The following is a 57,671-nucleotide window of genomic DNA, read 5'->3' on the forward strand; positions in this document are numbered from 1 at the left end:
CGTTGTTGCGAGGAGGTGCATTCTACATCTTCCTCATTCAGTGTCAAGCGTTTATTTTCAAGGCTTTTCACTTTTTTTCTTCGTTCTCTCAGTCAGTTCGCTTAGCGCCCTGTGCCGTGACAACGAGGACGCATTATAGGGAGTTTTCTGAGGCTGGCAATAGTTTTTTTAAAAAAAAATGTTCGTTTGTTGGTAAATTAAACGAAGTGCCTATTTTTTGTGGCTTTTTAGCCATTTTGGCAAGTCTGCAAGGCTATCGAGAACAAAATCTGCACACAGTTGTGCCTCTTCAGTTATCTCTTTTCCTGTACGAACAAGAATTTTATGGCCCACTCCCGCAGTTTTTGCTGCCAACATATCTTCTTTTTTATCACCAACCATATAAGAAGAAGCCATATCGATGTTTAATTGAGCTTTCGCATCCATAAACATGCCTGGGGCTGGTTTGCGACAATCACATTCTTTCTTATATTCATCTACAGTGGCATCAGGATGATGAGGACAATAATAGATACCATCTAAATCAACACCTCTATCCGCCAAAGACCAATCCATCCACTCTGTTAGATGTAAAAATTGATCTTCACTATAATAGCCACGACCAATACCTGATTGATTAGTCACAAGTACCAAGGCATATCCCATAGCTTTTAATTCAGCCATTGCCTCAATAACGCCATCGATAAACTTAAAGTTATCAATTTCAGACACATAACCATGGTCTATATTAATAGTTCCATCGCGATCTAAAAAAATCGCAGAAATCCCCTTGCTCACAGCATTACTCCATTTAGATATTTTTATTAGTATCGCATGTTTTTTCTTATATAGAGAATGATATCCACGGCTTTCTTTCTTTATTACTCTTCAACTCTTTTTTATTGACTTAGACGTCTAGACGCCTTAACATCTATTTTAACTCGGGCAGAATAGTCTTTATGTCCCATATCTACTTATATAAAGAAAAACATGATTAAACTGACGAATATAAACAAAGTGTTTAAGCAGGGAGAGCGTTCAATACAAGCGCTATCAAACATTAACCTGCATGTGCCACAAGGGCAGATTTTTGGTGTTATCGGATCGTCAGGAGCGGGTAAAAGTACACTTATACGTTGTGTGAACATGTTAGAAAAACCAACTTCAGGTGAAGTGCTTGTTGATGGTCGTGATCTAACTAAGTTATCTGATAAAGAATTAACAAAAGCACGTCGCGGTATTGGTATGATTTTCCAACATTTCAACTTACTGTCTTCTCGTACAGTGTTTGATAATGTGGCACTGCCATTAGAGCTTGATAATACACCTCGTGCTGAAATTAATAAGCGTGTTAATGAATTACTTGAATTAGTTGGTTTATCAGATAAGAAAGAATATTACCCAGCAAACTTATCTGGTGGGCAAAAGCAACGTGTTGCAATTGCACGCGCATTAGCAAATTCACCAAACGTTTTATTGTGTGATGAAGCAACTAGCGCACTTGACCCAGCAACAACACGTTCTATTTTAGAATTACTAAAAGACATTAACCGTCGTTTAGGCCTCACCATTTTATTAATCACTCATGAAATGGATGTTGTAAAACGCATTTGTGATCAGGTTGCAGTAATAAGTGGTGGTGAATTAGTTGAAAGTGATGCAGTGAGTGAAGTTTTCTCGCATCCAAAAACACCGGTTTCTCAGGCTTTTATCCAATCAACACTACAATTGGATATTCCTGAAGATTACAAAGAGCGCATGAAACCAGAGTGGGAGGAAGGTTTATTCCCATTATTGAAACTTGAATTTAACGGCCAATCCGTTGATGCACCATTAATGTCCATCGTTGCGCGTCGTTTTGATGCAGATATTAATATTTTAAGTTCACAAATGGACTATGCCGGCGGTGTGAAGTTTGGCGTGATGTTAGCTGAACTACACGGTAAGAATGGTAATACTGAAAAGTCGATTGCGTTTTTAGAAGAGCATCATGTGAAAGTAGAGGTTCTCGGTTATGTCTGAAGGAATGATTTATTTATTAATTAGTGGGATCTGGGAAACCTTAGTCATGACCTTCGTTTCAGGCTTCTTTGGTTTTGTCATCGGGCTACCACTTGGTGTTTTGCTTTATGTCACTCGTCCTGAACAAATTATGGCAAATCCACCTGCCTATCGTGTTATCTCAGCACTTGTGAATATTTTTAGGGCTATCCCTTTTATTATATTACTGGTATGGATGATCCCTTTTACTCGCTTGGTTGTAGGAACATCTATTGGCTTGCAAGCCGCCATCGTGCCATTAACTGTTGCCGCAGCACCTTTTATTGCTCGTATGGTCGAAAATACGCTATTGGAAATCCCACAAGGATTAATTGAAGCATCTCGTTCTATGGGTGCAACACCAATGCAAATTATTAAGAAAATTTTATTACCAGAATCTTTACCAGGCTTGATTAACGCTGCAACCATTACACTAATTACATTAGTGGGTTACTCAGCAATGGGTGGTGCTGTTGGTGCCGGTGGTTTAGGTCAAATTGGCTATCAATATGGTTATGTTGGCTATAATGCAACGGTAATGAATATTGTAATTGTTCTGCTCGTTATTCTTGTTTTTATCATTCAGTTTTTCGGCGATCGCTTAGTGAAGCTGACAACACATAAATAATTAGATTGAAGGTTTCAATTATTAAATCGAAACCTTTTAATTAACGGATCAAATAAGGGTAAATGTATGTCATTGAAATTTAAATCGCTCGCAGTTGTAAGTGCTTTAATTGGCGCATTAGCATTAGCTGGTTGTGGTGAAAAAGAAAAAGATCCAAACCATATTCGTGTTGGTGTTATTTCTGGCTCTGAGCAACAAGTTGCAGAAGTAGCAAAACAAGTTGCTAAAGATAAATATGGTCTTGATGTTGAACTCGTTACTTTCAATGACTTCGTAATGCCTAATGAATCATTAAGTCGTGGTGATATCGATCTTAATGCATTCCAACACAAACCTTATTTGGATCAGCAAATTAAAGATCGTAATTTCAAAATTACTGCGGTTGGAAATACGTTTATTTACCCTATAGCGGGTTACTCTAAAAAAATTACTGATTTAGCTGATTTACCTGATGGTGCTCAAGTGGCTATCCCTAACGATCCAACTAACTTAGGGCGTTCACTGCTGTTATTAGAAAAAGTAGGATTAATTAAATTAAAAGATGGTGTAGGCTTATTACCGACTTCTTTAGATATTATTGAAAATCCTAAAAATCTAAAATTAGTAGAATTAGAAGCACCTCAATTGCCACGTTCATTAGATGATCAAAAAATCTATTTGGCGGTAATCAATACCACTTATGCAAGCCAAGTAAACTTAACGCCAGCAAAAGACGGTATTTTTGTTGAAGATAAAGACTCTCCATATGTAAATATCATTGTTGCACGCGAAGATAATAAAGACAGTGAGAATGTGAAGAAATTTATTCAAGCTTACCAAACGGATGAAGTGGATAGCGCTGCAAATAAAATCTTTAACGGCGGTGCAGTTAAAGGTTGGTAATACGCTAATATTTAGCTTAATCATAAAAAAGGCGAACAAATGTTCGCCTTTCTCTTTTTTACTTGGCTAAATTGCATTAAATTAGTGCCGTTTAATTTTCGTATAGACAATAATAAAGAGGATATTACCCATGCACATGCGCTTGCTCCTTATTGGCATCATGGCGCTGTTTATGACAGGCTGTTCAATGCAAAAATCATCTGATGTTGATCAGTCTAAATTTACGGATATGCGTTTAAATAAACCAGGGCAACCACAAAAACCAAGATCACAAACTTTACCTTCAGTACGTATTGTTGAAAAAACAGAAGACCTTTTAGGTGCTCCTTTTAAAGATCTCGGGATTGTTGCAGGTGAATCTTGTCGTCAAACATTACAAGATCCACCAGCCAGTTTACCTATTGCTAAAAAAAGAATGGCAACAAAAGCAGCCTACAAAAATGCAAATGCTGTTTTGTTGCATGAATGCCAAATTGTCACAGGCTTAGGTTGCTATCAATCCGCTATTTGTGAAGGCACAGCGCTACTCATTACAAAATGAATACCTACCAAATGAATTCTATAGGGCACATTTCAAGTCCTTATAAAGAAAAATTTGCCGTTCCACGCCAACCTGGATTAATCCAGGATGGCGGCGGTCAACTTATTCTACATACACCTTATAATCACCCTGATGCAGTTCGAGGCTTAGAACAATTTAGCCACCTTTGGTTGATCTTTGTTTTTCATCAAACAGCACAACAAGGTTGGCATCCTCTCGTTCGCCCCCCTAGATTAGGTGGAAACGCTAAAATGGGGGTATTTGCAACTCGCTCAACCTTTCGCCCCAACCCAATTGGTATGTCATTGGTTGAATTGAAAAAGGTAAATACAACGGATCAGTCTGTTATTTTAGAATTAGGTAGCCTTGATTTAGTGGATGGCACTCCTATTCTTGATATCAAACCTTATTTACCGTTTGCAGAATCTCGCCCAAATGCAATTGCTGGGTTTGCACAAGAAGCTCCCAATAACGAAATGCCGGTTTTCTTTTCACAGATTGCATCCGAACAACTGCAACACTATGCAAGTGAATACCCTCATCTTTCACGCTTTATTACCCAAGTCTTACAGCAAGATCCTCGTCCTGCTTATAAAAAGGGAGAACAAAGTGATAGAATTTATGCAGTACATTTACTCGAATTTAATGTTCGCTGGCAAGTCACTGGACAACAGACACTTGTTCTTAGTGTAGAACCGCGGTAACTTGCTATTATCTTCATTGATATTGCTATCATGAATAATCTAAGCTGAGCATCATTCTCATGTCTTTAGACAAATCAGATTGAAAAAAATGCTTTGCCCCTTTTGGCAGACCTAAGTCACTGGTAGACTAGAGCGTGTTGACCTTTGATGGTCGATTTTTATTCGAATTAAAAGCATTTTAGGCAAGGCGAGAGGTTCGTCGCCTAGTGAACTAGGCTAGCGCCTCTCAACGCAGAATAAAATGAGTGAAACGTCTTTTAATCGAACCTGTAGGGCTGTTTTTATTTTTAAGTGGTCATTGTTAATGTCAATCAATGCCCAAAGCCAAAATAGTTGAATATGTTGCTTGTTTTATAAATTTCTTTTGCTGTAAAAATAAGCAGCAAAGATCAACACGCTCTAAAGTCTTTCTCTAATTATATTGATATAGACTGGCGTGACAGTCAGCCTAAGTATTTTTGTTCTAATGGAACCTAATAATGCGTACTAGCCACTATTTGCTCTCTACTTTAAAAGAGACACCTGCTGATGCAGAAATTGTCAGCCATCAACTTATGCTTCGCGCAGGCATGATCCGTAAACTCGCATCTGGTCTTTATGATTGGATGCCGACAGGGGTTCGTGTTCTAAGAAAAATTGAAAAAATTGTTCGTGAAGAGATGGACAACGCAGGATCACTTGAGATTTCAATGCCAGTTGTTCAACCCGCTGACTTATGGCTAGAAAGTGGTCGTTGGGAACAGTATGGTCCTGAATTACTGCGTTTTTCAGACAGAGGCGAACGCCCATTTGTTTTAGGCCCAACCCATGAAGAAGTTGTTACTGATATTGTTCGTAATGAAATTACCTCTTACAAACAACTTCCACTGAACTTATATCAAATTCAAACTAAATTCCGTGACGAAGTACGCCCTCGTTTTGGTGTTATGCGTTCTCGTGAATTTATCATGAAAGATGCTTATTCTTTCCATATCTCTCAAGAGTCTTTACAAGAGACTTACGACAGAATGTACGAAGCTTACAGCAAAATTTTCTCACGTATTGGTTTAGATTTCCGTCCAGTACTTGCAGATACAGGCTCTATCGGTGGTAATGCCTCTCATGAGTTCCAAGTTTTAGCTGACAGCGGTGAAGATGACATCGTCTTCTCAACTGGCTCTGACTATGCAGCCAATATCGAATTAGCAGAAGCAATAATGCCTGCAACTCCACGAGCTGTTGCAACTGAAGAATTACGTTTAGTGGATACACCAAACGCTAAAACAATTGCTGAATTAGTTGAACAATTCAATCTACCAATTGAAAAAACAGTTAAGACACTGATTGTTCATGGTACGAAAGAAAGTGGCCACCCATTAGTGGCATTATTAGTCCGTGGTGATCACGAACTGAATGAAGTTAAAGCAGAAAAATGCACTATCGTTGCAGCGCCTTTAACTTTCGCAACCGAAGCTGAAATTCGCCAAGCTGTAAATGCAGGCCCAGGTTCATTAGGCCCAGTTAATCTGCCACTGCCCGTTATTATGGATCGTTCTGTCTCAGTAATGAGTGATTTCGGTGCAGGTGCAAACGTTGATGGTAAACACTACTTTGGTATCAACTGGGAGCGTGACCTACCTGTTGCTGAAATTGCTGACATCCGTAATGTTGTTGAAGGCGATCCAAGCCCAGATGGTAAAGGAACGTTGCTAATCAAACGTGGTATTGAAGTTGGCCATATCTTCCAACTTGGTACCAAATATTCAGAAGCATTAAAAGCAACTGTACAAAACGAAGAAGGTCATAACCAAATCGTGACTATGGGCTGTTATGGTATCGGTGTAACTCGTATTGTTGCTGCCGCTATTGAACAAAATCATGATGCTCGCGGTATTATTTGGCCAGATGCGATTGCACCATTCCAAGTTGCTATTTTACCAATGAATATGCATCGTTCTTATCGTGTTAAAGAAGTCGCTGACAAACTTTATGACGAATTACGTGCTCAAGGTATTGATGTTCTGTTTGATGATCGTAAAGAACGTCCAGGTGTAATGTTTGCTGATATGGAACTTATCGGTATTCCACACACAATCGTGATTGGTGATCGTAATTTAGACAACAACCAAATCGAATATAAAGCGCGTCGTAGTGATGATAAATCACTGGTCAATGTTGACGATGTTGTTGCCTTTATCAAAGAGCAACTCGCTTAATTATCAAGCCTCTTTGTAATAAGAAATTTGATTGATAAACAAAAACCCGCTGATGCGGGTTTTTGTTTAGAAAGAATATAAAAAAACTAAAACTTAGCTTCTGCCACCACGATGATTTCCACAAGAACCATGACGATTAAAACGAGGTTTTTCATCTGCGACAACTAAAGCTCGGTCATATTGACCGTCTTCCATTGAAGGACGAATACTGTAATAACCATTTACTTCGAGGTAAACAGGTGTTCCACCCTCAACACCCGTTGAGAAATAGCCTTTTTCCAATTCAATACCACTGGCTGCGTAAACACGCCCTGATTGGCAATCTTTAAACGTACCTGCATCGGCAAAATAGGTAAACTCACCAGCAAGCTGTTTAGGCTGAACCTTAGCTAAAGTATAATTTAGTTCTGAATTAATAACGTTGCCATCAATATCAAGCATGACTAATTTATCTTCGCGAGGTAAATAATAGCTCTTTTCACCATAACTATTAGTCAACGTCAGCTTATCTTTACCTAATACCCATGTTCCTGATTCAAAGAAACTACGTTTGTCATCAGGTGAACCTTGATAGCTTTGCTCCATAACATAAGAGCCATCTTGATTAACAAGAATTGTCGTGTCGATACCAGAGCAATCGGCACAAGGCAGAATACTGTTGTAAGTTTGGTCTACAATTTTTCCATCAAGTGATAAGCCAATATTATTTTGACAACCTGACAGTACAAATAACCCAGCAGCAACGGCTGCAAATAAAAATTTTTTCCCCATCATCAACTCCCTACATTCTGGGTACTTTTTAATAAATCATTCTCAATATGATTCTAACATTTTTTAAAATAAAAGGGGGCAATAAAACAAGCTTTAAGATAAATGCACCCATAATTGTTAATTATTTCTCAAATCACTTCTAATAAAGAACTATTTCAGAAAATTATTATAATAACTATTGTGCTCACATCGAATAACAGCATAATGATTTTATTCTGAATTATTCACTGGCGGCAACACCGCCACGAAAGAGTGGTGAGGGAATATGTCAACAAATACAGAATATCAACCAATTAACTGTGATGATTATGAGTATCTGGAGTTAGCATGCCAGCGTGGTTTAGCGCTCCATATTGAACTGCATGATGGTGAGCTTATTGAAGGTGTTGCGGATGACCTTTTCTTAAGCAAGAAAGTTGAATACTTAAAAGTCAAAACGTCTGAAGGCTCTAAAGATTTACGACTAGATGTTATTGCCAGTTTTTCTAATCCCGAACTTGGGACAATCATTATAAAATCGGAATAACCGAATAAAGAGCAACCGCCAACTGGCGGTTGTTCATTCATGAGCCTCTTGCCACTCAATAGTAATAGCCTGTTCTGATGTTGCTTTTCCCTCAAAAGTAACAAATGTATCAATAGCTGCAATTAACGTATCATTATAATAAATCAAAGGGATCCGGGTTCTACGCCAAGGTGCAACTTCAAGCTCTTGCCAGATTTTTTTACTATGTCGAGCGTGCTCTCGCCCTACAATACGCAAAGATGCTTGTGTTAAACCAAAACGCACAGTGACTTTTTCATCACTTGCAGGCTTTCTAACGGTATTTTTTCCTGTTTCGGCTACGAGTGATAGAACCCCTAATCCATTAGGTAAACATAAAGGTTCATTGAGCAACCACTCAATAATGTGATCAACAGGCTCTTGGACGATTGGAACTAGATAAAGGCGCTGTTTATAGCGTCTGACTTCATCTTGATAAAATTGTAATCGAGGCTCTGCATCTTCTTTTGCTAAAGCAACTTCTTGCCACAATCGTAAGATTTGTTGTCTTGATGGCATGATTTTATTGTGTTTAGCAAACCAGCGCCTGAGTAAAGCATTGCGCTTTATAACACTACAACGGGCAAGTTGATTAATATCTAAGCTGAGATCACTCTTCATCAAACCATTAAGCTCAGGATCTAACAATTCATCTAGTAATGCTTCTTGTTCACCACACAATGTAGCACTTCGAGTTACCGCTTGCGAAAAGTGAGACCAACGTTGAGCTAGCAAAGGCATAACACGCAATCGTAAAAAATTGCGATCATAATGATCATCTTGATTACTATCGTCTTCTATCCAATCTAGCCCTTGTTCAGTAGCATAACATTCAATTTGCTCACGCGTAATATTGAGTAATGGTCGAAGTAAGTAACTATTTTCAAACACCATTTTGGCTGGCATTGAGGAAAGTCCAGCAGGACCACTGCCTCGTTTTAAAGCCAGTAAAAAAGTTTCAGCTTGATCATCTTGGTGCTGAGCAGTCACTAACACTTGTTGTGGCTGTAAATATCGGCGAAAGGCTTGATAACGCGCCTCTCTTGCACCATTTTCAAGACCGCCCTCTTTAGGATCCACATTCACTTTTTCACTGATAAAATCGACACGCCATTGCTGACAGCATTGTTTACAATGAGCAAGCCAATCATCTGCTTTGATATTTAATCCATGATGAATATAGATAGCGGTTAATTCTAAAGGTAATTGGAATTCATCACGTAAACGTACAAGTCCTTGCAATAAAACTGTGGAATCTACACCACCACTAAAACCCACCAAAATTTTAGTGTAAGGATCAATTTGTTGTTTGATTTCTTTAAGGAGTAAGCCGTATTCCTGTTTCATTGTATCGTCATTTATCAGTGAATTCAGATGATTATGTTAAGCTTTTCTACCCAACTTTGCACGAATACAAAGCATTCCTGATAAATGAATATAAAATTTAAGATGTTTGAGTACTAATGAAGCAAGAGAGGGCAGAATAAACGCTATTCTGCCTTAAATAAGCCCTATTTACGCAGTAAAGCCACCATCAACCAAATAAGAGGCTCCAGTGACAAACGAAGCTGCGTCACTCGCCAAAAAAGCCACAACATTAGCAACTTCTTCTGGCGTACCAAGACGACCAATAGGATGCAGTGTCGCCAACTTTTGCTTATCGAGTTCACGCCCATCTAATAAAGGCGTATCAATATACCCTGGACAAACCGCATTAACACGAATACCTTTACTTGCATAATCAATAGCAAGTGTTTGTGTCAGTAATTTAACACCACCTTTTGATGCACAATAGGCAGGAAACTCGTGTTGGCCCACAAAAGAGCAAATCGAACTACAATTAACAATGGCGCCTGACAGTTGATTTTTTAGCCAATATTGAATTGCTGCACGATTAATCAGAAAGAGCCCATTAAGATTAACATCTAATACCCCTTTCCATTTTTCATACTCTAATTTATCAGCGATGTTATCGGTTAAAACACCCGCATTAGCAAAGATGAAATCCAGTCGCCCATACTTATTTACTACATAATCAATAAGTTGTTCGTTCTCTTTTTCACTTTTTACGTCCATTTGTATAAATTCACCCAAAAGGCCTTTTTCTTTTAGGTATTTTTCTGCTTTTTGCCCTCGGGTTAAATGACTACCAGTGATAACAACAAATGCGCCTAAGGATAGAAACTTTTCCGCAGAAGCTAAACCAATCCCGCTATTACCGCCTGTAATGATCCCAACTTTACCATTAAACGATATCATCGCTTTTCCTCACAAAAGAAGTAAATGCCCCTATAAGATAATAGATACGGTTGATTATTCTTTTAGTAAAAAAGTGAATTAATATTGTTTTTGAGATCAACTTAACATATTGATATATAATATATTATTGTTAATATCACTGGGTTTAATTGTCTCAGTAAGGATAGTTTTTAGAGATAAAAAAAACCTCACGTTATCAACATGAGGTTCTCTGTTATTTTAGAAAAACATTACACTATCAGCAGTAACCGTATTCCATTAAACGTTGGTAACGACGGTTTGTTAGCTCTTCTGATTCAAATGCATCTAACTCTTCTAAATCAGCTTTGATTTGTGCTTTTAAAGACGTCGCAATTTCATCATAGTGGCGATGCGCGCCACCTAAAGGCTCAGGAATAACCGTATCAATCAGCTTAAGCTCTTTTAAACGGTTTGCCGTGATCCCCATTGCTTCAGCAGCTAATGGTGCTTTATCTGCGCTTTTCCAAAGGATAGATGCACAACCTTCTGGTGAAATAACAGAATAGGTACTGTATTGCAGCATATTCACTTTATCACCGACACCAATAGCGAGTGCGCCACCAGACCCACCTTCGCCAATAACGGTACAAATGATTGGCACACCAAAACGTGACATTTCACGTAAGTTACGTGCAATCGCTTCTGATTGACCACGCTCTTCAGCACCAACACCAGGATAAGCCCCCGGCGTATCAATAAAGGTGATAATAGGGAGATTAAAACGTTGCGCCATCTCCATTAAACGAAGCGCTTTACGATAGCCTTCTGGCGCAGGCATACCAAAGTTACGGCGGATTTTCTCTTTCGTTTCACGCCCTTTTTGATGTCCAATAACCATCACTGGACGACCATCTAAACGAGCGATACCACCCACAATGGCTTTATCATCAGCATAAGCACGGTCGCCTGCTAATTCTTGGAAATCAGTAAAGATACGATGAATGTAATCCAGTGTGTAAGGTCTTAATGGATGACGTGCAAGTTGTGCGACTTGCCATGCACCAAGATCAGAAAAAATCTTACGCGTTAGCTCTAGGCTTTTTTCTCTTAAGCGTGAAACTTCTTCATCGATATTAATATCAATTTTTTCATCATGTTGGCTAACTGCGGTTAGCGAATCAATTTTCGCTTCTAACTCGGCAATTGGCTGTTCAAAATCCAGAAAATTAAGACTCATAACATTCCTATTTTAGTCAAATTCTAATTCTACCTGCTCATTACCCAGCAGAGTTCGCAGATCCGTTAAAAGCATATCTGTTGGCGTGACACGCCAAGTCGCACCAAATCGTAAACGTGCGCAGGCATCATGCTTTTCAAAATAAAGGTGAACCGGTATCGTGCCTGAACGATGAGGTTCTAAAACGCCGCGAAGACGATTTAATAATTGCTCATTAATTTGCCTGTCTGATAATGAGATAGCAAGTCCTCGTGCATATTTTTCACGGGCTTCGTTGATATCCATAAGTTCGCGGACTGTCATTTTAAGCCCACCATTGAAATCATCAAAGCTGACCTGCCCAGTAGCAATTAAAATCTTGTCTTGTTCTAATAAATGTTGGTATTTATCCAATGCATCAGAAAATAACATAATTTCTAAGCGACCTGAACGATCATCTAAGGTACAAACACCGATCCGATTTCCACGTTTCGTTGTAAATACTTTAGAAGCAAGTACTAAGCCTGCTACCTTCACCATTTGACCACGGGGTGTCGGTACTAAATCTTTTAGACGCGTTCCTGCCGCATATCGTTCAATTTCTTTTAAATAACGAGTGATCGGATGGCCAGTTAAATATAAACCTAAGGTCTCTCGCTCACCTTCTAAAACGACTTGGTCTGGCCATTTAGGTATATTGGCATAAGAACGCTCAACTTGTTCAGGCGCTTCTGCTAACACACCAAACATGTCCGATTGCCCTATTGCTTCAGCTTTGGCATGTTGGTCTGCGGCTTTTAATGCATCTTCTAATGAAGACATCAAAGCAGCACGATGAGGCCCTAGCTTATCGAATGCGCCTGACATTATCAGTTTTTCCATCACTCGGCGATTCAATTTTTTCGTTTCTGTTCTAGCACAGAGATCAAAAATATCTTTAAAGTGACCGCCTTGCTGACGCGCTTCTACAATTGCTTCAATCGGCCCTTCACCCACACCTTTAATGGCACCAATACCATAAACGATTTCACCCTCATCATTTACGTGGAAATGATAAAGACCGCTATTAATATCAGGAGGAAGAACCTTTAAGCCCATTCTCCAACATTCATCAACCAATCCCACCACTTTTTCAGTGTTATCCATATCGGCTGTCATTACAGCAGCCATAAATTCAGCTGGATAGTGGGCTTTTAGCCATAGTGTTTGGTAAGAAACTAATGCATACGCTGCTGAGTGAGATTTGTTAAACCCATAACCGGCGAATTTCTCCACCAAGTCAAAGATCCTCATAGCAAGCTCACCATCGACACCGTTTTTGATAGCACCCTCTTCAAAAACAGAACGCTGCTTTGCCATTTCTTCAGGTTTTTTCTTACCCATTGCGCGTCGTAACATATCCGCGCCACCTAGTGTATATCCCGCAAGAACCTGTGCAATTTGCATAACTTGTTCTTGGTATAGGATAACACCATAGGTTGGTTCTAGAACGGGCTGTAAGCTTTCATGTTGCCACTTAACATCAGGATATGAAATCTCTTCAACACCGTGTTTACGGTCAATAAAGTTATCTACCATGCCTGACTGCAATGGCCCCGGACGAAATAGGGCAACAAGTGCTATCATATCTTCAAAACAGTCGGGACGTAGGCGTTTGATGAGATCTTTCATACCACGAGATTCCAATTGGAATACCGCGGTCGTTTCTGAACGCTGCAACATGTCAAAACTGCGCTGATCCGTTAATGGGATCGCTGAAATATCAACAGGTTCAAGTGACTTTTTAGCACGTCGGGCATTGATCATCTCTAATGCCCAGTTAATGATGGTTAGTGTTCTTAAACCTAAGAAGTCGAATTTAACAAGACCCGCATATTCAACGTCGTTTTTATCAAATTGTGTAACAGGGTTATTTCCCTCAGCATCACAATAAAGTGGTGCAAAGTCCGTGATTTTCGTTGGTGAAATAACGACACCACCCGCATGTTTACCTGCGTTCCGTGTCACCCCTTCTAATTTACGAGCCATATCAATAAGAGATTTCACCTCTTCATCGGCTTCATAAATTTCAGGTAATTGAGGCTCGGCAGCAAATGCTTTTTCCAGCGTCATACCCGGATCAGGGGGAACGAGTTTTGATATCCTATCGACAAAACCGTAAGGGTGTCCCAAAACACGGCCAACATCGCGAATAACGGCTTTCGCCGCCATCGTACCAAATGTAATGATCTGAGATACGGCATCACGACCATACATTTCAGCAACGTGGTCAATAACTCTATCGCGTTTTTCCATACAGAAATCGACGTCAAAGTCAGGCATCGAAACACGTTCAGGGTTAAGAAATCGTTCGAAAAGCAAGTCAAACTCTAGAGGATCAAGATCTGTGATTTTCAGCGAGTAAGCCACTAGTGATCCCGCACCTGAACCTCGTCCAGGACCAACAGGAACACCATTATCTTTAGACCACTGAATAAACTCCATCACGATAAGGAAGTAACCAGGAAATCCCATCTGGTTAATAACTTTCAGCTCGATATCAAGACGCTCATCATATTCAGGGCGTCTTTTTTGTCGCTCTTCAGGATCAGGAAATAAAAAGGCTAAACGTTCTTCTAAACCTTCTTGTGATTTTTTAACAAGAAAATCTTCTGTACTCATATCCCCTGTTGGGAATTGTGGAAGGAAGTATTCCCCTAAACGGATAGTAACATTACAACGTTTAGCGATTTCAACACTATTTTCTAATGCTTCAGGTATATCAGCGAATAATTCACACATTTCTTCTTCTGTGCGCATATATTGCTGAGGACTATAATTCTTAGGACGTTTGGGATCAGATAACGTAAAACCATCATGAATTGCGACACGAATTTCATGTGCGTCAAAATCATCACTGTCGAGAAAACAGACATCATTGGTTGCAACGACAGGCAGACCTTTTTCAGAAGCCAGAGCTACTGCTTCATGAAGATAAGTTTCCTCATCAGTACGACCTGTACGAATCAGTTCTAGATAATAACTATCGGGAAAATGAGTTTGATAATATTCAAGGCACTGATCAACTAAAGCGCGATTTCCACGAAGTAGGAACTTACCCACATCCCCCATTCTACCGCCAGAAAGCAACAAGAGCCCTTCTTTATAGGTTGTTAACCACTCTTGTTTAACAATGGGTCCCGCAGCACCATAGCCATGTTTATACGCTTCAGAGATTAGTAACGTGAGGTTTTGATACCCTACATTATTGCGGGCAAGAATAGTAAGGTGAGCATATTCATCACCTAATAACTCTGTTTCAAGGTAAACATCAGCACCAATGATAGGTTTAATGCCAGCACCATGTGCAGCACCATAAAATTTCACCAACCCACATAAGTTAGTGAAATCAGTAATCGCAAAAGCAGGCATTCCCAGCGAAGCCACTTTCTTCACAAGAGGCCCTGTTTTTGCCAATCCATCGATCATTGAATAATCGCTGTGTACCCTAAGATGGATAAAACGAGGATCTGCCATAGTGTTTAATTACTCTGTGGATTACTTTAAATTTAAAGCACGTTTTACAGGCGCAAAACTTTTTCGATGATAGGGTGTTGCCCCTAATAAGGCTAGTTTTTCCATATGGAAAACAGTTGGATACCCTTTATGTTTAGCAAAACCATAATCAGGGTAAAGCTTATCTAACTCTTCCATTTCTCTATCACGAGTCACTTTAGCAAGTATAGAAGCAGCACTAATTTCTTGAACTAAACTATCACCTTTTATAACCGCTTGAGAAGCCATTGGTAATTTAGGGCAACGGTTGCCATCAATTAAGACCATATCAGGTGTTATTGATAACCCCGCAACAGCACGTTCCATTGCTTTCATGGTTGCCCAAAGAATATTTAATTCATCAATTTCTTCAGGCTCTGCACGGCCTATCGCCCAGCATAATGCTTTTTCTTTTATTTCGTCATAAAGGGCATTACGCTTTTTTTCTGTTAGCTTTTTGGAGTCTGTTAATCCTTCAATTGGATTTGCTGGATCAAGAATAACAGCAGCGGTAACCACTGCGCCCACTAATGGACCTCGACCAACTTCATCAACTCCAGCAATAAGATTTGCTTTGGGATATACAAATTCCATTATTTATCTACCAATTCTAATACTGCATTTGCTGCTTGCTCATCCGCATTACAACGAATGGCGCTATGTAGCTGTAAAAATATCTCTTTTAATTGACGCACTTTTTCTTCATCAGTTAAAAGAGGTAAAAGTTGTTGTGCTAACGCTGAGGGTTCGCACTCTTCTTGCAATAATTCTTTGATAATTTCTCGGCCAGCTAACAAATTAGGTAGCGAGACATAAGGCGTTTTAACTAACCGTTTTGCTAACCAGAAAGTAAATGGTTTCATGCGATAGCCAACAACCATCGGACATTTCGTTAGCATACATTCTAATGCAGCCGTACCTGATGCTAACAAAGTCGCATCACTCGCGATCATTGCTTCTCTTGCTTGCCCATCAAGAAGTTGTACCTCTAGTTCTGGTGCCACATTTTGATGTATCTGTTCAAATTGGGCGCGTCGCTTAGCATTAACTAATGGCACAACAATATGAAGAGAAGGGATCTGCTGTTTTAGTAACTGTGCCGCTTTTATAAAATCAGCACTTAGCATCTCAACTTCAGCATGACGACTACCGGGAAGAAGTGCTAAACAAGGGGTTTCTTCAGATATCCCTAAATGTTCACGAGCAGCTTTTTTGTCTGGATTTAAGGCTATAGCATCAGCCATTGTATGACCAATAAAACGGCAAGGAACCTGATACTTATCATAAAACGCTTTTTCAAAAGGCAGAAAAGCTAAAACGAGATCTGTCGCTTTACCAATTTTGAAAACACGTTTTTGACGCCAAGCCCACACAGATGGACTGACATAGTGAATCGTTTTGATCCCTTTTTGCTTTAAACGACCTTCAAGAGTGATATTAAAATCAGGTGCGTCGATCCCCACGAAAACATCGGGCTTTAATTCTGAGAATCGTTGTGTGAGATCTTTTCTGATCTTTAATAAGCGAGGTAATCGTTCAAGAACTTCAACGATCCCCATAACGGCAAGTTCTTCCATCTCATACCAAGCTTCACAACCTTCAGCTTGCATAAGAGGCCCAGCAACGCCAACAAAGCGTACATTGGGATGCATTTGTTTTAGAGCGCGGATTAATCCCGCGCCCAAGATATCACCGGACGTTTCACCAGCAACTAAGCCGATAACTAACGGACGCTGAGTAGTAGATAATTGGCCTGACAAGGTCATATCCTAATTAGCGAATGATACCGCGGTTAGATTTTGCTGAGTTTTCCAGAAAATCACTGAACAGTTTGACATGCGGATTATTATTATCAGCAACTAATTGTCCAATTTCTTCACGCGCTTCTTCCAGTGTTTTACCATTACGGTAAAGTACTTTGTAAGCATTACGAATTGCATGAAGATCTTCTTTAGCAAAACCTCTGCGCTTTAACCCTTCAATATTCAGCCCATAAGGGGTAGCGTGGTTTCCTTGTGCAATAACAAAAGGAGGAACATCTTGTGCAACGCCTGAACATCCACCGACCATCACGTGAGAGCCAATTTGACAAAATTGATGAACAGCACTCATACCACCGATAATCACAAAATCACCTAAAGTGACGTGACCACCCAATGTGCCGTTATTTGCAATAATACAACGATCACCAATGATACAATCATGTGCGACGTGGGTATTAATCATCAGTAGATTATCATTACCAATTTTTGTGATGTTGCCACCTTGGATTGTTCCACGATGAATAGTTACACTTTCACGAATAAGGTTTCGATCACCAATAATGACTTGCGTTGGTTCACCACGATATTTCAGATCCTGATTAACTTCACCGATAGAAGTGAATTGATAAATCTGATTATCTCGGCCAATACGTGTGTGCCCATTGATAACAACATGAGATTTGACGTCAGTACCTTCACCAATCTCAACATTAGCACCAATGACACAAAAAGGGCCAATGCGAACATTAGCACCGATTACCGCACCCTCTTCAATAATTGAGGAAGGGTGAATTACTGCGGATTTATCTATCATAGGCTAGACCTCACGGCGGCGAGCACACATCATTTCAGCTTCGCAAGCAATTTCCCCATCAACTTTAGCGACGCCTTTAAAGCGAGCAACACCACGACGTTCTTTAATGAATTCTACCTCTAGGATCATTTGATCCCCAGGTAAGACAGGACGTTTAAAGCGAGCACCGTCAATAGCAGCAAAATAGTAGAGTTCACCAGGTTCCAGCTTTCCTACGCTTTTGAATGCTAAAATACCCGTTGCCTGTGCCATGGCTTCGAGGATCAGTACGCCCGGGAAAATAGGTTTTCCTGGAAAGTGACCTTGAAAGAAAGGCTCATTAAAAGATACATTTTTTACTGCTCTTAGAAATTTCTTTTCTTCAAAATCAAGGACACGATCAACCAATAAGAATGGGTAACGGTGTGGAAGTAAATCTAAAATTTCTTCGATTTGCAGAGTATGATTCTCACTCATTGCAATACTCTTCCTGTCTAATAAAACTGAGTCTAATTAATAATGACACGACCTGCTGTGACTCAAAAAGTGAGTTAACCCGCAGGTCGCAAAATGGGTAACATTCGTCAATGACGTATATTGTTACTTGTCGCTACTTTCTACTTGACGTTCAAGCGACTTGAGCCTTTTTTGCATTTCATCAATTCGCAACACAAGTGCTGCGGTTTTACGCCATGCTTTATTCGATTGCAGCGGAATTCCTGAAGAATAAACCCCTGGCTCAGTGATAGGACGCATAACCATTCCCATACCTGTTACCGTGACTTTATCACAGATTTCCATGTGACCATTGATAACACTTGCTCCACCAATCATACAATAGCGGCCTATTTTCAGGCTACCCGCCATGATGACACCACCCGCAACAGCGGTATTATCACCAATAATGACGTTATGTGCGATTTGGCACTGATTATCAATGATAACACCATTACCGATAACTGTGTTATCTAATGCGCCTCTGTCGATTGTAGTACATGCACCGATTTCAACGCGATCACCAATCACCACTGAACCTAATTGTGGAATTTTGATCCAATTACCACGTTCATTAGCATAACCAAAACCATCTGAACCAATCACAGTACCTGATTGAACCAAACAATTTTTACCAATGATAACCTCATGATAAATAGATACATTTGCCCATAAACGACTATTATCGCCAATATGTGCTTTTTTACCCACAAAACAACCGGCACCAATCACAACATTATCACCAAGAATAACATCAGATTCGATAACGGCATTTGCACCCACTGATACATTTTTTCCTAACTTAGCGTCAGGAGAAATAACAGCACTTGGATGAATATCCTGTGCTGGCTGCGGTGTTGTATCCATAATTTGTGCCATTTGAGCATAGGCAAGATACGGGTTTTTCACCACAAGTGCGGCAACAGGACAAAATGGAAGATCAGCTTCTGTTAATACAACGGCAGCAGCCTGACATTCACTTAATTTTTCACGATAACGACTATCGGAAAGAAATGTAATTTGTTCGCTATTTGCTAGGCTCATTGAAGCAAGACCGGCGATAGTGATATCACCATCGCCGTGTAACTGTGCATTCAACTGCTGAGCAAGATCAGCTAATCGAATTGAAAACATCTATTATTTAACCTGTTTTTGAACCTGAGCAGTAATATCTTTACCATCTGCGAAATAAGGTACAGTGTTAGCATCAAGGATCACATCATAACCTTCTTTCTTCGCTACCGCATCAACAGCGTCTAATACACGTTTCATGATTTTGTTACGTTCTTCAGCTTGACGACGGCTAAAATCTTGCTCAAAAGCTTGTGCTTTTTGTGCATATGCTTCACGTTTAGCAACCAGATCTTTCTCTGTATTTGCACGTTGTGTTGCATTCATCGTTGGTGCGTCTTTTTGATATTTCTCAACAGCGGTCTGTAATGCTTTACCTAAGTTCTGCAATTCAGTGTCACGTGATTTGAATTCATTTTCCAATTGTTTCTCTACCGCATCACGGTTAGGAATTTGTTGGAGAACTTGACCGATGTTCACAACACCTACTTTATCTGCGGCTTGAACACCTGCTGACATGGTCAATGCCATTCCTAGGGCAGCGGCACATAACAATTTTTTCACGATTAAACTCCTTAAAACCAAAAATAATTTTTTGTCAGAAATCGGATGCCTTTTTCAGCATAGTGAATCAGGCATCAACTTTACTTACATCGCTACCACGTTCTACCAATATTAAACTGGAATTGCTCTGATTTATCACCTTCGTAATCTTTTATTGGCTTAGCATAAGAGAATACTAACGGACCTAAAGGAGATAACCATTGTAACGCAACACCGGTTGAAACACGTATATCACTTGCACGGCTATAATCAGGCATACCTGCAGTCCAAGCTGAGTTAGTGCTACTCCAGTTGGTATCCCATACTGTACCCGCATCAACAAACAGAGATGTTCTGACGGAAGATGAGTATTTATCATCCACAAATGGCGTTGGTGTGATCAATTCAAAACTTGCCACAGCCATTGCGTTACCACCGACCGCATCGCTAGATAAATAAGGCTTACCTTTCATTCCTTCTCTGTTTAAATAAACTGCTTTAGGGCCGATATTATTTGAACGGAAACCACGCACGGTTCCTGAACCACCCGCATAGAAGTTTTCGTAGAATGGTAATTCTTTACCACCTAAACCATCACCGTAACCTAAGCGACCTTTAAACAGAGTCACCCAAGACTCTTTTTCATCAATTGGGTAATATGCCATACCATCCCAAGTCACTTTATAGTACTTGTTGTCAGAGCCTGGTACAGTCACTCGTCCACTTAAATTGCTTCTTACACCTGATGTTGGGAAGAAACCTTTATTTAAGTTATTAAATGTCCAACCCAGACTAACGGTATAGTCATCCGCGTTAAACGATTCACGTTTATCAAAGCCTGGATTTTCACCCATACTTTCAAGGTAACGCCACATGGCAACTTGAGGTTCCATTCGTGACAGACCATTATGAGTATAGCCTAAGCCAAGACGTGCTGAATTATATTCATTAATTGGGAAACCTAATGTGCCATCAAGACCATAAGATTTATTGGTATAACCTGATAAATCAGCATCATTAGCGCGGAAGTCATTATAGAAAATACGACCGCCTAAACTTACACCATTAACGGTAAAATAAGGGTCAGTTACTGATAACTCGGCATAAGTTGAGTAGTCATTTTTACTCGCATTAATGGCAACAGCATTACCTGTACCTAACCAGTTATCTTGGGTAACACCGACTTGGAAACTCACACCACTTTCAGTACCGAAACCGACACCAAAGTTAAGAGAGCCCGTGTTACGTTCTTTGACGCGATAAACGATATCAACCTGATCAGGAGAACCTGGAATACGCTGAGTTTCTGTTTCAACCGTTTCAAAATAACCTAAACGATTTAAACGCTCTTTACCTTGTTCAACTAAATCACTACCTAACCATGCACCTTCCATTTGACGCATTTCACGGCGTAAAACAGAGTCTTTAGTGATGTCATTACCCGCAAAACGGACTTGACGAACATAGAAACGGTTTCCTGCATCTACGTTTACATGCAGTTTCACGGTTTTATTTTCATCATTAATTTCAGGATTGGTCATAACGCGAGGATAAGCATATCCATAACGACCTAACAGATTTTTAATATCATTTTCTGTTTTAGTGACTTGCGCACCATTATAAAGAGAGCCCGGTGCAATCTCGATAAGCTCTTCAATTTGTTTAGTGTAGCCTGCCGTATTACCATTGACTTCAGTATTCTCTACTGTGTATTTATCACCTTCTTTCAGGTTAATGGTAATATAAATTCCTTTTTTGTCTGGTGTTAAACTGACATTCGTCGATTCAATATCAAAACGTGCATAACCACGATCAAGATAGAAGCTTCTTAATGTTTCTAAGTCACCGGCCAGTTTTTGCTTCTGATATTTTTCATCAGCCGCTAAGTTCCACCAAGGAACATCGTCACGTAATTGGAAACGGTTAACAAGCTCAGCAGTAGAAAACGCTTTATTACCAACAATGTTGATTTGCTGAATAGTTGCTGAAACACCCTCTGCGAACACGAGTTTTAAGTCAACACGGTTACGAGGAAGAGGTGTAACAACCACTTTCACAGTTGCATTATATTTACCAACACTATAATAGAAATCTTCAAGCCCTTTCTCGATATTCGCCAGCATTGTACGGTCAAGTGTTTCACCGATACGAATGTTAGAAGCATCAAGGTTCTGTTTTAGCATCTCTTCCTTGATTGCTTTGTTACCAGAGAAAGTAATGCTGGCAATAGTTGGACGCTCTTTTACTTGAACAATCAGCGTATTTCCGTCACGCAGGACACGAACATCATCAAAGTTTCCTGTCGCAAATAATGAACGGATAGTTCGGCTGATATCATCATTACCGACCGAGTCTCCAACCCGGACAGGCATGTTCAGTAATGCTGCACCAACGGCGACGCGTTGAAGACCTTCAAATTGAATGTCCTGAACTACGAATCCGTCTGAACCGTATGCAGTGGCGCTGCCCAGCAGCAGCGACGCTATAAGCAACTTTTTCATCGCCATCGTTGTTTTGTGTTTTCCTAACCGGTCCCTGCTTACCAATTATAAGCGAGAGAAATCATTGAAAAGTGCAAGTCCCATTAAAAGCATCAGTGCCATAATACCAATGCGATAACAGAAATCTTGTACACGCTCAGATACCGGCCCTCCCTTTATCTTCTCGATAACCAGGAAAAGCAGGTGCCCGCCATCTAAGACAGGCAGGGGAAACAAGTTAATGATCCCCAAATTGACACTGATAAGCGCCATAAACATCAAATAATAAATAAAACCAGAATCAGCAGACATTCCTGCGCCTTTCGCGATAGAAACAGGCCCACTAAGGTTAGTTAATTTGACGTCACCTACGACTAACTTGCCAATCATTTTGACAGTTAAACCCATCAACTGCCATGTTTTATCAGATGCTTCATAGAGCGCCGAAAACGGGTTGTATTGCTGCATTATCAAATATTGCTCATCTGGAGGTAATATTTGTAATTGCGCACCAACTTGCCCTACTTCAGTGCCATCTTTCAGTGCAACAGCTGTCGGTGTAATATTCAACACCAACGACGAGCCGTTACGTTCAACAAGAAGCTCCATGACTTTATTTGGACTTTGTCGAACAAAATAAGTAAATGGATGCCATGTATCAATTGGCTGACCGTCAACTTTAACGATACGATCCCCTGCCTGTAAACCCGCTTTTTCAGCAGCAGAGCCTTCCGTGACTTCAATAATTTTTGAGTCTAACCGTGCGCCAACAGGCATTATCCCTAGGGACAAGATAGGATCTTGTTTTTCAGGATCAAAATTCCATTGTTGTAAATTCAGTATATTCTCACTCTCAGAAAGAGAATTTGGATCTGAAACAACGAATGAAACCTCTTTGGCACCAATTTTACTGACTAATGCTAAACGAACTGCATTCTGATCAGGCGTTTCGATACCTGCAACGGATTTTAGTTCCATTCCGGGCGTTAATTTTGCTTGTTCTGCGATAGAATTCGGACGAATGTCTGCAATTATAGGTTTTAATGCAGGAACACCGATCATAAAAACTATCCAATAGGCGACTATCGCTAACAAAAAGTTGGCAATAGGTCCTGCGGCGACAACCGCAGCACGTTGACCAACTGTTTTATTATTAAATGCAAGATGACGACGCTCAGGTGCAACCTCAGCGACTCTTTCATCTAACATTTTTACATAGCCACCTAAAGGTATCCATGCGATAACAAATTCAGTGCCATGTTTATCTATTTTGCGCCAAATTGCTTTTCCAAAACCAATAGAAAAACGCTCGACATAAATACCACAGCGCCTAGCTACCCAAAAATGCCCAAACTCATGTACCGTAATTAAAATACCTAAAACGATAATAAATGCGGCAAGATTCCACAGGATACCCATTACTTACCTTTATAGTTTAAAGCCAGAAGAAATCAGAAAGACCAATCCTGCAAAGACTGGGATAGCCGCAGTCAAACTATCAATTCTATCAAGTACACCACCATGTCCCGGTATCAATTGGCTACTGTCTTTAATGCCTGAAACACGTTTAAACATGCTTTCTGCTAGATCACCAAATACTGATACGATAACAACAACGCCAGATATCAATAACAAATTATTGGGTACTTCAGTCACAGGCGCAAAATAAGTAAATAACCATGATGCAACACCTGCCGTAATCAACCCACCAACTAACCCTTCGAGGGTTTTACCTGGGGATACTTTAGGTGCCATTTTATGTTTACCCATTAAACGACCAAAAGCATAAGCACCAGAATCAGCAGCCCAAACTAATAACATGACATACAGTAACCACCATGCGCCTGTATAAGTGTCGGTGCTATAACCCAACATACGCAGCGCCATCATGCCACAATAAAAGGGAACAATCGTCAATATACCGAACAATAGCTTAATAAAAACTGAATTTTTCCACATATTGGCTGAATTCGGATAACTTACAACTAATAAAATTGCTGCTACCCACCAAATTAAACCCGCCCACAAACCATTTTTTATCATTGGAGTGTCTAGTAGGTGGTCAAAATTAGGTAAAGAAAACTGCATAACAAGTAACAATGCAGCAAAACCGATCCCTGTCGCAATACGTTTACCTTGAGAATGCCAGCCAATAAATTGAGCCCATTCCCAACCCGCTAAGCCTGATATTGCGATAATGACTAATCCAAAACCTGCCGGAGGCAGTAGAAATAGTGCAGCAATAACAATAGGGATTAAAATTAATGCGGTGATGACACGATACTTAAGCAAGTTATCCTCCCAGATTTATAGTATCTGTTTCTGATGTAGTACCACCGAAACGTCTTTCCCGTTTAGCAAAAGCATCTAGTGCATTCTGAAAAACTTGTTCATCAAAATCAGGCCATAAAACCTGTGTAAAATAAAGCTCAGCATAAGCAATCTGCCAAATAAGAAAATTACTTATGCGATGCTCACCACCTGTACGAATAACAAGATCGACATCAGGCTGATTATGCAAGCAAAGATGTGAAGATATTGCATTTTCATTAATATCTTCGAGACTAATTTCCCCTTTTGCGAGGGATGTCGCTAATTGTTTTACGCTTTGAGTAATATCCCATCGACCACCATAATTAGCCGCAATATTTAAATTAAGCCCTGTATTATTCGCAGTGAGTGCCACAGAACTTTTAATTCGATCTTGTAAACGGCGGCTGAAACGGCTGATATCACCAATGACAGTCAATTTAACATTATGTTTATGCAGGCTCTTCACTTCGTTATCTAAAGCAAAAACAAATAATTCCATGAGCGAACTCACTTCCTGCTCTGGTCTATTCCAGTTTTCGCTACTAAATGCATATAACGTTAGTGATTCAATTTTGTGTTTTACGGAAAAGCTAACCGCATCCCGAACTGCTTTAATTCCCGCGCGATGCCCCGTTACTCGGAGTTTCCCTTGCTTTTTAGCCCAGCGTCCATTGCCATCCATAATGATAGCAACATGCTTTGGTTTTGATGCGGATGAATCGTCACTGGATAAGTTCACTCAATTTAACCCTTTGCTAATCTGATACTGATACAGACAGTCCTCTTCGGATAACCTATGCACAAAAAAAAACCGTGTCACCCACGGCTTTTGGCAAAGCCTCAAAGTTGCTAAAGCAATAGCCTTAGTAATGAACTGTTAATTTTCATTATTGTCTTTAGTGATTCGGCAACTATACCATTAGCCAGAAAGACGAACAAACACCCTATATTAAATATAATCACCATTATACAAATTGAGTGATTATCTGATGAGTTTCTAATCTTGCTAATTTATCAATTTCTAGAACATCATTGATACTTTGAGGCTCTGATAGGTCAAAATGTTCAACCACTTTGCGATTAATTTTAGCAATATCAGTAAATTTCACTTTTTCGTGTAAAAATGCATCAACAACCACTTCATTAGCCGCATTTAACACTGTTGTTGCCGCTTGCCCACGTTTTGACGCTTCAATAGCAAGTGCTAAGCAAGGGTAACGTTGGTAATCTGGACGAATAAACTCTAGAGATTGAATCTCAAAGAAATCTAATGCTTTTGCACCAGATTGAGTACGATGAGGATAAGCCATTGAGTACGCAATTGGTGTTCTCATATCGGGTTCACCAATTTGAGCAATAATACTGCCATCACGATAGCGAACCATTGAATGAATGACAGATTGTGGATGAATAATAACTTCCATTTCTTCTTCAGAAGCATTAAAGAAGTAACGAGCTTCAATATACTCAAGCCCTTTATTCATCATCGTTGCAGAATCAACCGAAATTTTGCGCCCCATAGACCAATTTGGATGCGCACACGCTTGATCTGGCGTCATTGCTTCCAGTTCTTCTAATGGTGTATAGCGAAATGGGCCACCTGAGCCTGTTAACAAAATACTTGTCACACCTTCATTAGCTAAAGACGCATGACCTAGATTTTCTTGAATTGATTTAGGTAAGCTTTGATAAATTGCATTATGTTCACTATCTATGGGTAAAATTGTTGCACCATATTTAGCAACCGCATCAAAGAAAAGACGCCCACTCGTTATCAGTGACTCTTTATTCGCTAATAAAATTCTCTTGCCTTTCTCTATGGCAGCAAGTGTTGGCTTTAATCCAGCAACACCTGTAATCGCGGACATAACTTGGTCAGCGTCATCAAGAGCTGCAATTTCATTGATCGCATGAGAGCCAGATAGAATTTCTGTTTTACAAGACGTATTAGCGAGTAACTGTTTAAGTTGATTTGCACTTTTTTCATCAGACATCACTGCGTATTTAGGCTGGAAAGTAAGGCACTGTTGCGCCATTTTGTCTGCATTTTTTCCTGCAGCTAAAGCAATGACCTGATACTCATCAGGATTATTTTCAATTACGGAAAGAGTGCTAGTTCCGATAGATCCTGTTGAGCCTAATATAGTTATTTGTTTCATTTATTAATCAATCAGTATGTCTACAACGTTTTAATTAAAGAGAATTATATCAGTATGACGAGGTAAATGAGGATTAAAGATGAAAACTTTAATAAATAATGTGACAAAAGAAGGTATTAAGCACGCATTTTCAAATGAATACTTAAAAAATAATGCCGCTAAAAAGCGGCATTATCGAAAAAAGATATAAAAATTAGAATTCCATTAACTCTGCTTCTTTCAGCGCTAATGCATCATCAATTTTTTTAATGAACATGTCAGTTAATTTCTGAATGTCATCTTGTGAACGGCGTTCATCATCTTCGCTGATTTCTTTATCTTTCAGTAATGCTTTTACTTTATCGTTAGCATCACGACGGATATTACGCACAGAAACGCGACCTTGTTCTGCATCACCACGAACAACTTTGATTAGGTCTTTACGACGTTCTTCAGTTAATGGAGGCAGTGGAACGCGAATGATGGTGCCAGCAGATGAAGGATTTAAACCTAAATCTGATGCCATAATCGCTTTTTCAACAGCGGGTGCTAAAGTACGGTCGAATACAGTGATTGCCAGTGTACGGCCATCTTCTGCGACAACGTTAGCAACTTGGTTTAATGGCGTTGGCGCTCCGTAGTATTCAACTACAATGCCATCTAAAAGGCTAGGAGACGCACGACCAGTACGAACTTTATTAATCTGGCTTTTTAGTGCTTCAACGCTTTTATCCATGCGTTCTTGAGCATCTTTTTTGATTTCATTAATCACGTTATAAACCCTTGGGAACTGGTTATCTTCCAGTCGATATGAAATCATACCGACATAAATGAATTGGCGTACTCTAGATGTTAGCGCCAAATTATACCGTTGTCTCTGTGTATTAAGCGTGAGAAATCAAAGTTCCTTCACTTTCACCCATTACAACCCGACGTAATGCACCCGGTTTATTCATATTGAATACGCGGATAGGTAAATTATGATCTCGGGCTAATGTGAATGCAGCAAGATCCATGACTTTCAATTCACGTTCTAATACATCCTGATAAGTCAGCGTTTCATAAAGTACTGCATCAGGATCTTTGGTTGGATCGGCAGAATAAACGCCATCCACTTTCGTTGCTTTTAATACAACGTCAGCTTCAATTTCAATACCGCGTAAACACGCAGCTGAATCGGTAGTAAAGAATGGGTTACCTGTACCAGCCGAGAAAATAACGACTCGACCGTGGCGTAATAAGCTAATTGCTTCTGCCCAACTGTAGTTATCGCAGACACCATTCAGTGGAAATGCAGACATAAGGCGTGCGTTTACATAAGCACGGTGCAATGAATCACGCATTGCTAAACCATTCATTACTGTCGCGAGCATTCCCATGTGGTCACCCACAACACGGTTCATACCTGCCGCAGCAAGACCAGCGCCACGGAACAAGTTACCACCGCCAATTACGACACCGACTTGTATACCTAATTCAACGAGTTCTTTGATTTCCTGAGCCATGCGATCAAGTACGCTCGCATCGATACCGAAACCTTCTGCGCCTTGCAGGGCTTCGCCACTCAGCTTTAATAAAATTCGCTGATATACAGGTTTTGCATTGGTAGCCATGGTGTTCTGTCCTAAGCAGATTAGTTAATTGGAGGTTTTAGATAGCTTCTCTTTTTAACAAAAAAAAGCAAACAGCCAGTGGAGATTACAACAAAACAGAACCGCCATTAGGCGGTTCTGTTAACGCTAAGCGTTATTATTTGCTCATTGCAGCAACTTCAGCTGCGAAATCAGCTTCAACTTTCTCAATACCTTCACCAACTTCGAAACGAACGAAGTTGATAACATCAGCATTGTTTTCTTTCAGCAGTTCGCCAACAGTTTTGCTTGGGTCCATTACGAAATGCTGACCAGTCAGAGAAATCTCACCGGTGAATTTGTTCATGCGACCGATAACCATTTTTTCTGCGATTTCGCGTGGTTTACCTGATTGCATTGCGATATCCATCTGAATTTGGTGCTCATGTTCAACAACATCAGCAGGAACATCTTCAGGACGAACATATTCTGGTTTGCTTGCAGCAACGTGCATAGCAATGTGTTTGATCAGTTCTTCGTTAGCGCCTTTAGCTGAAACTAAAACACCGATACGAGCACCGTGTAGGTAAGTGCCTAATTCTTCAGCTTCTAATACAGCAACACGACGAATGTTGATGTTTTCACCGATTTTAGCAACTAATGCAGTACGAGCTTCTTCGAATTTAGCTTTCAGAGCATCGATATCATCAGTTTTGTCTGCTAATACTGCAGCCATAACTTCTTTACCGAAAGCGATGAAACCAGCATCTTTAGCAACGAAGTCTGTTTCACAGTTCAGCTCAACCAGCGCACCGAATTTACCATCAGCAGCAACTTCTGCAAGGATGATACCTTCAGCAGCAACACGGCCTGCTTTTTTAGCAGCTTTAGCTTGACCTGATTTACGCATGTTGTCGATTGCTAATTCGATATCACCATTAGCTTCAACCAGCGCTTTTTTACATTCCATCATACCTGCGCCAGTACGTTCACGCAGTTCTTTTACCAATGCAGCGGTAATTCCAGACATTTGTTTCTTCCTCGACTTTTCTATGGGCTAGCCATAGATGTTCTCATAGCAGATGTGTAAAGGGGGCCTATTGAGGCCCCCTAACCAATATATAGCAATACCTGGTTAAATAAGGGCTCTTACGAGCATGCCTTATTATTCAGCTTCGACTAAGCCTTCTTCAGCCTGAACAGCCAGATCTTGAGAACGACCTTCACGAACAGCTGTAGCTGCAGCGGTCAGATATAATTTAACCGCACGGATTGCATCGTCATTACCAGGGATAATGAAGTCGATACCATCTGGATCAGAGTTAGTATCAACGATAGCAAATACTGGAATACCCAGGTTGTTTGCTTCTTTGATAGCAATGTGTTCGTGTTCAGCATCGATAACAAACAGAGCGTCAGGTAAACCGCCCATGTCTTTGATACCACCTAGGCTGTTTTCTAACTTACCAAGTTCACGAGAACGCATTAACGCTTCTTTCTTGGTCAGTTTGTCAAAAGTACCGTCCTGAGATTGTGATTCTAAATCTTTCAGGCGTTTGATTGACTGACGAACAGTTTTCCAGTTAGTCAGCATACCGCCTAACCAGCGGTGGTTTACATAAAACTGGTCACAGCTTTCTGCTGCTTCTTTAACAGCTTCAACGGCAGAGCGCTTAGTACCAACAAACAGGATTTTGCCTTTACGAGAAGCAATTTTGTTCAGTTCAACCAGAGCTTCATTGAACATTGGAACAGTTTTTTCCAAGTTAATGATATGAACTTTGTTACGCGCACCAAAGATGAATGGTTTCATTTTTGGATTCCAGTAACGAGTTTGGTGACCGAAGTGAACACCGGCTTGCAGCATATCGCGCATTGAAACAGTTGCCATTTTAGACCTCTATAAATTTAAATTTGGGGTTATTTCGTCCACAAATCCCATACGACCGACTCATCAGCTGTAAAGGTTTGACCTTTACATAAGAGCACCCCGGCGTTATGTGCCGATTTGTGTGTGTAATTAACACAATTGAATGTTTCAGATTTACTGCTATTACTCATGGTGTGTGTGATGCAATAACAGAACTCCGGCGCGCTTTATACCATAAATAACCTCAAGAAACCACTATTACTTATGTTTGCCACGGGCTTATTTGATATAAAAACACATCATTTGGACAAAGAAAAAAGCGAGATTAACGCAATGATGTTAAATATTGCTCTAATATCAATTTGCTAGAAAAATACCAAATAGAAAAGCGCAATATGTAAAGACAATCAGATTAAGAAGGCGTAATGTTCATCATTATTCTCGATATCAGACAGATTGCACACATCCTCTTTATTGGCACACCTACTTTCTGCTGATATCATAAATGGTAATCAGAATTATTTCTCATCATCATTCATTTAACCTGCAATACAAAATATGAATACAGCAAAGCGTGTTATCTAATTCGTATTGTGGCTTTTAATCTAGACGAAGAACTCAAATGGCTATTGTAATCAAGACAGAAGAAGATATTCAAAAAATGCGCGTCGCAGGTCGTCTTGCGGCAGAAGTTCTTGAAATTATCGCACCGTTCGTAAAACCTGGCGTAAATACTGCTGAATTAGACCGTATTTGTCATGAACATATTGTTAACGCACAACAGGCTATTCCTGCTTGCCTTAACTATCATGGTTTCCCTAAATCAGTCTGTATTTCGGTTAACGATGTTATTTGCCACGGTATTCCTAGCGAAGAGAAAATCCTTAAAGATGGCGATATCGTTAATATTGATGTCACTGTCATTAAAGATGGTTTTCATGGCGATACCTCAAAAATGTTTATCGTAGGTAGACCAACAATACAAGGTGAACGTTTATGTCGTATCACCCAAGAAAGCCTCTACCTTGCCATTAAAATGGTTAAACCAGGTATTCGCTTACGTGAACTTGGCAGAGCAATTCAAAAATTTGTTGAAGGCCATGACTATTCTGTTGTTCGCGAATATTGTGGCCATGGTATTGGCGAAGGATTCCATGAAGAACCTCAAGTTCTACACTACGATGCAGATGATAGCGGTGTTGTGTTACAAAAAGGCATGGCATTCACCATTGAGCCAATGGTAAACACAGGTGATTACCGTATTCGTACAATGAAAGATGGCTGGACTGTTAAAACTAAAGATAGAGGTTGGTCAGCACAGTACGAACATACGTTAGTTGTGACCGATAATGGCTGTGAAATCATGACATTACGCAAAGAAGAAGAACCCTTTATTTCTGCGGTATTAGTCAACGAATAAGCTTCTTTAGCTAAAAATGTAAAAGCGACATATTTTTTCGAGATGTGTCGCTTTTTTTATTTTATTTGCGATGAAACAACAGAATAACTAGTCAGGTTATCGTTTTAACATTAGTCTTAATGTCATAAGCAAACATTGAGAAAGAAGACGAACAATGACTAATAAAAACGTATTTCAAACACCGCCCCCTTCCCCTTTTTTGCTGACAGAAAATACCAAAAATTGCGCTGAACTTAAGCAATCAATCGAACAATTTCAATCTTGGTTAACAGATGCTTTTCATCATGATGTTGATATCGCTTTATTACTTCAAGCCCGTAGCCATTTCATTGACCAACTATTAACGCAATTATGGCATTATACACAACTCTCTGATTATCCAGATCTTAGTATCATTGCTGTCGGTGGTTATGGCAGACAAGAGTTACATCCGCTTTCTGATATTGATCTTCTCTTTTTAAGTGAAACACCTTTATCACCGGAGGCTGAAGATAAAGTCAGCAAGCTCATTACGTTACTGTGGGATGTACGCCTTGAAATTGGTGCTAGTGTTAGAACAATGGAAGAATGTCTTTTAGAAGGTCTTTCAGACTTAACGGTTGCAACAAACTTACTAGAAGCACGTCTTATTTGTGGAAATAATTCACTTTATAAACAATTAATTAACCATATTTTTAGCCAAGGATTTTGGCCATCACCTGATTTTTTTGCTGCAAAAGTTGAAGAACAAAAACAGAGACATCAGCGATACCATAGCACGAGTTATAATCTAGAACCTGATATCAAAAGTAGTCCTGGTGGACTGCGCGATATCCACACTCTAATTTGGGTAGCACATCGTCATTTTGGTGCTGCATCAGTTTCTGAAATGGTCAACTTTGGCTTCCTAACACCAGCAGAAGGACAAGAGCTATTAGAGTGTCAATACACACTATGGAAAATTCGTTTTGCTCTCCATCTTGTGCTTTCTCGCTATGATAATCGCCTATTGTTTGATAGACAACTCAACGTTGCCCAACTTTTAAATTATGAAGGTGAAGGCAATCAGCCCGTTGAAAAAATGATGAAGGATTATTATCGCGTAACTCGTCGTGTCAGTGAGTTAAATGATATGTTACTTCAGCTATTTGACGAAGCGATCCTTGCTCTGCAACCTAATGTAAAACCGCGTCCTTTAGACAATGAATTTCAACTAAGAGGTTCATTAATTGATGTTGTTGATGATAGTTGTTTCCTTGATGATCCTATCGCTATTATGCGCCTGTTTTTACGTATGGCTGAGCATAAAGAAATCACAGGAATTTATTCAACAACACTCCGCCATTTACGCTACGCTCGCCGACATTTAGTACAGCCTTTATGTGAGTACCCACTCGCACGTCAAGTTTTTATGCAGATATTACGCCATCCTCGTGCTGTTTCTGGTGCATTTGTTCCAATGCATAAACACAGTGTACTCGCGGCTTATTTCCCGCAATGGAATAATATTGTAGGCCAAATGCAGTTTGATTTATTCCATGCCTATACCGTTGATGAACATACTATTCGCGTTTTACAAAAACTTGAAAGTTTTGCTTCTTATGAAAATCGCGAGCAACATCCGCTTTGCGTTGATATTTATCCCAAACTTCCTCAACTTGAATTACTACGTTTATCTGCACTTTTTCATGATATCGCCAAAGGTCGCCATGGAGATCACTCCGTATTAGGAGCTCAAGACGTTGCTCATTTTGCTCAGCAGCATGGTTTAAATCAGAGAGAATCGGCCTTAGTTGAATGGCTTGTTAGTCATCACTTACTTATGTCTGTTACAGCGCAACGACGTGATATTCAAGATCCTGACATTATTTTTCAATTTGCATCGGAAGTAAAAAATGAAAGCCGATTACGTTATCTTTTGTGCTTAACCGTTGCGGATATCTGTGCAACCAATAGTAGTTTATGGAATAGCTGGAAACAAAGCCTATTACGTGAACTTTTTTTATCAACAGAAAACCAGTTACGCCAAGGTATGCACTCTATTCCCGACTTACGTGAGCGTATTCGCCATCACCGTTTGCAAGCACTAACTATTTTACGAATGGAGCAAGTTGATGAAGATAAATTGCAAGCAATTTGGGGGCGTTGCCATGCTGACTATTTTTTACGGCACACACCAGAACAAATTGCATGGCATGCACTTGCATTAATTGAGCATAATAGTGCTGAACCAATGGTGCTAATCAGCCAACAAACTGAACATGGTGGCACTGAAATCTTTATTTGGTGTGCTGATAGGCCTTCCCTTTTTGCATCAGTTGCAGGTGAATTAGATAGGCGTAATTTAAGTATCCATAATGCTCAAATTTTTACTAATCGCGATAATATGGCGATGGATACCTTTATTGTGTTAGAGCCTAATGGTAAACCTCTGGCAATTGATAGATATAATGCAATCCGCAACGCTCTGATCCAAGTTGTCTCCGCCCCTTATAATGCCAATGCAAAAACACGCTCATTACCTGCAAAATTACGCCATTTTGACGTTCCGACAAAAATTAACTTTATCGCTTCTAACCATAATAAGCGCACCTATATGGAACTATTTGCACGAGATCGTCCGGGATTATTAGCAATTATTGGTAAAGTTTTTGCTGATCTTTCACTTTCATTACATGGTGCCAGGATCACCACAATAGGCGAACGTGTTGAGGATTTCTTCGTATTAACCGATAACGAAAATAAAGCATTAAACCAAAAAATGAAGGATGAAGTCGTAGAAAGGTTGACAAAAGCCCTCGTTTCAAAGGATAAAATATAGGAACCCACGACAATACATATAGGAAATACTATTAATGCAAGCATTACAATCTATTATTGATAACGCCTTCGAACATCGTGCTGATATCACACCAAACAACGTTGAACCTCATATTCGTGATACCATTAATAGTGTTATTGCACTGCTAGACAGCGGAAAACTGCGTGTCGCGGAAAAAATTGATGGTCAGTGGGTGACTCATCAGTGGTTAAAAAAAGCGGTTTTACTCTCTTTTCGTATTAATCACAATCAAGTGATAGATGGCAATGAAAGTCGCTATTTTGACAAAGTGCCGATGAAATTCGCTGATTATGACCAAGCTCGTTTTGAAAAAGAAGGTTTTCGTGTTGTTCCTCCCGCAGCCGTTAGACAAGGCGCTTACATCGCTCGCAACACTGTTTTAATGCCATCTTATGTCAACATTGGTGCTTACGTCGATGAAGGTAGCATGGTTGATACATGGGCAACGGTAGGTTCATGTGCTCAGATCGGGAAAAATGTCCATCTCTCTGGTGGTGTTGGTATCGGTGGCGTTTTAGAACCACTACAAGCAAATCCAACCATTATTGAAGATAACTGCTTTATTGGCGCTCGCTCTGAAATCGTTGAGGGTGTTATTGTCGAAGAAGGCGCTGTTATTTCAATGGGCGTTTATATTGGTCAAAGTACCAAAATTTATGACAGAGAAACAGGCGAAGTACATTATGGTCGAGTCCCAGCAGGCTCTGTTGTTGTGTCGGGCAATTTACCTTCTAAAGATGGAAGCTACAGCCTTTACTGTGCGGTGATCGTGAAAAAAGTTGACGCAAAAACGCGTGGAAAAGTTGGTATTAATGAATTGTTAAGAACTATCGACTAATATAAGAACAGCGGATAGAATTAATTCTGTTCGCTATTCTTTCACTCATCTTTCTATCAGGTGCCAATATATGTACGATAATTTAAAAAATTTAGGGATCCCGCATCCTGAAGATATTGACCGCTATACCCTACGCCAAGAAGCTAACAACGATATTTTAAAAATCTATTTTCGCAAAGATAAAGGTGAATTCTTTGCAAAAAGCGTAAAATTTAAATATCCACGCCAACGTAAAACAATTTCTGATGGTCAATCAGGACAAGGTTTTAAAGAAGTAAATGAAATCAATACTAACTTACGTTATGTTATTGAAGAGTTAGATAAAATTTGCCAACAAGACCAAGTAGAAGTCGATTTAAAACACAAGATCCTAGACGACTTGCGCCACCTTGAGCATGTTGTAGCAAATAAAATTGCTGAGATTGAAGCTGATTTAGAAAAACTGACTCGCCGCTAATAACAAGCCATTTTGGCTGATATGTATGTCAGTTTTATAGAAAAACACCGCTTACTTACTGTATAAAACAGAAACAAGCGGTGTTTTAAAATATAGAATATAATTCATTATTTTATTAACCAATTAAATATTGGGTTATTTTCTACTTAATCTAATAGGTTAACCCAGCTTTCAAGCCAATCTATTGCAAATACTTCTGGCTCCGCCACATCCATACCATCTATTTTTAATATTTCGCCGATACGCTTTGCTTGGTGCTCTTGTAACAACTCATCAAATTTCATCCCTGCACCACAAAAAAAGTCATAACTACTATCACCTAAGGCAATCAAGCCATAACTTAGATTTGGCTGATATCCTACATTATCACGTAGTTGATGAAATAGAGGAGCAATGGTATCAGGTAAATCACCTTGCCCAGTACTTGACGTTATTACAAGCACTGTTGAATATTTTTCCCAATCTGCAAGAATACCTTCTTCGTAAATATTAGCTTGATGATTATGCTCAAGTAAAATACGTTGAGCCTCTTCAGCAACTGCTAATGCATTACCATAAACTGTACCTACAAAAATGCCGATTTTAGTCATAATATTTAGCCCACTTAATACTGTTTGATAACTAATAAACTAAACATCAAACATATAATATTATCAATTCATTCTCAATGAGAATAAATTCAGCCATACTTTTTAAAAAGAGACTGAATGAAATTATTACACTTACTCTTCTCCCCATATAAATAACCCAACCAACTTTCAGGGTAATTTATTTTAGATAACTTTGATATAACCATTAAACAAATATCATCGATAGTGAAATATTTATTTTTTTCTTTATAAACATCAAGATAAGATGATATTTTGTTAATTTTATTCTTATAATCAATTAATAAGATCAAAGATTCATTATGTTTTTTAGGAAAAAATAACTTATACACTTTATACAAAAAACCCGTCTCCTTTCTTTTTATAAAATCATCTAATAATGATAAGCATGCATTTGTTTTTCTCTTAATCTCTGCCATTGAATCAAAAACTATTTTTTTATCATTATTTTCTAAATGAGAGGTTTTATTTTTAAATTTATTATTACACTGACTAATACATGAAGAGAGTTCTCTTAATGACTCTAATTTTAGTTTCAACAAATCTGTATTAGACTTTATTTCTTTCAGCTTGAGTTCTAAACTATCGATATCTAAATTAATAATTTTACCATCATCAATATTAAAAATATTTTTTTGATAATATGAATCTAATGCTTTACAATTATTATTTATTTCATTACAAGAGCTAACTAATTTTTCATTAAAAATCTGTAAGTCATCACACTTATAATGTGATTTTTTTATATTTTCAATTATATTTCTATCAATAAAATCAAAAAGATCATTCATTTCTTCAATATTTTCAAACAAGCAACTATTATCTGCTATTTCATGATACTGCTTAATATTCTCATTAAGAAAGTTAAAATGAATCTCAAACTCCATAATAATATTTTTGATTTTCTCTAACTTATTGTCTTCATAGCTATTAACCATTGAGTTTTGACGAGACCCATCATTAGATTCAACGGTATAATCAGCAGCCTTTAGATTACCAAGTTTAACGACCATCATATCATTACCATTTAATTTAAAAGGTAAATTACATCCTGTATTTAATTCTATTGTTTTATTTTTTAATTTTTCAATCAGTTTATTGGCAGATTTAATTTCAATTCCTAAAAGTATATTTTTATCAAGAAAAATATTAATATTTTTATTTTTCGCATTGAAAATTTCATTCTTAAGTGGCGTAGAATTTGTTTCATTGACCATAAAATTAACAAAGTCTTTTATTTCGTTCAATGAGGATAAATCACCAATTGATTTATTTATTTTATTTTTAGCTTCATCTACTTTTTCCAAATGACGGCGGTTATTTTCAGTATAAGAATCAACAGCACTTTGCAGTTCATTTTTTATATTAGTAATAATTGCCTTATCAATATAAATACAATTATGTTTATCTTTTAGAATATGAAAATTATGTTCAAGCAATCTATTAGAAGAGCTTATTATCTTATCCGACAATAAAAATCTTACATTTTCTTTTTCATCATTCATTGATGATAATTTTTTTAATTCATTAAATAACACTCTCATCTTTTTTATCCTCATCACTATACGTTATGATAAGAATATATAAAAATAATGATTAATAATTTCAAAAAAAAAAATTTAAAATGTATAGTAAAGGATATAAAAAAACACGCTCAATAATAAATTTAAGCGTGTTTTTTTAGTTAAAGAGTGCTATTTATTATTCAGTAGTATCTAAAGACCTTATATATTCATCCATTTCAGTTTTTAGATTATCTGACTTAGGGCCAAAAATGGCTTGAATACCTGAGCCAACTACCACAACACCAGCCGCACCTAATCTTTTCAACTCATCACGATCTACTTTTTCAATTTCTTTAACACCAATACGTAAACGTGTAATACAAGCATCTAAACTACTGATATTGTCTTTACCACCAAACGCAGCGACTAAAGATTGTCCCATAGCACTCTTATCAGCTTGTTTCGCGTTTTTATCTTCTACTTCTCGGCCTGGCGTTTTCAGGTTTAGCTTCACGATTAAGAAACGGAAAATAGAGTAATAAGTTATCGCATAAAGTATGCCAATAATTGGGAATAGGTACAGTTTGCTGCTATTACCACTCAATACGATAAAATCAATTAAGCCATGAGAGAAACTTGTTCCATCACGCATACCCAACAAGATACAAATAACAAATGCCAAGCCCGCTAAAATAGCGTGAATAACATAAAGAATAGGAGCAACGAACATAAATGAGAATTCGATAGGTTCCGTGATCCCTGTTAAGAAGGCAGTTAATGCCGCAGAAATCATGATACCACCGACTTTTACTCGATTTTCAGGACGTGCTGAATGCCATATCGCAATAGCAGCCGCTGGCAAGCCAAACATCTTAAATAAAAAGCCACCTGACAACATACCTGCAGTTGGATCGCCTGCCATATAGCGAGGAATATCACCGTGGAATACTTGTCCTGCACTATTTACATATTCACCCACTTGCATTTGGAACGGTACGTTCCAGATATGGTGTAAACCAAATGGTACTAATGCTCGTTCTACAACACCATAAATACCAAAAGCAACAGCAGGGTTTTGATACGCGGCCCACTCAGAAAAACGTTGAATCGCGGTACCAATAGGAGGCCAAATAAAGGCTAAAATAATCCCAACAAAAATAGCGATTAAGCCCGAAATAATAGGCACAAAACGTTTTCCGGCAAAAAAGCCTAAATACTCAGGTAATTTAATTCGATAAAAACGATTAAACATAGAGGCGGCAATAATACCAGCGATGATCCCCCCTAATACCCCTGTATCGGTAAGGTGTTGAGCCTCAATTTCTGCTGGTGTTAAACCTAAAACCCAAGGAGCAACCACAATCATGGTTTTAGACATAATGCCATAAGCCACAACAGAAGCCAGTGCTGATACCCCGTCATTATTGGTAAAACCTAACGCAACACCAATGGCAAAAATAAGTGGCATATTAGAGAAAACCGAACCACCAGCCTCTGCCATAACTTGAGAAACAGAAGAAGGGATCCATGAAAGATCAGCGGAACCGACCCCTAATAAAATACCGGCAACAGGCAGTACAGATACCGGTAACATCAAGGACTTTCCGATTTTTTGTAAAACAACAAATAGGTTTTTAAACATCAAGCAGACTCCCGGAATATGGGTTGTATGTGTTATAAGTTTTGTATTTGTTTAAAGTTAGTGTGGGTTTTTATTTCATAAACTTATCTAATGATAAGCCTGATTTATTTCACATCATAAAATAAATCGCTTAATGAATACATGATAGCTGTCACGTTTCAAACATGTGATCAGATCAATTAATAGAATTATATATTTTACAAATAGTTAAAATAGATTATAAATTTGCGCAAAATATCAAGGCTTAAGTAAAAAAGCCTTGATAGTCACATATTGAAAACAATATTTACAATAAGAAAGGAATTAAAAATGATGAGCTAAATCTTCACCATACTGCTCTAATTCAGGTCTTAATCCACGCCAACCAAATTGATTAATAAGGTGTTGCCAAGGCAGATCCCATTTAGCTGTTAAGTTAAGCGGTTGCAATGTGATTGGGTGAATTAAGTTTAGATGGCTTGCATGTAACATCAAGCGATGAGATTGAAAATGATTTACAACACCACGGTTTTGACGCAAATCACCATGAGCAGTATCGCCAATAATTGGGTGTCGAATATGAGACATATGGCGACGTAATTGATGCTTGCGCCCCGTTTCAGGACGTAGCTCTAATAAACTAAATCGAGATGTAGGGTAGCGCCCAATCGCAACCTCTTTTTCAACAATTCCTAATGGCTGGCAGTGCGTCACGCAATCTTGAATTTTAGGAGGTTGAGTTGCAAATTTATCTGCAATTTTGTCGAGCTCTTCGACTAAAGGGCTATCAATAACAGATGCCTCTTCAACGTATCCTCGAACAACAGCATGATAAATTTTCTCTGTTTTATGTTGTTCAAAAGATTGGGAAAGTGCTCTCGCAACATCTGAAGATAATGCCATAAGCAAAACCCCCGATGTAGGCCTATCTAGACGATGCACGGGGAAAACGTGTTGCCCTATTTGATCTCTTAGTGTCTGCATTACAAACACGGTTTCATGTCTATCTAACCAACTGCGGTGAACAAGCCAACCCGCAGGTTTATTCACTGCAACAAGATGTTCATCTTGATAAATAATATCTAGCATTATCGACCTTATGATTTAAACATTGCGTCAAGTTCACGCAAATGATTGAGTAAATCAGTAACATCTCGACTCTTATCTTCTTTAAATGCTTCTTCGTAATAAGGTGCGATTGCAAATGCATTAGGTAATGGCATCTCATTTTCAATCATCGATGACAATCGCGGAATTAATACCCACTGTAACCATTCATGAGCACTCATTGTATCAATACAAAAAGGCTCAACACTTTCAAATGCTTGCTCAGTAGGAGATTCTAATTGCCATAATTCGATGTTCTTCATCTCTTCTTCAATCAAGAGCAATTTCGCTAGAATACGTTGTTCTTGTGTCATCATTTATCCCTTATATAAAACTTACGAATAAGGATAACATTGGGATGGAATAGCAGAAAACAAATAAAAAAATAAAAGGAGCCGAAACTCCTTTTAGACAAGAAAAATAGCTGTCTGTACAACACATGCGTCCAAGCAAGACCGTTTTTATCTATCCCTGTGATTAAGTCCCTATCCACATTAATGGAAATATCCTATTTCCTGTGTCCTTGATTACTCTACATTTTATCGGTCACCAAACATTCCCTTAGTTGGTGGACGTAGAATGCCAATAATTGGTTAGTTAAACAACCCACAAAACAAAAACAATAAAAGAATCATAACTATAAATAAAAACGATGAGTTAATAACTTATTGCTCTACTTAAATAAATCAATTCTATTTTTATCAGTGACATTTTTTTGATAAAAAACACACGCTTTTTTGTAAGATATATCTCACAAGAAAAAAGGTTTATAGACTACGTCACTCACTATATACAGCGACTAATTCTGATAGAAAGAGAGATAAATTTTCAGCTAAAACTTCTCTTTTCTTTTGGCCAAAAGTTTCAAGAATGACTTCGCCAGAAACATTGCACACAGAAATTATTTCATTTTCTGAATCTGTGGTACCAATAAACAATGTGGGGGTCAGCTTTAAACGCTTTTGAGTCACCAAATGACCAATAATATTTTCTTGTAAGCGAATAAAATCCTCTTCGCTCCACACTTGGATCAAGCTGAAATCTACATCTCTAAAACGAACCTGCATATCACCAGCATACTGAGTGGTAAAGTAATCATGCAATTCAGGGCGAATAATAATCCCCATCGCTTTTTCAACTTTTTCTAGTTTATCTGTTCCTACAAAAGGTTGTGGTAACCAGTAAACAACTTCATCACCGGTTCTTGATATACAAATAGAAGGAACACCATAAAGATCTTCACTTGCAGGAGGTAAACCTGATTTTTCTTGCCACAAATCAACATACTTTTGCGTAAAGGCTTTTAATTCAGAAGAGATGTTTTCAGTCATGATTATCTGTTTTATCTATTTAAATAAGAATTCCCTTTATGTTACCTGATTATGACACTAATTCAGAGCATCAAAAATAAAGCATGCATATACTATTGATGTTTCAATAGTATAATTAACCTTCTTTTATTTTCAGCTAAAGTTAGGATGTAAATTATGTCTTTATATCAAGGCGATAAATCTCTTGAAGCATTATCTCTGGGCAAAGAGACTCAATATCATAATCAATATGATGCCGGATTATTGCAAGGTGTACCACGTAGCCTAAATCGAGATTCACTCGCTTTAACTGCTGAGAATTTACCATTTCATGGTGCTGATATTTGGACTATGTATGAGCTCTCATGGCTGAATAGCAGAGGCTTACCACAAGTTGCTATTGGTCATGTTGAATTAGATGCAACCACTGAAAATCTTATTGAATCTAAAAGTTTTAAATTATATCTCAACAGTTTTAATCAAACGCGTTTTGAAAGTTGGGATATCGTCGAAAAAACCTTACTTAAAGATTTAACGACTTGTGCTAAAGGCAAAATTAATCTGACCATTTATCCACTTTCGCATTTTACATCACAACCTATTGTTAATTTTGCTGGAGAGTGTATTGATGAACAAGATATTGAAATTGATAATTATCAGTTTGATGTGCAATGGTTAAACGAATCGACAACGGAGACTCTGGTTGAAGAAACCCTTGTCAGCCATCTGTTAAAATCAAATTGCCTTATTACTAATCAACCAGATTGGGGTTCAGTTGCTATTCAATATAAGGGTAAAAAGATTGATCGTGAAAAGCTACTACGCTATTTAGTTTCATTTAGGCAACACAATGAATTTCATGAACAGTGTGTTGAGCGAATTTTCCACGATATCATGCAATTATGTGAGCCAGAAACATTAACTGTTTATGCAAGGTATACGCGACGCGGTGGATTAGACATCAATCCTTGGCGTAGTAATTGTGAGTTTGTTCCAGAAATTAGTCGATTAGCCAGACAATAACGGAATAATACCTGTATGTTAATATGATCTGTGTTATACCAAGATCAGTTGCACTTCAGTTTGTTATTTCAGGAGAAAAAGGAGTCCTACGTGATAACTCATGTCAGCCCATTAGGTTCCATGGATCTGCTTTCACAGCTAGAAGTTGATATGCTAAAGAGAACCGCAAGCAGTGATCTTTATCAGCTGTTTCGTAATTGTTCTCTCGCCGTTCTCAACTCTGGTAGCCTTACGGATAGTAGTAAAGAACTGTTATCTAAATACCAAGATTTTGATATTAACGTACTCCGCCGTGAACGTGGCGTAAAACTAGAGTTAGTCAATCCTCCTGAAGACGCCTTTGTTGACGGAAAAATTATTCGCTCACTACAAGCTAACTTATTTGCAGTGCTTCGTGACATATTGTTTGTTCACGGGCAGATCACAACAGCAAAACGTGATCTTCACCTGAACTTAGAAAATAGCACTCACATCACGAATACCATTTTCTCGATTTTGCGTAATGCACGAGCCCTTCATATTGATGAAGATCCTAATATGATCGTTTGCTGGGGCGGCCACTCAATCAATGAAACTGAATACCTTTACGGTAGAAAAGTCGGTAACGAATTAGGGTTACGCGAACTCAATATCTGCACAGGCTGTGGGCCAGGTGCGATGGAAGCACCAATGAAAGGGGCTGCTGTGGGTCATGCTCAACAGCGTTATAAAAATAGTCGTTTTATTGGTATGACAGAGCCTTCAATCATTGCGGCTGAGCCACCAAATCCATTAGTTAACGAACTGATTATTATGCCAGATATTGAAAAACGTCTGGAGTCTTTCGTGCGTATTGGACATGGCATTATTATTTTCCCAGGCGGTGTAGGGACAGCGGAAGAATTGCTGTATTTGCTTGGTATTCTTATGTCTCCAGAAAACCAAGACCAAGTATTACCACTGATTTTAACTGGCCCTAAAGAGAGTGCAGACTACTTTAATGTATTAGATGACTTTATCGCCAATACATTAGGTGACGAAGCCCGACGCCATTACCAAATTATTATTGATGATGCACCTGAAGTTGCTCGTATCATGAAAAAATATATGCCTTTGGTAAAAGATAATCGTCGTAGTACGGGTGATGCTTATAGCTTTAACTGGTCAATGAAGATCAATGCTGATTTACAGCATCCTTTTGAACCAACTCATGAAAATATGGCATCGCTTAACTTAAGCACAAATCAATCACCTGAGAAATTAGCAGCCGACTTACGTCGTGCTTTCTCGGGTATTGTAGCGGGTAACGTAAAAGAAGTGGGTATGAAAGCGATTGAAGCTTACGGCCCTTATAAAATTCATGGTGATCGTGAAATTATGCGTCGCATGGATATTTTATTAGCGGGTTTTGTTGAGCAACATCGTATGAAACTTCCGGGCGGTACCGCTTACCAACCATGTTACGAGATTATCAGCTAATTTATTATGATACATTTGCTGATTATTGATGCTTTAAACCTGATCCGCCGCATTCATGCGGCATCAGGTTCTTCCTGCCAGACTGTGTGTGAACAAAGTGTCAACCAACTGCTTGGTCACACACAACCCACTCATGCCGTAGCTGTCTTTGATGAAGATGACAGAGACGGTAGTTGGCGACATCAACTCTTACCCGATTATAAAGCGGGTCGCACACCAATGCCTGATGACTTGCGACAACAATTACCTGAAATTAAAGCAATGTTACTTAATTTAGGAATACAGAGCTGGCACTCTGGCGGTGATGAAGCAGATGATGTTGCAGCAACATTGGCAACAAAAGTGGCAAGTGCGGGTTTTCGAGTTACGATTATTTCAACGGATAAAGGTTATTGCCAATTACTTTCTCCCTCTATTCGTATACGCGATTATTTTCAACGACGCTGGTTAGATTTAGAATTTATTAGATCTGAATTTGGTGTTGAACCCTCTCAACTTACCGACTATTGGGGATTAACGGGCGTAAGTAGCAGTAAGGTTGCTGGAGTTCCTGGTATTGGGCCTAAAAGTGCTACTGAGCTTTTGAAACTTCATCCAGATCTAGAATCGCTCTATCAGCATATTGATGATGTTCCTACTAAATGGCAAAACAAACTGATCACCCATAAAGAGTCTGCATTTATCAGTCGGAAAATCACGACATTACGTACTGATATTCAATTAAACGGTAATCTGCAACAGTTACGTTTAAAATAGTGAAGATCTCAGTCTTTAAAACTCAACGAGTTAATATCTTTAAATCACTAACTCCCATTAAAAAAGCTAAGCTTCTATTTATAATTATAAGCTTAGCCTTTTATTGTCATCGATAAATCAATATGCTTTGAACGTTTTTAGAACTCACGATCTGGTCGATAAGCAGCCCAAATATTTTGAATATGAACCGTTATTTCTTCTCTATCATGATAAAGGTGTTTAGCTTGGATCTTAACGTTAATCCCTTTTTCCGCTAACTCTGACTTTATTTTTTCAAGAATATGAGAGACTTCCTCATAACGTTTTTTCATTGGCAGTTTTAGGTTAAAGATAGCTTCACGACACCATTCATTAGCAATCCAAGTTGTCATTAATGCCGCCACTTTGGCTGGCTTTTCAACCATATCACAAACAAGCCATGTGATATTTTTAGATGTCGGTTCAAATTTAAAGCCATCAACTTGGTGATGACGAACTTGTCCTGTATCCATCAAAGACTGTGCCATTGGGCCATTATCAACAGCATGTACCATCATGCTGCGTTTGACTAATTGATATGTCCAACCACCGGGGCATGCCCCTAAATCGACCGCTTTCATTCCACTTGCTAAACGCTCTTCCCACTCCTCATAAGGAATAAAAATATGAAATGCTTCTTCAAGTTTTAATGTTGAACGACTTGGCGCATCTGATGGGAATTTTAATCGAGGAATCCCCATATAAAATGCGGAATTATTAAAACTATAAGAATAGCCAACATAACAACATCCCGGTGCAATGAAAAACACATGGACAATAGGACGGCTAAAATTCTCTACTTTCAGCAAAATTTTCTCATTACGTAAATGATTACGTAATGGCACTGTAAATTTACGGCAGAATTTTAATAATTCTTTGCTTTCATTAGTGTCTGCAACTTCAACTCGAAGTTCACCTGCTTTTTCGACAGCACCTTTTAGCATTCCAACAATCGGTGTAATTCTATCTTCTGGCGGTAAATCTTTAAGCAATTCACCTGTCACAAACATCTGACGAGCAAAAATTAATTCACGGAAACTCACTTCACGCGCGATCTTGTCTGCTTCACCTTCTTGGTAGCATTCAAAGATCACATAACCACTTCCCTCTTTAACACGAGGAAAACCGTAAACGCCGATTTGACCTGCTTTATCCGTAATCTCAGCCGCGCACTCTTTTTCAAAACCTTGGCGACAATATAATGCAACTTTATTCATGGCGAGACGCCGGTGCCCTTAGACGCAAAGCGCCAATAAAAATTAAAGTCCAACCAATAAGAAAACTAAATCCACCAATTGGCGTAAAATAAGATAATAATCTAACTTGTGTTAGCGCCATACAATAAAGGCTACCACTAAAAAGTAGAATACCAACACCAAAGAAAATGCCAGCCCAATAAAACCATAAAATGGTTTTACGCATTAACATTGCCGCGATCCCGACAAGTAATAAGGTATGGACGATTTGGTAGCGCATCGCTAACTGAATGTATTCCCAATGTTGTGGCGATAAATGAGGTGCAAGCTTATGAGTTGCAAATGCACCAAAAGCAACATAAAAGAAGCCACTAATCGCGGAAAACATAAGCAATGTACGACTATTCACTGTTTATTCCTTCCTATCTAGAAGATATTTGCCAATCGCAATATTAAGATGATGTCAGTAAACCCAGCTTTTCTTGCTCATTCGCTGCTTGAGATAAAATCCATTGGCGAAAAGCCGCAATTTTACCCAATTCAGCCTGACTATCTTGGCAAACTAAATAAAATGCATTTTTACTAACAAGAACATCTGGAAAAGGTCTTACTAATCGACCTGATTCTATTTCACTACGAGCCATTACATTATTAACTAATGCAACGCCTTGTCCATGTACAGCCGCCTGTATCACCATTGAACTATGGCTAAAAATAGGCCCTTGTTGCACATTTATCTGATTTTGTATCTCTAATTGACGCACATAAGCCTGCCAATCTCGACGAGATGTATCATGTAACAGTGTATGATAAATCAGATCGGATGGGGTTTTTAGTGGTTTTTCACCTGTAAGTAAAGATGGTGCACAAACAGGGATCAAATATTCCGCATAAAGGCGGTCTGTACGTAACCCAGTCCAATTTCCTCTACCATAAAAAATGGCTACATCAACATCGTCAGCCAGCTTATCTTCTTCTCTATCAACAGCCTGAATTCGTACATCAATTCCCGGATAAGCTTGATTGAATCCAGACAGCCGTGGTACTAACCATTGAATAGCAAAACTTGGAGAAAGGCTAACAGTAAGTGCGCCTTTCGCGCTTCGAGCTAATAATTTGCGAGTTGCCTCGTTAATTGATGAAAAAATTTCCTTAATATCGAGGTAATAACTCTGCCCTTCTTCCGTTAGTAAAAGAGAACGGTTGCGTCTTCTAAATAATTTTAGCCCAAGGAATTCTTCTAATGTTTTAATTTGGTGGCTCACTGCTGCTTGTGTCACAAATAATTCTTCAGCGGCTTTAGTAAAACTTAAATGACGTGCCGCTGAATCAAAAACCCTAAGCGCATTTAATGGCGGTAAACGTTTAGACATATTCGGTTCTTAAACCCCTATTTTGGCTATTAGTAGACCCTAACTTTCATCATTAGTTTTTTTTATGCGAAGCATTATAAATTGTCCCTTGATGATTAGCCAGTAAATACCTATAGTAAGCGCACTTCCTAAGCCGGAACGAAAAGTTGTGTAGTAGCAATACTACAAAACTTTTGGCTTTGTGGTTGTGATGTTGTGTTTGCAAGTTGTCTGGAAATTCCAGACTTAGTAGCTGATGCTACTGTTTTTTTTCACTTCCTGTACATTTACCCTGTCTGTCCATAGTGATTTTATAGTGCACCGCCAAGGCGGTGCTTTTTTTATTCCCTATTTTTCTCTGCTTTTTAATTACTCACACATGCCATTTTGATGTTTTCAACCATTTTTTATAATGGACTTATCATCATTATTCTAAAAAAACTCACTACAAATTATCCCCATTAATTTAAAACAAGAAAAAATAGAATATTAATCTGATCTCAGTGATTTTTTATTGAGTGAACTTTCATCATCTTAATCGTGTTATTATGGGTGCAATGACTCATAACAAACGGATGCTCTCAGGTTTCCGTTATAAATAAATATAATTAACCGTATAATCTATACGCCCTATTTTTAACGACAAATCACGAAAATTTATTCGTCTACCAATACAGCCTAACTATGAACGTATTTTCACCTGATTTATTTCGACAACAATTTCCTGCTCTTAAAGAAAAGACTATTTATCTCGATAGTGCTGCAACTGCATTAAAGCCTCTCGCCATGATAGAAGCCTCAGATGCGTTTTATCGCCATGATTTTGCGACGGTTCATCGTAGCCAATATCAGCATGCTAAAGAGACAACGCAACAATATGAGGCGACACGTCAACAAGTTGCCGAATTAATCAATAGCGCTGATAGTGATACGATTATTTGGACAAAAGGCACCACAGAATCACTCAACCTTATTGCTCAAGGTTATTTTCGTCCACGCTTACAAGCAGGCGATGAAATAATTGTGAGTGAGCAAGAACATCATGCAAACCTTATTCCTTGGTTGATATTGGCAGAACAAACTGGCGCACGAGTGATCCGTTGGGCAATTGAGGATCATTTTTTACCTTCAATTGATAACTTAAATGCTTTAATCAATAAGCGGACACGAATTGTCGCTGTTAGCCAAATGTCGAATGTGACAGGCGCTCAAATCGCATTAGATAAAGTGTCCCAATGCGTTCATCAATATGATAATTGCTTACTGATTGTCGATGGAGCACAAGGTATTGCGCATCACCCAACAGATGTCACAGCATTTGATATTGATTTCTATGTTTTTTCTGCCCATAAACTTTATGGTCCTAATGGATTAGGTATTTGTTATGGCAAACGAAAACATTTAGAGGATATGGCACCTTGGCATGGTGGGGGGAAAATGCTAACTAACGCAACATTTGATGGTTTTACTCCAGCCCCGATCCCTCAACGTTTTGAAGCTGGAACACCTAATGTTGCGAGTGTTATTGCCTTTTCAGCCACATTAGCATGGTTAGAAAAACAAGATATGCATCATGCTAACCAATATGCTCTTGAGCTTGCAGAAGAAGCGGAAAAGCGTCTGAGTGAGCTAAATGGATTTATCAGTTACCGAGCCGCCAACTCATCGGTTGTTTCTTTCAATTTCGAAGGTGTTCATCATAGCGATTTAGCAACATTAATCACAGAGAAAGGTATTGCATTACGCACAGGGCAACACTGCGCACAACCTCTTATTGATTCATTAAACATTTCAGGCTGTTTACGCATTTCTTTTATGCCTTATAATCAACACACTGATATTGATGCTTTTATTAATGCCGTTAAATTCGCTCTAACACTCTTAAAAGATGAATAATTGAAATGAATAACAACACACTGTTGCTTGCAACTCAGCACCCATTTGGTCATGAAATTACCTTAGCGATCTTGCTTGAGGATTTCCAAAAAGCAAAAGCATGGGAAGACAAATATCGTCAATTAATTCAACTGTCTCGTAAATTACCCGCGTTACCTGATGAATTAAAAACAACAGAAAAAGAGATCAAGGGATGTGAGAACAGAGTGTGGCTAGGTGTCGAATTAAATAATGAGGGAAAATACCATGTCTATGGCGATAGTGATGGTCGTATTGTAAAAGGCTTACTGACTATTATTTTAGCCACAGTTGAAAATAAAACGGCGCAAGAAATAGCTGATATCGATATGTTAGCGATTTTTGATCAATTAGGATTGGCTAATCAAATTAGCCAATCTCGCACAGATGGAGTGAATGCGATTATCGCGCGATTGAAATCACTCACCTCCCAGTATTAAGTTTTATACTCTAAATAATTCAAGATGTAGCTAGGCGACAAGTGAATAAGTCGCTAGGAGCATATAACCTGTGATTAAAAATAAAATTCATTAATAAGTTAATATATAACAAGTCGATACTCTAAATAATTCAAGTCACAGCTAGGCGACAAGTGAATAAGTCGCTAGGAGCATACATCAGTATGTGACTAGTGCGAATGAACGCAGTCAACAACGCTGTGGCCGAGTACGTTGCGCCTTTGCGAGCATCTTCTTCAACGCATGAGACACCGCAATAAAACCAAACGATGCCGTTACCATCGTTACAGCCCCAAATCCGGCGGAACAATCCATACGTTTCACACCATCAGCGGTACTTTTTGCCGCACAAACCGTCCCATCACCTTGTGGATAAACGAGTTGTTCTGTTGAGAAAACACAGTCGATCCCCAGTTTTCCCTTACTATTTTTTACGACATTAAAATCAGATTTCAAACGCTCTCTTAATTTAGCAGCCAAAGGATCTTGAATTGTTTTTGCCAAATCAACCACTTGGATTTGTGTTGGATCAATTTGTCCACCAGCACCACCCGTTGTGATCACCGGAATTTTATAACGGCGACAATAGGCTAATAATGCAGCCTTTGGTCTTACACTATCAATTGCATCAATGACATAATCAAAGTTGTTATTCATCATTTCAGCGACATTATCAACTGTCACAAAATCATCAATACTGGTCACTTTGCATTCTGGATTGATTTCTAAAATACGCTGTTTCATCACGTCGCATTTAGGTTGCCCCACGCTTTCTTTCAACGCATGTATTTGACGATTAGTGTTAGTCACACACACATCATCCATATCAATTAAGGTGATAGCACCAATACCACTACGTGCTAATGCTTCAGCAGCCCAACTGCCAACCCCACCTATACCCACGACACAGATATGAGCCTGCGCAAAATAAGACAACGCTTTTTGCCCGTAAAGTCGCCCTATTCCAGAAAAGCGTTGTAAATATGAATCTGACAATGAATTTTGCATAATGCGATAACAACCTAAATAACAGAAATAATCATGGCCATTAATATCAATAGCCATGTCGTTTGCATAATTTTACCGTGAATAATGAGCAGATAAAGAGTAAATCGTTTTTATGACGAAGGGTTTAATAAGTTAAGTTGTGATTTTTTTAATACCCAAACACGCCCATAATGATTATAAAAACCTGCCATATGACCAGCATCTTTACCAATTCCATGATAAATATCGAAATGATGGCCTTTAATTGCCCCACCGACATCTAATGCCACCATTAAACGCATTTGATATTCGCCTGTAAAATTACCAGTATTATCAAGTATAGGAATTTCAGCGAGTAATACCGTGCCAGCTGGAATAATACTTCTGTCAGAAGCCACTGAGGCCAGTGCAACAAGTGGGATAGCACTGGCACCTCTAACGGGTGTAAAAGGCTCAGGTTTGAAAAAAACAAATGATGGATTTTCTTCTAATAATTTTCTCACTTCAGCATCATTGTGCTTATCCGCCCAATCTCTGATAGCGAGCATAGACATATCTTTTCTTTCTACTTCACCCTTATCAATAAGTACTTTGCCAATACTACGGTAAGGGTGTCCGTTTTTCCCTGCATAACCAAAAAACGTTAAAGGTTTACCATCACCAAAATCAACATAACCACTTCCCTGAACTTCCATCATAAAATTATCCATAATGGAGTTACTATAAGCTGCAATTAAAGATTGGCTTAATGCGCCATTATAAATAGCAGCGCGAGAAGGCAATTTTGAACGACTATTAGCTGGCATTTTATAAAGAGGGTATTGGAATTCACCTTGTTGCGTTAAACGGGCCTCAAGAACAGGCGTGTAATATCCAGTAAATTGAACATTGCCGTAATTATCAACACCTTCCATTTGAAATGCAGAAAGATTGAACTGACGTAATTGACGTGTATCTGCACCAGAGCGTAACCAGTTTTCAACCGCCTGATAAGTCTCTTTATTGCTATTATACAAACGAGATGATGTTTGGTTTATCTGGCGGACTTGTTGTAAGTAATCAGGGCCATTAATAGGTGTACCTTGCGTATTTGGCGAACTTACCTCAATGAGATCTTGCTTAAGCTTTCCATCTTTATACTGTTGCCCTTGCTCTGTCGGACGATGACATCCTGTCAAGGCAAGCGCTAACATACCTAAAATTAACGATTTTCGCCAAGTAACCATTTTTGACCCGCTTAATGACTAAATTTGAGTGTTGATTCTGAGTTAGAAAGATACCAAAGCAAAATCAATAAAGATATGAATATGGTAATTGCTAAGACTTTCTATTATCACCCAATCAATATGACTTTTAAACCTTAAGTATATACGCTAAATAACTTGAAGCGTGACGAGTATAACTGCCTAAATTTGCATCTCGATGTATTATTTCTGACCGTTTTTAAAAGAAAACTGTAAAAATTTCATAAAAAACTTGCAACTCGGCAGATCCTGAGTATAGTGCCCCTCTGTGGAGACGCGGGGTGGAGCAGCTTGGTAGCTCGTCGGGCTCATAACCCGAAGGTCGTCAGTTCAAATCTGGCCCCCGCAACCAATTCACAAAGCAGTAAGTTATAGTATCAGTCGCGGGATGGAGCAGCATGGTAGCTCGTCGGGCTCATAACCCGAAGGTCGTTGGTTCAAATCCAGCTCCCGCAACCAATTCTATAAACAACAATTCAGTCGCGGGATGGAGCAGCATGGTAGCTCGTCGGGCTCATAACCCGAAGGTCGTTGGTTCAAATCCAGCTCCCGCAACCAATTCTATAAACAACAATTCAGTCGCGGGATGGAGCAGCATGGTAGCTCGTCGGGCTCATAACCCGAAGGTCGTTGGTTCAAATCCAGCTCCCGCAACCAATTCTATAAACAACAATTCAGTCGCGGGATGGAGCAGCATGGTAGCTCGTCGGGCTCATAACCCGAAGGTCGTTGGTTCAAATCCAGCTCCCGCAACCAATTCTATAAACAACAATTCAGTCGCGGGATGGAGCAGCATGGTAGCTCGTCGGGCTCATAACCCGAAGGTCGTTGGTTCAAATCCAGCTCCCGCAACCAATTCTATAAACAACAATTCAGTCGCGGGATGGAGCAGCATGGTAGCTCGTCGGGCTCATAACCCGAAGGTCGTTGGTTCAAATCCAGCTCCCGCAACCAATTCTATAAACAACAATTCAGTCGCGGGATGGAGCAGCATGGTAGCTCGTCGGGCTCATAACCCGAAGGTCGTTGGTTCAAATCCAGCTCCCGCAACCAATTCTATAAACAACAATTCAGTCGCGGGATGGAGCAGCATGGTAGCTCGTCGGGCTCATAACCCGAAGGTCGTTGGTTCAAATCCAGCTCCCGCAACCAATTCTATAAACAACAATTCAGTCGCGGGATGGAGCAGCATGGTAGCTCGTCGGGCTCATAACCCGAAGGTCGTTGGTTCAAATCCAGCTCCCGCAACCAATTTCTCTTCAAGATTTCCTCTTATTTTTTCTCTTAATTTACAAACCTAATTTTATCCCCCATAGATTTACTAAATAAAATTTCTTTTATCTTAATAACGCATTGTATTAGATAGATTTATTGTGTTGAAAATACAATAAAAACGCCAATAGAAAGCACATGATATTGGCTTTCTATTGGGCTATAAGAAAAGGAGATAGAGAGAGATTAGCTACGATCAGCTAAGGTTAATTCACCGCCATTAGCAAAATAAGCTTTGATCCCTTTAAAGATAGATTCAGCAATTTGTTGCTGGAACTTAGCTGTTTTCAGTTTTTTCTCTTCTTCAATATTACTGATAAAGGCCGTTTCAACCAGAATTGATGGAATTTCTGGCGCTTTTAATACCGCAAAACCTGCCTGGTCGACTTTATTTTTATGCAGTTTATTAATCCCACCCATGAGCTTAAGTACTTCGCTACCAAATTTTAGGCTGTCATTAATCGTCGCAGTTTGCACAAGATCTAACATGGCATGATCAACATAACGATCGCCGCTTTTACTCACCCCACCAATTAAGTCAGACTCATTTTGTGTTTGAGCAAGATAACGTGCCGTATTACTGGTTGCCCCCGTTTTTGATAAAGCAAAAACAGATGACCCCCTTGCAGAGCGGTTTGTAAACGCATCAGCATGGATAGAGACAAATAAATCTGCCTGCATTTTTCGCGCTTTAGCAACACGTACTGTCAATGGAATAAAAACATCTTCATTACGTGTCATATACGCCTTCATTTTGGCGTCTTTATCAATAAGCGTTCTTAAGCGACGAGCAATTTGTAAAACCACATCTTTTTCACGTGTTTTATATTTACCAATTGCCCCAGGATCTTCCCCTCCATGACCAGGATCAATCATGATAATGATGGGTCTATCTCGCCCTGCTCTACCCGGTTTACGTGTGTCGGTTTGTGCTGGCACTGCTTGCTGTAAATCACCGTCGTTATATTCACGCAATAGTGCTAACAGAGGATCGTCTTCCGTGTCAGCACCATGGCTTGGGTAGAAATCTAACACCAAACGGTTTTTAAATTCAGCCACAGGCTTAAGCGTAAACATTTGGGGTTGTACAGGCGTTTTTACTTCAAATACCAGTCGTACTGTTTTAGGTGTATTTTGACCAACGCGAATAAGTTTTAAATACGGATCGCTAGTCTGAACCTGATTAGCAACACCTTTCAGTACGCTATTAAGTTGAATACCTTCTAAATCCACCACAATACGTTCAGGATTTGATAATGCAAACTGACGATATTTCAGTGGTGTACTGGATTCTATAGTCACGCGAGTATAAGTCGATGCAGGCCAAACCCTCACAGCAACAATAGATGCCGTGGCAGCAAGACCAACAGGACTAACACTTAACAATAATAACGCGCCAATTCCTTTAACAAGACGACGACGAGTTTGATTGTGCTCAGAATGACTCATGAAAATATTCCAAAAAAACGATTAACGTCAATAAACTCTAAAAAGAGATAAAAAAAGTTAAGAACGAAAAACTTTACCCAATCCACACTTCACTGTCACTTAAAAACAGCACAATTACTCACTTTTACACGAATATTCTGCCTTCAGGGAAAACAATAAGATAGGATTTTACTTGCCATTCCTCTCCAAAAAGAATAAAAATACATTAAATTCGAATAAAAATTCACTTGAGAGGGTTTTATGAAAGAGCGTAGCACCGAATTGGTCGATGGATTCCGCCACTCGGTTCCGTATATTAATGCACATAGAGGCAAAACATTTGTCATTATGCTGGGGGGTGAAGCCATTGCTCATGAAAACTTCCCATCTATCATTAATGATATTGGGTTGTTACACAGCCTAGGCATTCGTTTAGTGGTTGTTTATGGTGCTCGCCCACAAATTGATACTGCGCTTGAAGTACAAAAAGTATCTCCGATTTATCATAAATATACGCGCATCACAGATAGCAAAACCTTAGAAATCGTTAAACAAGCTGCGGGTACATTGCAACTCGATATTACAGCTCGCCTATCAATGAGTTTAAGCAATACGCCATTACAAGGTGCGCATATTAATGTTGTCAGTGGTAACTTTGTTATCGCACAGCCATTAGGGGTTGATGATGGCGTTGATTATTGTCATAGCGGAAAAATTCGTCGTATCGATGAAGAGGCTATTCATCGCCAGTTAGACAGCAATGCCATTGTATTAATTGGCCCAGTTGCCGTGTCTGTTACAGGTGAAAGTTTTAATCTCACCTCAGAAGAAGTGGCAACCCAGCTTGCGATAAAACTTAAAGCACAAAAACTGATTGGTTTTTGCTCATTCCAAGGTGTTATCGACGAAGAAGGTCACATTGTTTCTGAACTGCTACCTAATCAAGCTGAAGATAAAATTCGAGAGCTACAAACCGAGGGTGATTACCATTCAGGTACAGTAAGATTCTTACGGGGAGCGGTTAAAGCCTGTCGTCGTGGTGTAGAGCGCAGCCACTTACTAAGTTATCAATCTGATGGTGCGCTTATTCAAGAATTATTCTCTCGTGATGGTATTGGTACTCAAATCGTCATGGAGAGTGCAGAGAAAGTTCGTAGAGCAAATATTAATGATATTGGTGGCATACTCGAACTTATTCGCCCATTAGAACAGCAAGGTATTTTAGTCAGGCGTTCAAGAGAACAATTGGAAATTGAAATTGACCAATTCACTATTATTGAACGCGATAATATGACGATTGCATGCGCAGCGCTCTACCCTTATCCATCAGAAAAAATTGGTGAGATGGCTTGTGTTGCAGTACATCCAGATTATCGTAGCTCTTGCCGTGGTGAGGTTTTGCTACAACGTATTTCAGCACATGCTAAGCAATTAGGGTTAGAAAAGCTGTTTGTTCTAACAACGCGTAGCATACACTGGTTTCAAGAAAAAGGATTTGAACCTGCTGAAATTGATAAGCTACCTATTGAAAAACAAGCGCTTTATAATTACCAACGGCGCTCTAAAATTCTGATTTTAGACTTACATAAAGAGTAATTACCGAGCACAAAAAAGACAGGATCCCTCTCAATGCCTGTCTTTTGTGATTTTCCATTCTTAACTAACCACTAATAACGTAATTTATCAATTAATCCACTTCGACGTTGAATACGTGTTTGTATTGCCATTTTCACCATAGACTCTGAAGCATAAAGAGAAAGCTTCTGTTTAGCGCGTGTTAATGCGGTATACAGCAATTCACGACTAACAACTGGTGAAAATTTATCGGGTAGTACTAACGCCGTATGAGTAAATTCAGAACCTTGTGATTTATGCACAGTCATTACATACGCAGTTTCATGTTGCGGTAATCGACTCGGTTGGATTGCTTTCAATTTCCCATCAGGTAGTTGAAAAAAGGCCTTCATTTCACCTTCATCGTTATTGAGCATAATGCCAATATCGCCATTAAACAGACCTAACGTACTGTCATTTCGTTGGATCATAATGGGACGCCCAATATAATCACTTTGATAACTATTTGTAGGACGGCGGATCAATCTCTGGCGATGCAATAACATTTCAATTCTGTCATTTAAACCACTCACCCCAAAAGGGCCTTCTCGTCGTGCGCACAATAAACGGTATTGGTTAAATGCATTAAGAATAATATCAGGTGATGCTTTTTGAGAAACTAAAGTGAGATACTCCCGATAGGCATTAACGGCATCTTGTATCATCAATAAATAGCTTTCTTTTGACTCTAAAGCAATAAAGCTCACATCTTGAGGCTCTAATGCTATTTCTAGTTGTTGTGGGCTAATTTCAGCTTTTTTTAGTAACGCGATGGCTGTTTTGGTCTGCCCTTTATTAACCGCAAAAGCAAGTTGTCCTATCCCTGAATCTTCACCAAAACGGTAGCTTTTACGTAATAGGCACAGAGAATCACTGACGACAGATACGGGTGTTTGAGAGACAGGAATAATCTCCGTCGATTTAACCAATTCACCTTGAGTTAAATAATTAATCTGCTCAAATCTTTTTTGGC

At 39.0% G+C, this 57,671-nt stretch carries 51 protein-coding genes and 10 tRNA genes (1 of these 61 running past the window's edge); 27 read left to right on the forward strand and 34 right to left on the reverse strand.

The annotated features are described in order from the left end of the window. Positions 1-210: 210 nt before the first annotated feature. Entirely contained in the window at positions 211-777 is a 567-nt protein-coding gene (gene gmhB, locus B6258_RS05235) for a D-glycero-beta-D-manno-heptose 1,7-bisphosphate 7-phosphatase (RefSeq protein WP_099074390.1), read from the reverse strand. Positions 778-969: 192 nt separating this feature from the next. Between gmhB and metN the strand changes: the two genes are divergently transcribed. The 6 genes from metN to proS all read left to right on the forward strand — a co-directional run bounded on the left by metN (position 970) and on the right by proS (position 6,969). After that, entirely contained in the window at positions 970-2,001 is a 1,032-nt protein-coding gene (gene metN, locus B6258_RS05240) for a methionine ABC transporter ATP-binding protein MetN (RefSeq protein ID WP_099074391.1), read from the forward strand. Further along, positions 1,994-2,647, forward strand: coding sequence for a methionine ABC transporter permease MetI (locus B6258_RS05245; protein ID WP_099074392.1), 654 nt, complete (start codon positions 1,994-1,996; stop codon positions 2,645-2,647). Before metN ends, B6258_RS05245 begins: the two co-directional genes overlap by 8 nt. A 66-nt stretch (positions 2,648-2,713) precedes the next feature. After that, positions 2,714-3,529 carry a MetQ/NlpA family lipoprotein gene (locus tag B6258_RS05250; protein WP_099074393.1) on the forward strand — a complete coding sequence of 272 codons (816 nt, stop codon included), beginning with the start codon at positions 2,714-2,716 and terminating at the stop codon, positions 3,527-3,529. A 130-nt stretch (positions 3,530-3,659) separates the two neighbouring features. Further along, entirely contained in the window at positions 3,660-4,070 is a 411-nt protein-coding gene (gene rcsF / locus B6258_RS05255) for an Rcs stress response system protein RcsF (protein ID WP_088494713.1), read from the forward strand. Further along, positions 4,067-4,774, forward strand: coding sequence for a tRNA (N6-threonylcarbamoyladenosine(37)-N6)-methyltransferase TrmO (tsaA, locus tag B6258_RS05260; RefSeq protein WP_099074394.1), 708 nt, complete (start codon positions 4,067-4,069; stop codon positions 4,772-4,774). Before rcsF ends, tsaA begins: the two co-directional genes overlap by 4 nt. A 479-nt stretch (positions 4,775-5,253) precedes the next feature. Further along, positions 5,254-6,969, forward strand: a complete 1,716-nt coding sequence (proS, locus tag B6258_RS05265) for a proline--tRNA ligase (protein ID WP_099074395.1) — start codon at positions 5,254-5,256, stop codon at positions 6,967-6,969. Between the two features lie 93 nt (positions 6,970-7,062). On the opposite strand, the gene nlpE is transcribed toward proS, so the two are convergent. After that, positions 7,063-7,743 (reverse strand): envelope stress response activation lipoprotein NlpE, encoded by a 681-nt coding sequence (gene nlpE / locus B6258_RS05270; RefSeq protein ID WP_099074396.1) that lies wholly within the window; start codon positions 7,741-7,743, stop codon positions 7,063-7,065. A gap of 262 nt (positions 7,744-8,005) precedes the next feature. Here nlpE and rof point away from each other — a divergent pair, with 262 nt between their 5' ends. Continuing rightward, entirely contained in the window at positions 8,006-8,266 is a 261-nt protein-coding gene (gene rof / locus B6258_RS05275; RefSeq protein ID WP_099074397.1) for a Rho-binding antiterminator, read from the forward strand. A 33-nt stretch (positions 8,267-8,299) separates the two neighbouring features. Here rof and tilS read toward each other — a convergent pair whose 3' ends face one another. From tilS to rpsB, 19 genes are all read right to left on the reverse strand, one after another. Next, positions 8,300-9,631 (reverse strand): tRNA lysidine(34) synthetase TilS, encoded by a 1,332-nt coding sequence (gene tilS, locus B6258_RS05280; protein ID WP_099074398.1) that lies wholly within the window; start codon positions 9,629-9,631, stop codon positions 8,300-8,302. Between the two features lie 168 nt (positions 9,632-9,799). Beyond that, entirely contained in the window at positions 9,800-10,543 is a 744-nt protein-coding gene (locus B6258_RS05285; RefSeq protein WP_099074399.1) for an SDR family NAD(P)-dependent oxidoreductase, read from the reverse strand. A gap of 238 nt (positions 10,544-10,781) precedes the next feature. Continuing rightward, a complete protein-coding gene (gene accA / locus B6258_RS05290) occupies positions 10,782-11,741 on the reverse strand; it encodes an acetyl-CoA carboxylase carboxyl transferase subunit alpha (protein ID WP_099074400.1) in 960 nt (319 codons plus the stop codon). 12 nt (positions 11,742-11,753) lie between these two features. Continuing rightward, a complete protein-coding gene (dnaE, locus tag B6258_RS05295) occupies positions 11,754-15,236 on the reverse strand; it encodes a DNA polymerase III subunit alpha (RefSeq protein WP_099074401.1) in 3,483 nt (1,160 codons plus the stop codon). Between the two features lie 21 nt (positions 15,237-15,257). Next, complete coding sequence (gene rnhB, locus B6258_RS05300) at positions 15,258-15,848, reverse strand: ribonuclease HII (protein ID WP_006535883.1); 591 nt, start codon at positions 15,846-15,848, stop codon at positions 15,258-15,260. After that, positions 15,848-17,020: a lipid-A-disaccharide synthase gene (gene lpxB / locus B6258_RS05305; protein WP_099074402.1), complete on the reverse strand. Its 1,173-nt coding sequence runs from the start codon at positions 17,018-17,020 to the stop codon at positions 15,848-15,850. The genes rnhB and lpxB overlap by 1 nt, the downstream gene beginning before the upstream one ends. A gap of 7 nt (positions 17,021-17,027) precedes the next feature. Then, a complete protein-coding gene (lpxA, locus tag B6258_RS05310) occupies positions 17,028-17,831 on the reverse strand; it encodes an acyl-ACP--UDP-N-acetylglucosamine O-acyltransferase (RefSeq protein ID WP_099074403.1) in 804 nt (267 codons plus the stop codon). A 3-nt stretch (positions 17,832-17,834) separates the two neighbouring features. Beyond that, positions 17,835-18,287, reverse strand: coding sequence for a 3-hydroxyacyl-ACP dehydratase FabZ (gene fabZ / locus B6258_RS05315; protein ID WP_006535887.1), 453 nt, complete (start codon positions 18,285-18,287; stop codon positions 17,835-17,837). 123 nt (positions 18,288-18,410) lie between these two features. Then, positions 18,411-19,439 (reverse strand): UDP-3-O-(3-hydroxymyristoyl)glucosamine N-acyltransferase, encoded by a 1,029-nt coding sequence (lpxD, locus tag B6258_RS05320; protein WP_099074404.1) that lies wholly within the window; start codon positions 19,437-19,439, stop codon positions 18,411-18,413. A 3-nt stretch (positions 19,440-19,442) separates the two neighbouring features. After that, positions 19,443-19,940 (reverse strand): OmpH family outer membrane protein, encoded by a 498-nt coding sequence (locus B6258_RS05325; protein WP_036934019.1) that lies wholly within the window; start codon positions 19,938-19,940, stop codon positions 19,443-19,445. A gap of 92 nt (positions 19,941-20,032) precedes the next feature. Further along, positions 20,033-22,426: an outer membrane protein assembly factor BamA gene (bamA, locus tag B6258_RS05330; RefSeq protein WP_099074405.1), complete on the reverse strand. Its 2,394-nt coding sequence runs from the start codon at positions 22,424-22,426 to the stop codon at positions 20,033-20,035. A 39-nt stretch (positions 22,427-22,465) separates the two neighbouring features. Continuing rightward, on the reverse strand, positions 22,466-23,818 hold the full coding sequence (rseP, locus tag B6258_RS05335; protein ID WP_099074406.1) for a sigma E protease regulator RseP: 1,353 nt from the start codon (positions 23,816-23,818) through the stop codon (positions 22,466-22,468). 9 nt (positions 23,819-23,827) lie between these two features. Further along, positions 23,828-24,691: a phosphatidate cytidylyltransferase gene (gene cdsA / locus B6258_RS05340; RefSeq protein ID WP_099074407.1), complete on the reverse strand. Its 864-nt coding sequence runs from the start codon at positions 24,689-24,691 to the stop codon at positions 23,828-23,830. Position 24,692: 1 nt separating this feature from the next. Continuing rightward, positions 24,693-25,394, reverse strand: coding sequence for a polyprenyl diphosphate synthase (gene uppS / locus B6258_RS05345; protein WP_023582707.1), 702 nt, complete (start codon positions 25,392-25,394; stop codon positions 24,693-24,695). Between the two features lie 283 nt (positions 25,395-25,677). Continuing rightward, on the reverse strand, positions 25,678-26,871 hold the full coding sequence (gene ispC, locus B6258_RS05350) for a 1-deoxy-D-xylulose-5-phosphate reductoisomerase (protein WP_099074408.1): 1,194 nt from the start codon (positions 26,869-26,871) through the stop codon (positions 25,678-25,680). Positions 26,872-27,064: 193 nt separating this feature from the next. Then, positions 27,065-27,622 (reverse strand): ribosome recycling factor, encoded by a 558-nt coding sequence (gene frr, locus B6258_RS05355; RefSeq protein ID WP_099074409.1) that lies wholly within the window; start codon positions 27,620-27,622, stop codon positions 27,065-27,067. 112 nt (positions 27,623-27,734) lie between these two features. Continuing rightward, complete coding sequence (gene pyrH / locus B6258_RS05360) at positions 27,735-28,463, reverse strand: UMP kinase (protein ID WP_023582710.1); 729 nt, start codon at positions 28,461-28,463, stop codon at positions 27,735-27,737. 136 nt (positions 28,464-28,599) lie between these two features. After that, complete coding sequence (tsf, locus tag B6258_RS05365; RefSeq protein ID WP_075671706.1) at positions 28,600-29,451, reverse strand: translation elongation factor Ts; 852 nt, start codon at positions 29,449-29,451, stop codon at positions 28,600-28,602. 135 nt (positions 29,452-29,586) lie between these two features. After that, the gene (gene rpsB / locus B6258_RS05370; protein WP_023582712.1) at positions 29,587-30,312 is read right to left on the reverse strand and encodes a 30S ribosomal protein S2; all 726 of its coding nucleotides are present in this window, start codon (positions 30,310-30,312) and stop codon (positions 29,587-29,589) included. Positions 30,313-30,913: 601 nt separating this feature from the next. Here rpsB and map point away from each other — a divergent pair. The 4 genes from map to B6258_RS05390 all read left to right on the forward strand — a co-directional run bounded on the left by map (position 30,914) and on the right by B6258_RS05390 (position 35,827). Next, positions 30,914-31,711 (forward strand): type I methionyl aminopeptidase, encoded by a 798-nt coding sequence (gene map / locus B6258_RS05375; protein ID WP_099074410.1) that lies wholly within the window; start codon positions 30,914-30,916, stop codon positions 31,709-31,711. A 154-nt stretch (positions 31,712-31,865) separates the two neighbouring features. Next, positions 31,866-34,511: a bifunctional uridylyltransferase/uridylyl-removing protein GlnD gene (gene glnD / locus B6258_RS05380; RefSeq protein WP_099074411.1), complete on the forward strand. Its 2,646-nt coding sequence runs from the start codon at positions 31,866-31,868 to the stop codon at positions 34,509-34,511. A gap of 34 nt (positions 34,512-34,545) precedes the next feature. Then, entirely contained in the window at positions 34,546-35,370 is an 825-nt protein-coding gene (gene dapD, locus B6258_RS05385) for a 2,3,4,5-tetrahydropyridine-2,6-dicarboxylate N-succinyltransferase (RefSeq protein ID WP_099074412.1), read from the forward strand. A 70-nt stretch (positions 35,371-35,440) separates the two neighbouring features. Next, on the forward strand, positions 35,441-35,827 hold the full coding sequence (locus B6258_RS05390) for a DUF3461 family protein (protein WP_099074413.1): 387 nt from the start codon (positions 35,441-35,443) through the stop codon (positions 35,825-35,827). Positions 35,828-35,973: 146 nt separating this feature from the next. On the opposite strand, the gene B6258_RS05395 is transcribed toward B6258_RS05390, so the two are convergent. From B6258_RS05395 to syd, 6 genes are all read right to left on the reverse strand, one after another. After that, positions 35,974-36,417, reverse strand: a complete 444-nt coding sequence (locus B6258_RS05395; RefSeq protein ID WP_099074414.1) for a flavodoxin — start codon at positions 36,415-36,417, stop codon at positions 35,974-35,976. An 89-nt stretch (positions 36,418-36,506) separates the two neighbouring features. After that, the gene (locus tag B6258_RS05400; RefSeq protein ID WP_099074415.1) at positions 36,507-37,979 is read right to left on the reverse strand and encodes a hypothetical protein; all 1,473 of its coding nucleotides are present in this window, start codon (positions 37,977-37,979) and stop codon (positions 36,507-36,509) included. Positions 37,980-38,136: 157 nt separating this feature from the next. Continuing rightward, positions 38,137-39,582, reverse strand: coding sequence for a PTS glucose transporter subunit IIBC (gene ptsG / locus B6258_RS05405; RefSeq protein WP_099074416.1), 1,446 nt, complete (start codon positions 39,580-39,582; stop codon positions 38,137-38,139). A 303-nt stretch (positions 39,583-39,885) separates the two neighbouring features. Next, positions 39,886-40,650: a tRNA pseudouridine(65) synthase TruC gene (gene truC, locus B6258_RS05410; RefSeq protein ID WP_099074417.1), complete on the reverse strand. Its 765-nt coding sequence runs from the start codon at positions 40,648-40,650 to the stop codon at positions 39,886-39,888. 8 nt (positions 40,651-40,658) lie between these two features. Beyond that, positions 40,659-40,982, reverse strand: coding sequence for a YqcC family protein (locus tag B6258_RS05415; RefSeq protein ID WP_099074418.1), 324 nt, complete (start codon positions 40,980-40,982; stop codon positions 40,659-40,661). Between the two features lie 465 nt (positions 40,983-41,447). Then, on the reverse strand, positions 41,448-41,999 hold the full coding sequence (syd, locus tag B6258_RS05420) for a SecY-interacting protein (protein ID WP_099074419.1): 552 nt from the start codon (positions 41,997-41,999) through the stop codon (positions 41,448-41,450). 156 nt (positions 42,000-42,155) lie between these two features. On the opposite strand from syd, the gene queF reads away from it, so the two are divergent. The 3 genes from queF to xni all read left to right on the forward strand — a co-directional run bounded on the left by queF (position 42,156) and on the right by xni (position 45,215). Continuing rightward, the gene (gene queF / locus B6258_RS05425; protein ID WP_099074420.1) at positions 42,156-43,001 is read left to right on the forward strand and encodes an NADPH-dependent 7-cyano-7-deazaguanine reductase QueF; all 846 of its coding nucleotides are present in this window, start codon (positions 42,156-42,158) and stop codon (positions 42,999-43,001) included. Between the two features lie 90 nt (positions 43,002-43,091). Continuing rightward, positions 43,092-44,459: a nucleotide 5'-monophosphate nucleosidase PpnN gene (ppnN, locus tag B6258_RS05430; RefSeq protein WP_099074421.1), complete on the forward strand. Its 1,368-nt coding sequence runs from the start codon at positions 43,092-43,094 to the stop codon at positions 44,457-44,459. Between the two features lie 6 nt (positions 44,460-44,465). Beyond that, a complete protein-coding gene (gene xni, locus B6258_RS05435) occupies positions 44,466-45,215 on the forward strand; it encodes a flap endonuclease Xni (protein ID WP_099074422.1) in 750 nt (249 codons plus the stop codon). 137 nt (positions 45,216-45,352) lie between these two features. On the opposite strand, the gene rlmM is transcribed toward xni, so the two are convergent. From rlmM to B6258_RS05450, 3 genes are read right to left on the reverse strand one after another with little or no spacing between them, the layout of a single operon-like run. Then, positions 45,353-46,450, reverse strand: a complete 1,098-nt coding sequence (rlmM, locus tag B6258_RS05440) for a 23S rRNA (cytidine(2498)-2'-O)-methyltransferase RlmM (protein WP_099074423.1) — start codon at positions 46,448-46,450, stop codon at positions 45,353-45,355. Next, positions 46,443-46,838 carry a DUF423 domain-containing protein gene (locus B6258_RS05445; protein WP_099074424.1) on the reverse strand — a complete coding sequence of 132 codons (396 nt, stop codon included), beginning with the start codon at positions 46,836-46,838 and terminating at the stop codon, positions 46,443-46,445. The genes rlmM and B6258_RS05445 overlap by 8 nt, the downstream gene beginning before the upstream one ends. 43 nt (positions 46,839-46,881) lie before the next feature. Continuing rightward, on the reverse strand, positions 46,882-47,802 hold the full coding sequence (locus tag B6258_RS05450) for a transcriptional regulator GcvA (protein WP_023582728.1): 921 nt from the start codon (positions 47,800-47,802) through the stop codon (positions 46,882-46,884). 663 nt (positions 47,803-48,465) lie between these two features. On the opposite strand from B6258_RS05450, the gene csdA reads away from it, so the two are divergent. Both csdA and csdE read left to right on the forward strand, forming a co-directional pair. After that, positions 48,466-49,677, forward strand: coding sequence for a cysteine desulfurase CsdA (csdA, locus tag B6258_RS05455; RefSeq protein WP_099074425.1), 1,212 nt, complete (start codon positions 48,466-48,468; stop codon positions 49,675-49,677). 5 nt (positions 49,678-49,682) lie between these two features. Continuing rightward, on the forward strand, positions 49,683-50,135 hold the full coding sequence (csdE, locus tag B6258_RS05460) for a cysteine desulfurase sulfur acceptor subunit CsdE (RefSeq protein ID WP_099074426.1): 453 nt from the start codon (positions 49,683-49,685) through the stop codon (positions 50,133-50,135). Positions 50,136-50,342: 207 nt separating this feature from the next. Here the strand turns inward: csdE and tcdA are convergent, their stop codons facing one another. Together tcdA and mltA are read right to left on the reverse strand one after the other, a co-directional pair. Then, positions 50,343-51,161 carry a tRNA cyclic N6-threonylcarbamoyladenosine(37) synthase TcdA gene (gene tcdA / locus B6258_RS05465; protein ID WP_099074600.1) on the reverse strand — a complete coding sequence of 273 codons (819 nt, stop codon included), beginning with the start codon at positions 51,159-51,161 and terminating at the stop codon, positions 50,343-50,345. 110 nt (positions 51,162-51,271) lie between these two features. Next, on the reverse strand, positions 51,272-52,366 hold the full coding sequence (gene mltA, locus B6258_RS05470) for a murein transglycosylase A (RefSeq protein ID WP_099074427.1): 1,095 nt from the start codon (positions 52,364-52,366) through the stop codon (positions 51,272-51,274). A gap of 293 nt (positions 52,367-52,659) precedes the next feature. Between mltA and B6258_RS05475 the strand changes: the two genes are divergently transcribed. The 10 genes from B6258_RS05475 (at position 52,660) to B6258_RS05520 (ending at position 53,635) form a co-directional block, all read left to right on the forward strand. Beyond that, positions 52,660-52,736 (forward strand) — tRNA-Met (locus tag B6258_RS05475). Between the two features lie 30 nt (positions 52,737-52,766). Further along, positions 52,767-52,843 (forward strand) — tRNA-Met (locus B6258_RS05480). A 22-nt stretch (positions 52,844-52,865) separates the two neighbouring features. Then, positions 52,866-52,942: transfer RNA gene (locus tag B6258_RS05485), tRNA-Met, on the forward strand. 22 nt (positions 52,943-52,964) lie between these two features. Beyond that, positions 52,965-53,041 (forward strand) — tRNA-Met (locus B6258_RS05490). 22 nt (positions 53,042-53,063) lie between these two features. After that, positions 53,064-53,140: transfer RNA gene (locus B6258_RS05495), tRNA-Met, on the forward strand. Positions 53,141-53,162: 22 nt separating this feature from the next. Next, positions 53,163-53,239, forward strand: a tRNA-Met gene (locus tag B6258_RS05500). A 22-nt stretch (positions 53,240-53,261) separates the two neighbouring features. Further along, a tRNA-Met gene (locus B6258_RS05505) sits at positions 53,262-53,338 on the forward strand. A 22-nt stretch (positions 53,339-53,360) separates the two neighbouring features. Beyond that, positions 53,361-53,437: transfer RNA gene (locus B6258_RS05510), tRNA-Met, on the forward strand. A 22-nt stretch (positions 53,438-53,459) separates the two neighbouring features. After that, positions 53,460-53,536: transfer RNA gene (locus B6258_RS05515), tRNA-Met, on the forward strand. 22 nt (positions 53,537-53,558) lie between these two features. Next, positions 53,559-53,635 (forward strand) — tRNA-Met (locus B6258_RS05520). A 207-nt stretch (positions 53,636-53,842) separates the two neighbouring features. Here B6258_RS05520 and amiC read toward each other — a convergent pair. Continuing rightward, positions 53,843-55,105, reverse strand: coding sequence for an N-acetylmuramoyl-L-alanine amidase AmiC (gene amiC / locus B6258_RS05525; RefSeq protein WP_099074428.1), 1,263 nt, complete (start codon positions 55,103-55,105; stop codon positions 53,843-53,845). A 240-nt stretch (positions 55,106-55,345) separates the two neighbouring features. Between amiC and argA the strand changes: the two genes are divergently transcribed. Next, positions 55,346-56,680 (forward strand): amino-acid N-acetyltransferase, encoded by a 1,335-nt coding sequence (gene argA, locus B6258_RS05530; RefSeq protein WP_099074429.1) that lies wholly within the window; start codon positions 55,346-55,348, stop codon positions 56,678-56,680. Between the two features lie 71 nt (positions 56,681-56,751). Here the strand turns inward: argA and recD are convergent, their stop codons facing one another. Next, positions 56,752-57,671: the end of an exodeoxyribonuclease V subunit alpha gene (recD, locus tag B6258_RS05535; protein WP_099074430.1), read on the reverse strand. 991 nt of this gene lie beyond the right edge of the window; only the last 920 of its 1,911 coding nucleotides appear in the window; its start codon lies beyond the right edge, outside the window — the gene reads right to left on this strand; it ends in the stop codon at positions 56,752-56,754.

Source organism: Proteus alimentorum (genome assembly GCF_002607735.1).
GTDB lineage: Bacteria > Pseudomonadota > Gammaproteobacteria > Enterobacterales > Enterobacteriaceae > Proteus > Proteus alimentorum.

What these genes read in the sequence shown, in the direction of transcription:
- B6258_RS05390 (WP_099074413.1), top strand. Translation starts at nt 35,441, where the DNA reads ATGTACGATAATTTAAAAAATTTAGGGATCCCGCATCCTGAAGATATT.
- rpsB (WP_023582712.1), bottom strand. Translation starts at nt 30,312, where the DNA reads ATGGCAACTGTTTCAATGCGCGATATGCTGCAAGCCGGTGTTCACTTC.
- rlmM (WP_099074423.1), bottom strand. Translation starts at nt 46,450, where the DNA reads ATGAATAAAGTTGCATTATATTGTCGCCAAGGTTTTGAAAAAGAGTGC.
- B6258_RS05415 (WP_099074418.1), bottom strand. Translation starts at nt 40,982, where the DNA reads ATGACACAAGAACAACGTATTCTAGCGAAATTGCTCTTGATTGAAGAA.
- argA (WP_099074429.1), top strand. Translation starts at nt 55,346, where the DNA reads ATGAAAGAGCGTAGCACCGAATTGGTCGATGGATTCCGCCACTCGGTT.
- B6258_RS05400 (WP_099074415.1), bottom strand. Translation starts at nt 37,979, where the DNA reads ATGAGAGTGTTATTTAATGAATTAAAAAAATTATCATCAATGAATGAT.
- ispC (WP_099074408.1), bottom strand. Translation starts at nt 26,871, where the DNA reads ATGAAACAAATAACTATATTAGGCTCAACAGGATCTATCGGAACTAGC.
- pyrH (WP_023582710.1), bottom strand. Translation starts at nt 28,463, where the DNA reads ATGGCTACCAATGCAAAACCTGTATATCAGCGAATTTTATTAAAGCTG.
- map (WP_099074410.1), top strand. Translation starts at nt 30,914, where the DNA reads ATGGCTATTGTAATCAAGACAGAAGAAGATATTCAAAAAATGCGCGTC.
- proS (WP_099074395.1), top strand. Translation starts at nt 5,254, where the DNA reads ATGCGTACTAGCCACTATTTGCTCTCTACTTTAAAAGAGACACCTGCT.
- mltA (WP_099074427.1), bottom strand. Translation starts at nt 52,366, where the DNA reads ATGGTTACTTGGCGAAAATCGTTAATTTTAGGTATGTTAGCGCTTGCC.
- rof (WP_099074397.1), top strand. Translation starts at nt 8,006, where the DNA reads ATGTCAACAAATACAGAATATCAACCAATTAACTGTGATGATTATGAG.
- lpxD (WP_099074404.1), bottom strand. Translation starts at nt 19,439, where the DNA reads ATGTTTTCAATTCGATTAGCTGATCTTGCTCAGCAGTTGAATGCACAG.
- lpxA (WP_099074403.1), bottom strand. Translation starts at nt 17,831, where the DNA reads ATGATAGATAAATCCGCAGTAATTCACCCTTCCTCAATTATTGAAGAG.
- truC (WP_099074417.1), bottom strand. Translation starts at nt 40,650, where the DNA reads ATGCTAGATATTATTTATCAAGATGAACATCTTGTTGCAGTGAATAAA.
- B6258_RS05450 (WP_023582728.1), bottom strand. Translation starts at nt 47,802, where the DNA reads ATGTCTAAACGTTTACCGCCATTAAATGCGCTTAGGGTTTTTGATTCA.
- ptsG (WP_099074416.1), bottom strand. Translation starts at nt 39,582, where the DNA reads ATGTTTAAAAACCTATTTGTTGTTTTACAAAAAATCGGAAAGTCCTTG.
- queF (WP_099074420.1), top strand. Translation starts at nt 42,156, where the DNA reads ATGTCTTTATATCAAGGCGATAAATCTCTTGAAGCATTATCTCTGGGC.
- bamA (WP_099074405.1), bottom strand. Translation starts at nt 22,426, where the DNA reads ATGGCGATGAAAAAGTTGCTTATAGCGTCGCTGCTGCTGGGCAGCGCC.
- tcdA (WP_099074600.1), bottom strand. Translation starts at nt 51,161, where the DNA reads ATGCAAAATTCATTGTCAGATTCATATTTACAACGCTTTTCTGGAATA.
- nlpE (WP_099074396.1), bottom strand. Translation starts at nt 7,743, where the DNA reads ATGATGGGGAAAAAATTTTTATTTGCAGCCGTTGCTGCTGGGTTATTT.
- csdE (WP_099074426.1), top strand. Translation starts at nt 49,683, where the DNA reads ATGAATAACAACACACTGTTGCTTGCAACTCAGCACCCATTTGGTCAT.
- xni (WP_099074422.1), top strand. Translation starts at nt 44,466, where the DNA reads ATGATACATTTGCTGATTATTGATGCTTTAAACCTGATCCGCCGCATT.
- rcsF (WP_088494713.1), top strand. Translation starts at nt 3,660, where the DNA reads ATGCACATGCGCTTGCTCCTTATTGGCATCATGGCGCTGTTTATGACA.
- lpxB (WP_099074402.1), bottom strand. Translation starts at nt 17,020, where the DNA reads ATGACCTTGTCAGGCCAATTATCTACTACTCAGCGTCCGTTAGTTATC.
- syd (WP_099074419.1), bottom strand. Translation starts at nt 41,999, where the DNA reads ATGACTGAAAACATCTCTTCTGAATTAAAAGCCTTTACGCAAAAGTAT.
- fabZ (WP_006535887.1), bottom strand. Translation starts at nt 18,287, where the DNA reads ATGAGTGAGAATCATACTCTGCAAATCGAAGAAATTTTAGATTTACTT.
- tsf (WP_075671706.1), bottom strand. Translation starts at nt 29,451, where the DNA reads ATGTCTGGAATTACCGCTGCATTGGTAAAAGAACTGCGTGAACGTACT.
- B6258_RS05245 (WP_099074392.1), top strand. Translation starts at nt 1,994, where the DNA reads ATGTCTGAAGGAATGATTTATTTATTAATTAGTGGGATCTGGGAAACC.
- dapD (WP_099074412.1), top strand. Translation starts at nt 34,546, where the DNA reads ATGCAAGCATTACAATCTATTATTGATAACGCCTTCGAACATCGTGCT.
- glnD (WP_099074411.1), top strand. Translation starts at nt 31,866, where the DNA reads ATGACTAATAAAAACGTATTTCAAACACCGCCCCCTTCCCCTTTTTTG.
- uppS (WP_023582707.1), bottom strand. Translation starts at nt 25,394, where the DNA reads ATGGATGGCAATGGACGCTGGGCTAAAAAGCAAGGGAAACTCCGAGTA.
- csdA (WP_099074425.1), top strand. Translation starts at nt 48,466, where the DNA reads ATGAACGTATTTTCACCTGATTTATTTCGACAACAATTTCCTGCTCTT.
- accA (WP_099074400.1), bottom strand. Translation starts at nt 11,741, where the DNA reads ATGAGTCTTAATTTTCTGGATTTTGAACAGCCAATTGCCGAGTTAGAA.
- rnhB (WP_006535883.1), bottom strand. Translation starts at nt 15,848, where the DNA reads ATGGAATTTGTATATCCCAAAGCAAATCTTATTGCTGGAGTTGATGAA.
- metN (WP_099074391.1), top strand. Translation starts at nt 970, where the DNA reads ATGATTAAACTGACGAATATAAACAAAGTGTTTAAGCAGGGAGAGCGT.
- B6258_RS05285 (WP_099074399.1), bottom strand. Translation starts at nt 10,543, where the DNA reads ATGATATCGTTTAATGGTAAAGTTGGGATCATTACAGGCGGTAATAGC.
- amiC (WP_099074428.1), bottom strand. Translation starts at nt 55,105, where the DNA reads ATGAGTCATTCTGAGCACAATCAAACTCGTCGTCGTCTTGTTAAAGGA.
- dnaE (WP_099074401.1), bottom strand. Translation starts at nt 15,236, where the DNA reads ATGGCAGATCCTCGTTTTATCCATCTTAGGGTACACAGCGATTATTCA.
- rseP (WP_099074406.1), bottom strand. Translation starts at nt 23,818, where the DNA reads ATGGGTATCCTGTGGAATCTTGCCGCATTTATTATCGTTTTAGGTATT.
- tilS (WP_099074398.1), bottom strand. Translation starts at nt 9,631, where the DNA reads ATGAAACAGGAATACGGCTTACTCCTTAAAGAAATCAAACAACAAATT.
- B6258_RS05250 (WP_099074393.1), top strand. Translation starts at nt 2,714, where the DNA reads ATGTCATTGAAATTTAAATCGCTCGCAGTTGTAAGTGCTTTAATTGGC.
- tsaA (WP_099074394.1), top strand. Translation starts at nt 4,067, where the DNA reads ATGAATACCTACCAAATGAATTCTATAGGGCACATTTCAAGTCCTTAT.
- B6258_RS05395 (WP_099074414.1), bottom strand. Translation starts at nt 36,417, where the DNA reads ATGACTAAAATCGGCATTTTTGTAGGTACAGTTTATGGTAATGCATTA.